Here is a 57,671-nt window from a genome sequence, read left to right as displayed (position 1 = left end):
ACTGGCGCCGCGGGAAGCTTGGATTGCGCTCCGCCGCAACAAGTTAGCGCTCGCGATTTTTCCGGAGCTTAGCGAACCGGTACAGGCAAAGGTTACGTCGGAATTCGCCGGCATGGTTGACGGCGATTTCATTGACGATGCGGCCTTGAATTTGAAGACGGGGGGCTGGCTCCATCGGGACCGCCTCCTCGCGAGCTTGGAGCAGGTGAATGTCATTCAGCGCAAGGCGCTGGCAAAAAGATTGGTCGGCGATGGCTTGAAGGTCAGGGTTCCCGGCGTTGAGACGGACGAGAGACTGTGGCGGTGATAGTCAAAATTTCTTCCTGGTCCATCTGTGCGGTCGCCATCTATTCCGTTTTTCTACCTGTATTGGGCGCGCATGCGCAAGCGACGGGCCAGAGCCGATCTCGCGTTACGATGCAGGGACCGGCAGAACAGTCTTACCAGTCGGTGGTTCGCGACGCATTGGGACGACCTTGCCTCGACGTTGAAGCTGCGGCTCGAGTCCACGTCATCAATCCGGCCTTGGTCGATCACGTCGTCAGCGTAAAGAATAGCTGCCCGCGATCGATAAACGTCAAAGTCTGCTATTTGAACTCGGACAAGTGCAACGCGTTTGATGTGGCCCCGTACAAGCGAGTCGACACCATTCTTGGAACGATCAGCGGAATAAAGAACTTCAAATACGTCGTTTTGCAGAAGTAGTTTCCTGCAAGGGAATTCCCTCTCTTGCTTCGAACACTTCCTGGCGATGATCAATGCATTCCGCCGTCTGACCGCGGCGCTGCTTCGGCGGATCGAAGGCAGTTCGCCTCGTCAGCGGTGATCACGTCGTCGTTGCGTTACAGGCTGACGAGAATGCTTTTGCGCGGAAGGGCGGGACTACAATGAAACCAGGAATCGGCACCCGAACCAAACGACGGCGCAACGATCAGAGAAACGGGTGATTTTTGTCATTGCTTTGCTCAGCAAGAAAAGTGCGCACTGCAGGAATCGCCGGATGGGTCGGACACGATCGCGAGGAACTGTGAGCCGCGGACACCAGCGATTCACGCTGCTTATTCTGGCCGTGGCGGCTGTGGTTGGCGTGGTGATCCTGGCGCTCACACGGGAGCCGTTGCCGGTGACGAAACGCATGGAAGGGGCCACGCACCTTAACCTGCTGCTGGATGGCCCATTCGGGGCGCGGTTCGCCGGAGAAATGACCGCCCACAAGCGAGAATACTTCCCTCCGAACGTCACGGTGCGGGCCGATCCGAACGATCCGGATTTTGTCGCGGCAGTTGCGCGTCAACACGCGGTCGGCGTGACGAGCGGCCATAAGTTCCTCTTGGCCGCTTGGCGCGGCGTTCCGGTTACCGCATTCGCAGCAAGCTTCCTTGATACGTCGATGGCAATCTTTACGCTGGAGAGCTCCGGATTGCGCCGGCCGGCCGATCTGGTCGGCAAGCGCGTCGGCTACCGCCGAGCCTCCGAGGGCGAGGTCATCTTTGATGCCATGATGGCGCAACTCGGCCTGCCGCGGAGCCAGATTGCCAAGGTGGTCGATCGCGACACCTTCGACGCGCTTCGAGCCCACGAGGTGGAAGCCATCATCGCTCCGATCGATGATCAGCCAAGTCCGTCCCTTACGGGCGGCGACGTCCGGCTAAATGTCATCAAGCCGCAGGATTACGGGATTCACGTTCCGGGGCTGGTCTATTTCGTCAGCAATGATCTGATTCATGACCAGCCATCGCTGATCAAGGACGTGCTCCAGAGTCTGATCCGAGGTTGGCATTTCGTCTATACGGACTATGCACGGAGCGTGCCTGTTCTTGTCGGATTCGACCCGGAAAGGCTGAACCCAGACCGCGTCAGATTTGAGCTGCAGCAACAGCGGGACCTGATTCTGCCGACAGGTGGGCGGATCGCTGACTATGACCAAAGCCGCTGGAGAACTCTTCGTGACATTCTGATCTTTGCCAAGCTCGGTGAAGAGGTGGTGCCCCTTGCCCAATTGGTCAATTATCAGCTGTTGCAGGACGTCTATCGTCGCTCGCTTGCCAAATCGGGGGGCGTGAGGGGCGAGAACTAGGTCGAACATGCCACAGTTCCGGGCCATTTCGCCTCAGGGGACGATTTCGTCTAGTGCCCCGGTTGCCTAATGACCCGACGGGTTGATAATCTGCTTTGGCTATGTGAGCCGGGTGGATGGGTCACGGAGCTCGGTGGCTGCTGGGTTCGTCCGCTTTGACAATCAAACGGGCTATCGGCGAATTCGGCTGGGGCAAGGGAGCTTTACGAATGTTGCGGACGTTCGCGCGGGTGGGTCTTCTGAGCTTGGCTGCATCGTTTGGTGTGGCCAGCGGCGCAAGCGCTGCTATGCAGATGCCTGCGAGCACAGCTCTGCTGACCGGTGACGGCCCGGCAATACCGGCGACCTTCTGGGCACAGCCTTATCCCTATCGCTACGTGCCATCCCGCCGCTGTCCGAGGGTCCGCGTCGAGACACCGTATGGTTGGTACTGGGATCACGTTTGTGCGCCTGTAGGCCCTGTCCTCCGCCGCGCATACTGAGCGTCAGCCGGCCCCCAATTGGGGCCGCCTGATTCAAGAGGCTGCATCGTTCCCGTGGGCGCTGCGCTGACGCATCATCCGTGGCGGCACCGCCCCTAACGGGTGAAGTGACTCTCCGTTGCTTTGTAGCTGCCTGGATCGGGGCCGAACGTTTGTCGGTCTCCGCCAACGGCCTCGCCAGCACCGCCCATTTTGCTGCGGGAAAGTCTGGACCTCGATCTCAAATCGGAAATCATCTGCGAGCAATTCTGGCCGCCTGCGATATGCGCGGCTATATAATCCAGCCTTGCTTTAATGTCATTTATGATTTAATTTGATTATATCGGTATATAATTTTCGTGTGATCGGCAAGGGGACGCAGACCACAAACTGCCCACAATAGGAATCATACTACGCTGGCGACTTGGGATGGGGCAGGCGACAAAACGAAAGGCCCGGCATTGAGCGATTTGCCAAATGTGACCACCCTGGCATTGCTGAACCTCATCCGGCTGCTCGCTGCAGAACTGGTTGCGGGAGAGCATCGCGACGACTGCGCCAAGTTGATCGAGGCGATGGACAGGCAGCTAACCGCGACACCCTTGCCAAGAGGCATCGACGTCAACGACGCCCGCGCCGGCATTGCCGAGGCGCGAAAGCTCTTGGGACCCTACATCAAGCATGTTCGAGATCAGGCCCAAGCCGCGCGAGCCCGCGATCAGGCGGCGCAGGTCGAAGGCAATCAAGGCACGAGTTTGCCCAGGTCGAAATATCTCCAATAGTTAGCGCCGCTCGAACGAGCAAATACGATCAAGCGGCGAGAGGCTTGCGCTGCGGTTCGCGTGTGCCGTTGTTCCGTGCGCGCGTTCTTGCAATCGATCGACGATGGAAAACGGCCTCGCTCCAAGTATCCGAAAACAGTATTTTGATTTATCCCCGGTTACACCAGGGAGATTATCGCGGTCAGTCAGGCTGTATATTTTTTCCTGGCGCCATAATCAGGTTGTCGGCAGATGGGAAGCGTCCACCGTTTGCAGGATTGCCTCAAGCACGGGCTCGCTCAGTCCGGCAAGCTCCGTCGAGATCGCGTAACCTCGGGGCAGCATGCCCGCCGAGAAAGCGCGAACGTACGCTAATCGCGAAGCTATTGGGCCGCAGACCGTCTCTCCCAGTTCGCCGAGCGCCTCGACGATTTGCTGGCCTTCCAACGTTCGGGGATCGACCCGATTGGGAACGAGAAAGGTGGGGACGTCGACGTGGCGTTTGCTGCGCGCGAAGGCGATGGCCGAAATCGTTTCCTCCGTGGCACTCAGGTCGAGACCCGATGGTGTACAGGGCAGAACGACAATGTCGGCGACCGCGACCGCAGCGCCAACCGCGTATTCGTGCGGCGGCGTGTCGATGATCGTGACGCTCCCCGGCGATGAGCCGATCAGCTTGGCCCAGCGGGCGGCCTCACCATAACGCAGCGGCACCTCGGAGACCCGAAAGGGAAGCCGTCCAGGCGCGGCCCATTCGGCGGCAGATCGCTGTGGATCGGCATCGATGACATCCACAAAAATGCCGCGCCGATGCAAATCGCCCGCCAAGCTTATGGCAATGGTCGTTTTGCCCGCCCCACCTTTGCGTTGGACGACTGAAATAACCGAGCGCATATGGCTTTTCTCTATCCGAGCAGAGCGCTCTTTCCGCCGATCGTTTCTCATCAATCTAACGAATGATTTTCTCATTCAAGTCCCGGCAAATTGTGCGGGAGTTTTGCCGACTGAGTGTTGCATTCTTGCCTGTTCAGACGTTGTAGGCGCGACTCCGGCGTCGTGCGCGATGCCGCATTCCAGCAAACGACTCGCCAAACCCTGAAGCTGCCACTATAACGTGTCCTTAATTTTTTCTTAATCTGGTTACAGGTGAGTCATTCTTGTGGCTGACATTACCGACTTTCGGATGTCCCGCGAAGCCCGGCGTGGGGCCACGGTCTCGGCCCGGCGACTTGGCATTCCCGACTATTTGGTTGGTCCTGCAGTATTTTTCGTCGATCTTTGCCTGCTGGTCGGTGCGAGTCTGGCTTCGGCGGTCGGCTATCATCGCACGATGCTGCAGGAGGTCGGGGACCTCACGACCTTCATCGGTCTGGCCTGCGCCGTAGCTTTCTATCTTTCGATCCTTCTGGCCTACCGCGGCAATTATTCCGTCAGGCGGCTGATGCAGCCAGCCTATCAGTGCCGGGCGGTTACGATGGCGTGGATTGCAGTGTTCCTTATGCTCGTCACGCTGGCGTTTCTGCTGAAGGTCGGTCCGAACCTGTCCCGTGGCGCGACCATCGCGTTCTTTCTGACCGGCTGGATTGCGCTGGTCGGCTGGCGCGCCTTGCTCGGCGCCCAGTTGCGCCATGCTCGCGCCCTGCGTGTGATAGCGCCGCGGCAGGTGGTGGTCGTCAGCGATCGAGCCGTCGAAGAGGCGCGCGTCCATCTGCAGGATCTCGCCTGTCACGATTACGAGGTTGCGCAGTTTCGGATCATCCCGGCGTCAGACGATTTCGACGGATTTGCCCGCGAACTGATCGATGTCGCGCGCCCGGAGCATCGGATCGACAGCTTTTTTCTCCTGATGGATTGGGGCAGGCCCGATCAGATCGACCGTTTGGCGGAAATCCTGCGTGCGGTGCCGCTGCCGGTGCGCCTATTTCCGGATCCCAAAGTTTCGCGCTTTCTTGGTCAGCATGAATTGTCGGTCGGAGGGGTTTGGGCCACCGAGATCCAGCGCGCTCCGCTGAGCCTCGAGGAGCGCCTTGCGAAGCGCGCCCTCGACATCGCGGTCTCCGCCGTACTGCTCCTTGCAGCTTCGCCGCTGATGCTGGCGTCTGCGCTGCTGGTCAAGCTCGGTTCAAGAGGTCCTGTGTTGTTCACGCAGGCCCGCACCGGCTTTAGCGGCGTGCCGTTCAGGATATTCAAGTTTCGTACCCTCACCACGATGGATGACGGCCGGGTGGTGAAGCAGGTCTCGCGCAATGACGATCGCCTGACCCCCGTGGGGCGCTGGCTGCGACGGACCAGCATCGACGAGCTGCCGCAGTTGATCAACATTCTGCGCGGCGAGATGTCGTTGGTGGGACCGCGGCCCCATGCGGCGGCGCATACGGATTATTACGGACAGCTCATCGCCAATTACGCCTATCGGCATCACGTCAAGCCTGGCCTGACCGGGTGGGCGCAGGTCAACGGGTTTCGCGGCGAGACCACGCTCTCGCAGATGAAGGCGCGAGTCGATCACGACCTCTGGTACATCGACAATTGGAGCCTGTGGCTCGACGTCAAAATTCTGCTCAAGACCTGCGTCGTCCTGCTCAGATCCCCCGCCTATTGAATGTGGCTAGTTGTTGGTAATTCTAAGGAATTCAACCAAGGGATGCGTTTGCTGCATCGCCGAGGAGTGAAAGTTCCGTAAATCTCCGTGTTCGCCATCCGGCGCAAAGGCATGCCCGCAAATCGGGCGAGTCGCCCACTGGGGCAGCATGACATGGCCGAACCTTTACGTAACCAGCTGAAAACAAATAGAAATTTTTTAAATTGCAATGCACAATTATAACAATTGACTCCAATACCTCCAGCCAGCTATCTAACCAATAATTAAGCATAGCTCGTGATCCGCCTTCGTTTTGACCAGGAGGCGCCGGCGAGGACGAGAGGCGACTTTGTGGAAATGAACCGAGGGTTGTTGCAACCCCCGGTCGGAAGGGGCAGTAACATGTCTACTTATGACTATACCGAAACTCAGTTTAACGCGCTCATTGGGCCTCATGTTGATTCCGCGACGCTTACCGAAATTGACAATTATCTGATTTCGAAGGGATTTTTCCCCACCGCAAGCGATACAATTCGAGTTCAGGGGCTGAACGGCTATCAACCCGTCGATCCGACGGCGAATGTCCTCATCGAGGGGGACTCGCCGGCTGGCCTGACGACGGACGCCAATGATGCGCTGATCGTGGTCGAGCCCGGCGGAAGCCTTGCGGTCCGCGGGACGCAGGATGTTGGCATTGTGATTGCCGACGGTGGTCCCGCGACGGTCACGTTGCTCGACAGCGGCAACGATGTGGTGTGGGGCAGCTCAGGCAACGATACGATTACCGCAGGCGCCGGCAACGACACGATCCATGGCGGCGAGGGCAACAACTTCTTGATCGCCGGAACTGGCAACAGCTCCATTTACGGGGGCTCTGGCGATGATGTGTTCTACGACGGCAACGGCGGCAGCAACCATTTCATCGGAGGCGGTGGCAACGACACGTTCTATGGTGGTTCGGGTAACGATACGCTCGAGGCTACCGGGAATGGCCACAACGAGCTCCATGCCGGTAGCGGCAGCCAAACCCTGATTGCGGGCAACGGCGGCGATACCTTGTGGGGCGGTGCCGGCAATGACTCGATGATCGGCGGCACAGGCAACGACCTGATCGTTTCGCTCGGGTCGGGCAGCAACACCCTGATCTCGGGCGGTGGCAACGATACCCTGCAATCGGCTGGCACGGGCAACGATTTGCTGGTTGGCGGCTCTGGCAATAGCACCCTGACTGCTGGCGCCGGCAACGACACCCTGACCGGCGGTACGGGCAGCGAGCTGCTGACCTCGTCGGCCGGTGGCAACACGACGATGACCGGTGGTGGCGGCAACGACACGTTCTACGCCTCGGGCTCCGGCAATGTGTCGATGACCGGTGGCAGCGGCAACGATACTATGTATGCGGGTGGTAGCGGCAACGATACGCTGGTGGCCGGCTCTGGCGCCACCTTGATCTATGCTGGTGCCAGCTCGGGTACCGATACGTTTACGCTCAATGGCAACGACACGCTGTTCGGCGGCTCCGGCATTGATATCGTCAACATCAGCGGCTCGGGTAACCAGGCCAACTTGGACGGCGCTTCGGTGGCGATTGCGACCGTCACCGGCGGCGGTGCAAACACACTTTGGGCCGGTTCTGGCAACGATACGATCGATGCCTCTGCGTCCACGGGCAACAACCTCTTCATCACCGGTTCGGGAACGGCTTCGATCGCTGGCGGCTCGGGCAACGATCAGTTCGAGGTTACGTCGCTCACGAACAGCACGATCGATGGCGGCTCGGGCAGCAACGTGGCCTTCATGGATGGCATCAGCAGCGGCAGCGTCACGATCAATACGGTCGCAGGCGTCACCACTGTTACATCTGGCGGCACCACGATGACCTTCACGAATGTGCAGGACATCCTCTTCACTGATACCGACTACAAGCCGTAATTCGGTAGCGACGAGCGTAGTCAGAAGCGCCCCCGGTTTCGGGGGCGTTTTGTTTTTTTTGCCAATGGGTCGCTCGGTGCGGGCTCGCCGGCGATCACGGGCGCTGGGCGAAACTCGGTCCTGGTTCGCCTGGCAAATCTTCCGCAGGCCTTACTCGGTGAAGTCGAGCCCGCCGTTGCGCAACTCGCCGAGGATTTGAGCTTTGTCGGCCTGTGGCATCAAGGCCAATGCATAGAAGTCGTAGCAGTTGCCCTTGATCAACAGCACTTCGTCGAAGCGCGCTTCCAACAGCAGTCGTGCCATCCGCTCTTCGGTAAAGCCGGTATTGTGGGCCATGAAATAGTTGCCCCTCTCGATCGATGCGGCGTGCCCGTAAATCATGTCGAGGGCTGTGATGGGACCGAGCGGGGATTCGTAAGCGACTTCCTCGCCGCGCCCCTGGGCAACCAGGGCGGCGATCGGCTCCAGATCCGGCGAGGTGATCAGGGCGAAGCCGTCAGGCTTGAGCACGCGGACGATGCCGCGCAGCGCAGAGCGGACGTCGTGCGGATGAAGGTGTTCAAGGCTATGCGAACAGTAGACCGCATCAAAGCTCTTGTCGGCGACCTGACTGAGATCCTCGAGCGAGCCGACGATGTCGGGAGCGACTCGCGGATCGACATCCATCCGCACTTCCTGCCAGCCGCCGTTGCGGAAGCTCCGTTGCAGCCGCTCGGGATTGACCGGGCCGCTGCCAGCGTTGAGGACCTTCTTTACCATTGCATCAAACCTACGAAATGAATGACTTCTGCAGCCGCTCGCTTAGTTTCAAACACGTGCGGTTCCTTCCTATCCTGGAATCCTGACGCCGAACCCTCGGCGCGGCCGCAAACCCCTGTTGCGGCTAGAAAAAATCGCGGTGAATTTCAACGGCATCGTTCAGAACCCGGGGGGGAGTTCAACAGCCGAAGGAGCACGGTTGATGCGAGGGTCCCGGCCTCGCGGCGGCCAGGCCAGCGCCGAAAACGGCACCGCGTCCAGCGAGAGGTTGGGGTTGTAATAGGGGTCCTCGAGGAGATGTTCGCCCCATTTGTTACGGAGATTGCGCAGTTCGCGTTCGAAGCGCGCGGCCTTATCGCCGATCTGATCGCGCCCGCGACTCGCCGATTCATGATGGTAAAGTCGTGCAGCTGGCGTCCATACGACGCGCTTGCCTCGGCTGCGCAAGGTCAAGCAGTAGTCAACGTCATTGAAGTTGACGGGAAAGCGCATCTCATCGAGCCCGCCCGCGTCGAGATAGTCGCTGCGCCGGGTCAACAGACAAGCCGCTGTGACCGACCCGCATTCACGCGCAACTCTCAGCATGTCGCCATAACCAGGATCGCTGGCGAGCCGGTCGTTGCCGATATGTTGTGCGGCAAAACTCGCACCCAGCGTTACACCGGCGTGCTGGATCATGCCGCTTGGCCACAGCAGCAGCGCGCCGACGGCGCCCACGTCGGGCTCTGCCAGTCGGCCCTGCATCTCAGCTAGCCAGACGGTGTCCATCGCCCTGATATCGTTGTTCAGCAACAGCACGTCGTCGCTGTCGCACGCCGCCACCGCGAGATTGTTCAGCCGCGCGAAGTTGAAGGCACCCGGGACAGCGAGCACATCCGTTCCGCTGCGTTTCAGTATCTCGAGATAGTCGACCATGTCGGCATCACTCGAGTCGTTGTCGACGACCAGAACGCGCGCTCGCGCTTTGGTCAATACCGGCGCGATACTGGAAAGGCAGGCTGCGAGCAAGTCCCTGCGGTTACGGACCGGGATGATGACGGTGAGCGTGCGTGGCCTGGATTTCCGGGTCACGCCGGCTGCCGGCAATAGCGCGCCGCGCTGAGCCTTCGTTTCTGCCGCGATGCCGCGCGCGGCAAGATGAGTGAGGCTGGCCTTGGCCAGCAGATGGCTGTGCGCGACCACATCTAGCGGTGGCATGCGCCCTAGCGCGACCGGAACATGGACAATTTGCCCGTGACGCGGCAGGCCGTTGTCGAATTGGCTGTTGAAAAGACGATACAGATTCGTCGGCCTTGCCGCGAGCGCGGCCAGTACCGTTGCGCGGTCCATGGCAAAGAGTTGCGCGCAATACCCCTGCTCGAGCATCCGTTCATAGTCGAAGGCGGGGAGAGCCAGCGGCCATGGACGAGCATCCTCGCCAGAGATCTCCAAATCGCAATAGGCTGTTCGAGCCTGCGGGATCGTCGCGAGCCCCTGTGCGAGCCCGTTCAGCGCAAGCTGGTCGAACACGGTGCCGGCAGGGGCGAACACCACGATCTCTGCGTCGCTTCCGTCGTGAGCGAGGAAGTCGCGCAGTTCGTCTGGATCAAAGCTGCCCGGTCCATCCAGCGCCGGAAGAGCGGCCGCGACCCAGTTGTCGTGCTGTTGCTGGTCGAGGCTTTCCAGCGAGATCTCTTCATTGCCGCCTGCGATCAGCGCCACGGCCGTCGGACGATCGATGGTCACAATCGGAGAAGGCGATTCATCCCAGCGCTTGCGCCAGTTTTCATAGCTCGCAAAGGGAGCAGATGCCGGCAACAGCCGGTCGAGCATCTGGCCACGCAGGCGATCAGACTCCGTGTCACTGAAGCTTGCGAAGAACCGTTCGACCGCATCGGGAAAGGCTACGAACGCCACAGGAGCGACCGTCAATTGCCATTCATCCTCCGTGATGAAGTGCACGCGGCGCACCCGCCCATCCGCGTAATCCGCCGGAAGATGAAGGTCGAAGGCTTTGACCAGATCGGCATTGTCGATCCCGCCAACATGGCTGAAGCCGCTGGCGCGCGCTTCGGCGATCGGCTCGCCGTCGACGACAGCGCGCACCATCGGTGATTCCGTTGGCTGGCAACGTACCCATCCGCGAAACCGCAAGCCGCCCATCCATTCGGCCGCTCCAAGGCTACGGCGGTCTGTCATCACCTCCGCGGCTGCATTGAGGCGAATTGAAGCGCCGATCGGGCCGAGATCGTTGGCGAGGCGAACTTCGGCAAGCCGGCTGTCGCTGACGAGTTCCGGCGTCAGAGCGAACGAGAAGCCGTAGCAGGCATCGCCGATGCCCTTCGCAGCGAGCTCGGCAACGTAACATTCCGCGCGAGCCAGTCGGACCGGCAGCCCATCGAGCAGGAGTTCGACCACGAATCGGCGGGTCAGGTCCTCCGGATCATAGACGAAGCCCCAGAATCCGGTCTCCTCGTCGCGTGCAAATTCGTGGTGCAGTTCCCCGGGAGATGGGGACGACGCGGCGGCACTGACCCGGGCGGAACGGCGCATTTTCACCATTGTCTTGCCATCCAATCCAACAGTTCTCTTGCCGTGGCGGCCGCGTCACTCGCGGGAGCCAGCGGTAAGTCGGCCTCGTGCGCGCCGATATTGCCGAACGACCAGTCGAAGAAGGCCAGCGGGACGGCGACGTCGCTCCACACCGCTTCGATTATCGGGTGACCAAACAGTGGGCCGCGTCGGGCAATCAAGAGCCTGCCCAATCGATGAAGTGCCGCGACATCACGCAACTCGTCGACCGAGATGCGCCCGGTGACCGTCACACCGCCGAGCGCCATCAGTGCCAGGTCATCCAACGTTTCGCCCAAGATGACAATTGTCGCGTCCGGGCGACCCTGCCGCACGCTACGCACAATGCCGCGCAAGAAGCCGAAGTCTCCGGTGCCGTGCCCAATGGGAAGCAGGCCGAGCGCCGTCCCTCGCGAGGCGACAGCTTTCGGCCGGGTAGGGCTGCAGTTGTCTGAACGGCCGACGAGCCGTACCCGGTGGACGAGATTTGAGGGGAGATGGCGACGCAAGAAGGCCTCGGCGGCCATATCGGGCGCGAGAAGGCGGCTCTCGCGCGTCAGCAGATCGAGCCAGCTCTCGATCGTCTTGCCGCTGCAATTGCAGGTCTCGGCACCCAGCAGCGTCGGACAGAGGCGGCCCTTCTCATCAAGACCGCCGCGACCGCAAAGCAATCCGCCATCCGTCACCAAGAGATCGAACGCCGCACGGCCGTCGATCAGATTCCGAACAAATGCTGCCGGTATGTTCGCGGGATCGGCCAATACAATGCGCGAGGGACCAATCGCGGCCAGGGTCTCGGTGAGTGCCGATTGATCGGCCGGAAGCTTGAAATCGAGTGATTGCGGAAAGTCGCCGCCGGGATCGCGCAACGCGAGCGTCGTGCCGTTTTTGTTTGACAGCGCGAGGAGCGCTGGTTCGACGGCATGGCCTGCGAAGTGTTCTGCCACATCCGCTGCGGCGCCCGGGCCGGACAACACGATCGTCTTCGGCTGGCCGGCGATGAGTTCGCGTTCGATGGCGCCGCGGCTTGACTTCAGCGGATCGAGTGCTTTGAAGGTCGCGCTCTCGCTGCGATAGTCGGGGAAGCGCAGGCGCAGCCTCGCGAGGTTGAGCACGACCAGCGCGCGTTTTTCGGCCTTGAAGGACGCCGAGCCGGCATGTCCGACATAGACCGAAGTGGCGCAAACGTTGCGAAAGCCGTGCTGGCGTGCGCGCAAACAAAGATCGACGTCCTCGAGATAGCCGCGATGGTAATGGTCGGATAATCCCCCGACGGCATCCAGACATTGACGGGTGATATACAGGCAAAAGCCGATGCCATCCGGCATGTCGACAACGCGCCCGGCATTGACGCGGGCAGCGATCGCATCGAGACGCGCAACCTCCTCGATAGAAGGCAATGGATTGGCGGTGAAAGCGAGTGGCAGGCTGGTCGCTTCACCATTGTTCGACAGCGGCGTCACCGTGCCGATGTCGGCAGCTGCGTGGGCCGCTTCGCTTAGGCGCAGGGCAAACCCCTTGGGCACAATCGTGTCGGCATTGAGCAGGATCACGTCACCGCAAGGCGTGGCACGCAGCGCACGATTGACGGCACCGATGAAGCCGAGATTGTGGGCGTTGCGGATCAAGTGCACGCTGGGTGCGGTTGCGAGGGAATCTAGCAACGTCGCGATGCGCTCGTCCGGCGTTGCATCGTCGACCAACACGACCATGGTCCGATCGTGGTCGTGGACGGACTGCATCAGGCATTCAAGACAACGGCGGGTCGCTTCGAAATCATCGTAGATGGGAACGATGATGGTGATGTCGGCGGATGGGCTCCTCGTCCGGCTGATGAGATTTCCTTTGTCCATCGCTCCATGCGTTGCCCGACCGGTGGCAAGCGGCGCGGGAAACACACTTTGTGCGAGGGCGCGCCGGCCAAGCTTCAGACTCACGACGCGACGTGTCGTCGACGGCGGAAACACAACGCTGAAACTTGCGGCATGCTCGGCCTTTGCGGCGAGGGCATGCTGCGGATCGCTCTTGATGGAATGGCTGACCGTTCCCGCATCAGTCTCGATCCGCAGGTTCATCTGCCCGCGGCCCTGCCAAACCGCCCAGCCGGTGAGGCCGTCGCCGACACGATGAATCGCACCGAGCGCAGTCTCGCCCTGTCCTTGCAGATGCGTCACCGCTTCGCCGAGCAGGGCCATGTCGCGGTCAAGCTCGATCAGACGGCGCGCAGCAGCGGTGCGATCTTCAACGCCGCCCCATTGCATCAAGCGCCGATTGGCGGCGAGGTCGTCCGGGGCGAGCTCGAGCGCCTTGCTGATGTCCTTGAGTGCAGCGGCCGGAAAGCCGCATCGATGGGCAATCTCGGCGCGCAGCGTGTAGTGGCGCGCCTGGGCAGTGGGAAGGATTCGACAGCGCCGGTCGGCGAGATGAAAGGCTTCCTCGAGTTCACCGCGGTGAAGGCTTGCAATGGCGGCCCGCTCCAGAGCAGCGGGATGTTGCTCCGGATCGAGGAGAGCTGCAACTCGTTCGAGCACGGCGCCCATCGGCTCTAGCGCTTGCGGCTCGCCGCGGCCCTTTTCGCCCGTACGGTGCGGCCAGGGGCTGCGATCCTGTAAAAGTCGATAAGGCGCGGCAGACAAACCCTATCGAGGTCGTAACGGCTGACCACGGTCTCCCGTGCGGCACGCCGCATTCCCGCGAAACGGCGCGGATTGGCCAGGGCTTCGATGACGCGCTCGGACAGCTGCGCGATATCGAAGAAAGGCACGAGGATGCCGTTGCTGCCGTCGATGATCTCGCGCAGCGGTGTTGTGTCCGAGCCGATCACCAGGCATCCGGCGCTCATCGCTTCCAGCAGCGACCAGGAGAGAACGAAGGGGTAGGTGAAATAGACGTGGGCGCTCGAGATTTGGAACGCCTTGAGAAAGTCCTCGCGGCTCAGGTCGTCGGTGAAATGAATGCGGCTGTGATCGACCTTGCCTTCGATCTCGCGGAAGAAATAGGAGCGCCAGCTATGGCCGTCCGGCGGCGACAGGCCGTAAGGCGTGCCCGAGCCACCAACGATCAAGATCTGGGCCTTCGGCCGAGCCTTCATGATCGCCGGCAGGGCTCGTAAGAAGCAATGGAAGCCGCGCAACGGCTCGTGGCTGCGCGTTGCGAAGGTGACGACTTCATCCGCCTTCGTCAGCACCTTGCCCGAGCGCAGCGTCAGCACTGCGTCATCGCGTGGGCGGATCGCCTCGGTATCCACGCCTTCGTGGATCACTTCGATCTTGCTCTGGAAGACGTCTGGGTAGGTGGAGCGCTGCCAGAGGGTCGGCGAGAGGCCGACGTCCGCATCGTCAAGCGCCAGCAGCGTTGCGGCGTTCTTCAGGTGAATGCGGATATGACCGTCGACGCCCATGTCGGGGAACTCGGGATCGAAACCAACGTCCTGCCCATTCGGCCGGTAGTAGAATTCGCAATAGGCGTTGATCCGCGCCTCCGGAAATAGTGGCCGCAGGGGGAGCATTTCGCCCCAGCCGGGATGGGCAATGACGAGGTCCGGAACGAATCCCTGCTGCTTCAGGTTGGAGGCCGAATAGAGCACCTGCTCGGCGCGGCGGCACTCCGCCTCAAAGCGTCGTGCAAACGGATGCGCCGCTGCCAGTTCCCCATCGGGGATCATGTACTTCTTCAAGGAAACACCGGGCAGGGTGCGTGCGGTCGGCGACCCGATCGCCGCCATCTGAATGTCGTCGCGACCGGATAGCGCTTTACACAGCGGTAGAAACTGCGCAGGAAAATTATTATGAACAAAGAGAATTTTCTGCATGGGTCCTTCGCGACGGCGGCCGATCTCTAGTCCTAGCACTGGAATCGCCGCCGTGCAGAGCTGAAACAATTTAACGCTAAAATTCGACAACGTCTGGTCGGTATATTGCCTTAAACGCTGCGCCTTCGCTATGATGTGACTGAATTTCTGGGGGCATATCTCAATGAAATCGACATCGCTGCAGAAGACGCTCGATCTGCAGAAGGGCTTGTTTTTGATCCGCTATGATTCGGCGGAGGACGCGGCGCAACCGCCCAAGGTCAGTCTGTCGGTGGATCCGCAAAGCTCCGGCTCGGTTGAATTCCTTTTGCCTCCCGAGGTTGAGGAGCCGGTGCTCTGGTCGCCGGGCGCCAGCGTCGTCGTTCGGTTATGGGCGCCCGCTCGCCTTCAAGTTGAGCTTGGCGCCCGGTCCGCGGGCGGTTCGCTTGGCGCGCGAATCCAATCAGCTCAGCTGTCGACGGATCCACTCGGCCTTGCGGCTCTGGACGAGGCGCCGCTGGATTTTGCCGGCCTCCGTCTGCTCGGTCATTTGGCTGGGCGTGGCGATACGTTGGTGGGGCTCGGGGAATGGCTTGGGGGACCGATGGCGCCAACCCGCATCGAGGGCCTCGGCATTGACTGGGCGGAGCGTCCCCAGAATTTCGGAGTGCGCCATTCGGTGCGCGTGGGCGGACCGGGTGAGCCGAAGGCCACCAATTTTGTTGAACTCGGAGGATATTCAGGAACCCGGGGGCGGGCGCTGCCACTGGTCGGGGCGACGTTCGAAGTGTTTGGTTCTGCGGCCCAGCATTACGAGATCACGGCTGACGCTATCTTCCTGGGCTCACCGCAGATGAAGGTCACGGGGCAGCGGGTTGTGGTTTCGGGGCCAACCGGCCGGGAGCCGCTCGTGGGCCTGCGGCTGCAGATTGCTTCGACCAGGGCAGCGCAGTCTCCGGCCGCGCGATCGGTGTCCGCGTCGAGCAGTCAAGTTGCCGCCTCCGCAGGCACGACCGAGACGGTCTCGAAAAGTCCGGTCCGGAGTGGCAGCGGGCGCGTCCGGGTATTCCGGAGCAGGGCTGGAGCAAAGGGTTAAAACTCCAAGGAAATTTCTTGCGCTGCAGCATAGCTTGCCGTGGGTCTCGTTTTGCCTATGAATGGGCTCGCCCGAGGGCTCTAGACGAGAAAATTGCCTCTTAATTCAGCTGTTTATCATGTTTCGAGTTATCCTGAAATTGCTCGCTCGCGGAGCGGAAGGATTTGGTTTTCGACACGCAAAAGGTTAAGGTTCAATAGCTGCTTCGCACGTGCACAATGAATGTGCTGAGCGGGGTGGACGGATCCCGGGGCGTTGATCTTCGCGGATTGCACAAGCAGAGGTTTGCATGACTGTTGATGCTTCATCCGCCGACGCAGCGGATGTCTCTCTAGCCACGGTTGAGAATGTCGAGCCCACCGGGCTCGCGGCGCTGGTCATCGTGGCGCGGCAGCACGGGCTTCACCTCACCGCATCCCAGCTCACCCACGACAACGTTCTTGGCGGCGGCGAGGTCACAGCTGCGGAGATCGTCAAGTGCGCCCGCAATTCCGGCATGCGTGCCAAGGTCGTGCGTCTGGACTGGGACGGGCTCAGCCAACTCAAGAAAGCGCTGCCCGCGATCGTTTGCCTCAAGGACGGCAGCAAGATGGTGCTGCTTCGCCTCGAAGGCGACCAAAACAACCCTCGGGTCGTGCTTCGAGATCCGAATGTCGGAGAGGACGCGCTGCTCGTCATCGACCCCATCCGCATGGCGGACGTGTGGACGGGCGAGGTCATCCTCGTCAAGCGCGATTACGAGATTTCGGACGAGACGCAGCCCTTCAGCTTCGGCTTCATCACGGCGCTGATCTTTCGCGAGCGTCGGATCGTCCGGGACGTTGCGGTGGCCGCGCTCGTTCTCGGCCTCCTGGCCCTGGCGCCGATCATGTTCTGGCGGCTGTTGTCGGATAAGGTCATCTATTACAAGGCGTTCAACACGTTCTACGTGTTGTGCCTCGCGATGGCGGTGATCATCGCTTTCGAGGCGGTGTTCTTCTTCCTGCGGCAGTATCTGGTTCATAACCTGACGGCGCGGCTGGATGTGAAGCTGTCGACCTATGTGTTCGACAAGGTGCTCAACCTTCCCATCGATTATTTCGAGCGCAATCAGGTCGGTCTGATCGCGCGCGACATGCGCGAAATTTTCCGGGTGCGGACGTTCCTGGTCGGGCAGCTGTTCGGCACGATCCTGGATTCGACCACGCTGATCTTCTTCCTGCCCGTGATGTTCTTCTTCAGCCCGCTGCTGACGTTCCTCGTGCTCGGCGTCACTGGCCTGATCCTGGGCTGGCTGCTGCTGATGCTGCCGGCCTACCGCAAGAAGTCCGGTGCGGTAATGGCCGCGGAGGGTGCGCAAGGCGCTTTCATGGTGCAGAATCTCAACGGCATCCGCACGGTGAAGTCGCTGGCGCTGGATGCGCGGCAGAAGCACATGTGGGACGTCCACGTCGCTCGCGTCGCCAAGGCGCGGCTGGCGGAGGGCATGGCCGGGGTCGCGATCCAGGCGGTCGTGAAGCCGCTGGAACGGCTTGCGGTCTGCGCGCCCTATGCCGTCGGCGTCTACCTCGCGATCTCGACCAACGACCCCGTCTATATCGGCGCGCTGTTTGCCTTCCTGATGCTGTCGCAGCGCGTCGCGGCGCCGCTGATGCAGATGGCGCAGCTGGTCAATCAGCTCGACGAAGCGCGCACGGCGGTCACGGTGGTCGGCAATCTGGTCAACCAGCCGCCTGAGGAGGGGCGTTCCGGCCACGGTGTGCGCAACCCGCTGCAGGGCCACGTCGAGTTCTCCGGTGTCACGTTCAAGTACAAGGGCGCGGTGTCGCCGGCGCTGAACAACATCTCATTCGAGATCCCCAAGGGCACGACGCTCGGGGTGATGGGCAAGAGCGGCTCGGGCAAGACCACGATCACGCGGCTGTTGCAGCGGCTGCATTCGGATTACGGCGGGCTGATCAAGATCGACGGCATCGACGTGCGCGAATACGACGTCGATCATCTGCGTCGCAACATCGGCGTGGTGCTGCAGGAGAACTTCCTGTTCACGGGCACGATCCGGGACAATATCGCCGCGGCAAAGCCGGACGCGACCTTCGACGAGGTGGTGCGCGCCGCCCGCCTCGCCGGCGCCGAAGAGTTCATCGACAAGCTGCCGCGGGGCTATGAGACCTACATCTACGAGGGCTCGCCGAACCTGTCGGGCGGCCAGCGCCAGCGGCTCGCGATCGCCCGCGCGCTGATCGTCGATCCGCCGATCCTGATCCTGGACGAGGCGACCAGCGCGCTGGATGCGGAGAGCGAGGCGATCGTGAACGCCAACATCTCGCGCATCGCGCATGGCCGCACCATGATCGTCATCTCGCACCGGCTGTCCTCGCTGGTCGATTGCGATGCGATCCTGGTGCTCAACCGCGGCGTGGTCGACGATGTCGGCCGCCACGAGGAGCTGCTGGCCCGCAACGACATCTACGGCGGCCTGTGGCACCAGCAGAACAGCCACGCCATGCCGTCACGCCGCCCGCGCGCCAATCTGGGAGGGCCGACCCTTGTCTCGTAACGCCCCCGCGCTGACGACCGTCCGTCAGTTCCAGTCCGAAACCGACGCCATCCGCGAGGCGCCGGAGCCGATCGTCGCCCGCGCGACGCTGTGGGTTCTGGTCGCCTTCCTCGCCTCGCTGGTCGCCATCATGTTCCTGACGCGGCTCGACCGCGTCGTCTCCAGCGTCGGCGGCAAGATCGTGCCGATCGATTCCATCAACGTGCTCCAGGCGCTGGATCCCTCGATCATCAAGACCATCGACGTGCGCGAGGGCGAGCAGGTCAAGGCCGGCCAGCTGCTGGCGACGCTGGATTCCACCTTCACCTCGGCGGACGTCACCCAGTACAAGCAGCAGGTCGCGAGCCTCGAGGCCCAGGTGCTGCGCGACAAGGCCGAGCTCGGCAACGCGCCGCTGGTCTTCCCCGACCGTCCCGATTCCGAGTTCAGGAACTACGCGACCCTGCAGAAGGCGCTCTATGAGCAGCGCAAGGCGCAATATGCCGCGCAGATCGCCAGCTTTGATTCCAAGATCAGCCAGACCGAAGCCACCATCGCCAAGCTGAACAAGGAGGACGAGCGCTTCAGCCAGCGTGCCGAGATCGCCGGCAAGATCGAGGACATGCGCTCCAGCCTCGCCGAGACCGGCAGCGGATCGAAGCTGAACCTCTATATCTCCCAGGATAACCGCCTGGAGGTGCTGCGGCAGATCGACAACACCCACAACAGCCTGATCGAGGCGCAGCACCAGCTGGAATCGCTCAAGGCCGACCGAAGGGCCTTCACCCAGCAGTGGAACGCGCAGCTCAGCCAAGATCTCGTCACCACCCAGAACGCGCTCGACACCGCGCGCGCCTCCTACGACAAGGCGGTACGGCACCAGGACCTGGTGCGGCTGACCGCCGAGGAGCCCTCGGTGGTGCTGACGTTGGCCAAGCTCTCGGTCGGCTCGGTGCTGAAGCCGGGCGATCCCTTCATCACGCTGATGCCGCTGACGACGCGGCTCGACGCCGAGATCAAGATCGCCTCGCGCGACATCGGCTTCCTCCGCCCCGGCGACCGCTGCACCCTGAAGATCGACGCGTTCAATTATGCCGAGCACGGCACCGCCGAAGGCAAGATCCGCTGGGTCAGCGAGGGCGCCTTCACGGTCGATGACAACGGCCAGCCGAGCGAGGCCTATTACAAGGCGCGCTGCTCCGTCGACAGCACCAATTTCGTCGACGTTCCGGCGAGCTTCCGCCTGATCCCGGGCATGACGCTGACCGGCGACGTCCATGTCGGAACCCGCTCGGTCGCGGCCTATCTGATCGGCGACATGCTCAAGGGCCTCGGCCAGGCCATGCGCGAGGCGCAATGAGGGCGGCAGCTCGCATGCGCACGCCGAAGCTCTTGCGCCGCTTCAAGCCGTGGACGTCGCTCGCGCCGGCCGCCTTGGTCCAGCGCGGAATCGCGGCGCATGAGCGCGGCGCCTTCATGGAGGCGTTCGAGGCCTGGCAGATCGCCGCGAACGGCGGCTCGGCCGAAGCGGCCTATCGCATCGGCCAGCTCTATCTGCAGGGGCAGGGCGTCGTCCGCTCGCTGCCGGATGCGGCCGACTGGTACGAACGCGCCGCCGAGGCCGGCCATGCCGAGGCACAGCTCGTCCTCGGCCGACTGCTGCTGGAAGGCGCGGCCGCCATCGTCGCGCTCAATTCGCCCGAGACCTGGCGCCAGCAAGCCGCCAAGGCCGACGATCAGGTCCCGCTCGCCAAGGTGATCTTCCCGCATGGCCTCGCCGTCGAGAGGCAGCCCGAGCGGGGTTTCGGTTGGATCGCCAAGGCCGCCGAAGCGGGGAATGCCGAAGCCCAGGCGCTGCTCGCCGAGCTGCTGCGGCAGGGCCGCGGCTGCGCGCAGGATTTTGCGGCGGCGCGCCAATGGTACGAGAAGGCGGCGGCGCAGGGCTTTGCCGGCGGCGAGTTCGGCCTCGGCGATATCCATTTCCAGGGTCTCGGCGTGCCCAAGGACGCCGAGCTCGCAGCGTCCTGGTATCGCAAGGCGGTCGAGAAGGACCACGTCCGCGCCAAGGTGGCGCTGGCCTTCCTGCACCTCAATGGCGCCGGCGTTGCGAAGGACGTGGCGGAGGCGGCACGGCTGTTCGCGGAGGCCGCCCGGCGCGAGGACGTCACCGCGCTGTACAACATCGGCCTTCTGTATCTGCGCGGCGAGGGCGTCGCGAGATCCGTCGACAAGGCCGAGACGGCGCTGCGCAAGGCCGCGCGTCGCGGCCATCTGCCGGCGATCCAGGCGCTCGGCGAGTTCTATTCCAAGGGCGTCGCCACCGAGCCGGACCTGCGCGAGGCCGCGCACTGGTATCTCCAAGCCGCCGAGCGCGGCGACGTGCAGGCCCAGTTCTTCACCGGCCGCTTCCATGCCACCGGCCAGGGCGTGCCGCCGAGCCTGCGCGAGGCCGCGAAATGGTTCCTGAAGGCCGCCGAGAACGGCCACGCCACGGCCGCCTACAATGTCGCGGTGTTCTGTCTCAAGGGCACCGGCATCGCCCAGGACGTGGCGGCCGCGATCAAATGGTTCGAGTTCGCCGCCAATGCCGGCATCCCGGCCGCCCAGGTGCAGCTCGGCCAGCTCTATTCCTCAGGCCACGGCGTCGACCGCGACCATGCCCGCGCGGAGGAATGGCTGGCCAAGGCCGCGAGCGGCGGCGATGCCGAGGCCGGCCTTGCCTATGCGAGCTTCCTCATCCAGTCCGGCAAGGACGAGGCGCGGCTTCTCCGCGCCGCCGAGCTCCTGACGCCGGCCGCCGCGAGCGGCCACGCTGCAGCACACCTGCAACTCGGCCACTTGCGCGCCGGCCGTTTCGGCGGAGCGGCCGATTGGCCGGAAGCGGCGAAATGCTACCTGCGCGCCGCCGAAGCCGGCCTTGCCGACGCTATGCTCGCGCTCGGCGGTCTCTACGCCGATCCCGCGAGCGGCGTTGCCGACGCCAAGGCCGCCGCGCTCTGGTTCGAGAAGGCGGCTGTATCAGGCAACATGATCGCCCAATTCCAGCTAGGGGTGATGTATTGCACCGGCAACGGCGTCGAACAGGATCTCGCCAAGGGCGTCGCCTGGTATGAAGCCGCCGCGAAGCAGGGCCATCAGCTCGGCCAGTTCAACCTCGCCGTGATGCTGTCGAAGGGCCAGGGCTGCGAGGCCGATCCCGAGCGGGCGTTCGAATGGTTCGAGCGCGCGGCCGAACAGGGCTTAGCTGCGGCACAGCTTAGCGTCGGGGATGCGCTTTACGCCGGAAATGGCGTGGCGCGGGATCTTGCGGCGGCGAGGGGTTGGTTTGAGAAGGCGGCTGGCCAAGGGAATGAAATGGCGAAGCAGAGACTGAGCGCTATCGGACTATCGCAAAGCGGTCATCCGGCCGATGCAGCGCAGGGGGTGAACAGCGATACATATTGCGGGCCTCCGAACGATGGATGAATGCTGCGACACGACGTCGGGCAGGCTGATGCTGAATGCTGAGCAGCTTAACGTTAGCTCTCATATGCGTGACAGCAACGTTGCTCTAATGTAGATTGCGAACAAGATCGATACTCGATCAGAGATTGTGTGGAAATGGCTGACTTCCTGTCGAAGCTCGCGCGTGATGCGGGGCAAAAAGAGCCAAAAGGAAAGCGCGCCGGCGCCAGCAAAGTTCAACCTAAAAGCGTTTCGAAACCTGGCAACGCGAACGGAGCCAATTCGGATTTGGCAGCCCAGGCTGAGCCTCTCGTACAGCCGGCGCTGCCGGACGCGCCGGCTGCAGAGAAGCCGGTCGAGGATCTCTTCGCGATCAGGCGTTACCTCGAAGGCTTGGGCCTCTTCGACGAAACGTTTTATTCCGTCACCTATCCCGATGTCGTTGCGGTCGGTGCAAATCCGTTCGAGCACTTCTTTCTCTACGGATTCAAGGAGGGAAGGAAGCCAAATCCCATCTTTGATCCGATGTGGTACGTCACGACCTATCCGGACGTTCAGGATGCTGATATTCAGCCGCTGCTGCACTATGCGAGGCATGGTGAGCCTGAAGGTCGCCGTCCCAGCCCCTACTTTCAGCCCGCGTGGTACCGAGAGAAATACGCCATTCCGGCGACTGAAAGCCCGCTTGCTCACTATCTGAAGAACCGCCTAGGCCCGTTCAGCCCGATCCCCGAGTTCGACGCGCAGTATTATCTCGACACCTACAAGGACGTCGCGGCGGCCAACGTTGATCCTTTCGAGCACTTCATTTTTCACGGCTACAAGGAAGGCCGCAATCCGTCCGCGGAATTCGACACCAAGTTCTATATTCAGCGCTACTTCAAGGGAAAGACCGACCAGAATCCGCTGTTGCACTATTTGGAGCATCGGCACGAAGAGGGCATTTTCCCGTCCCCGCCGGAAAACGAAGCGACCATTCCCGCGGAGATCAAACGCTTCACCAAGCCGAGCGCATTGTTCGAGGAATTGCGCCCGCTGCCGCCGAGCACAAAGCCCCGGGCCAAGGTGCTGGCCTACTATCTCACGCAATTCCACGCCTTCCCCGAGAACGACAAGTGGTGGGGAACGGGCTTCACCGAGTGGACCAACATCAGCCGCGGTGTGCCGCGTTTCAAGGACCATTACCAGCCGCGAGTTCCGCGCGACCTCGGCTTCTATTCGCTGCTCGACATCGAAACGATGCGGAAGCAAGTGAAGCTGGCTCAAGCGGCCGGCATCCATGGCTTCGTCTATTACTACTACTGGTTCAACGGTAAGCGCCTCATGGAGCGGCCGCTCGAGCAGTTCCTTGGGGCGCGCGACATCAACATGCCGTTCTGCCTGATGTGGGCGAACGAGAATTGGACTCGTCGGTGGGACGGCATGGAGAGCGAGGTCCTGATCTCGCAGGACTATCTCGACGATGACGACGAGCGGCTGCTCGGCGATTTCTGCCGGCACTTCAACGACCCCCGCTATATCCGCGTCCAGGGCCGACCGCTCCTGATGATCTATCGTCCCCGGCTCATCCCGGATACGGCCAACGTCGTCGCGCGCTGGCGGGCCGTCTTCAAGAAGAAGTTCCGCGAGGATCCGATCATCATCATGAGCCAGAGCTTTGATGATTTCGATCCGACCGTGATGGGCCTCGATGGCGCGATTGAATTCCCGCCGCACAAGATCACCAAGTTCACCCCGCAGGTCACGTCGGACGTGAAGATCCTGGACGATACGTTTGCTGGCCAGGTCTACAGCTACGATGATGTGGTCAAATACTCGACTGACGAGCCGCGACCGAGCTTCCCGCTGATCAAGACCGTCGTTCCGAGCTGGGACAATGACGCCCGGCGCCAAGGCACAGGTCTGGTCATCCAGGGCTCGACCCCGCAGAAATATGAAGCCTGGCTGTCGACGCTCGTCGAAGGAGCGCAGCGGCACACCTTCTTCGGCGAGCCCTTTGTCTGCGTCAATGCCTGGAACGAATGGTGCGAGGGTGCCTATCTGGAGCCGGACCTGCATTTCGGCTCGGCCTATCTGAACGCCACGGCGCGCGCCGCGACAGGCCTGACCCGGGATCTTTCGCAGCCCAAGATCCTGCTCATCGGTCATGACGCGTTCCCGAGCGGGGCCCAGCACCTGCTGCTCAACATCGGCAGGACGCTCCGCAGCGCCTTCAACATGGAAACGGAATATCTGCTGCTCGCCGGCGGTGCGATGGAGGCGGAATATCGCGCCTCGGCGCCGCTCACGGTGCTCGGCAAGCTTTCGGATCTCCCGGCTGCGCTGCAGCACTTCAAGGACAAGGGCTTTTCCGCCGCCATCATCAACACCACGGCAAGCGGACGAGCGGTGAAGCTCGCGGCGGAAATGGGCTTCCGGGCCATTTCGCTGGTCCATGAACTGCCGCGAATTCTGCGCGAGAAGAACCTGGAAAACGACGCGCGCATGGCGGTCAGCCATGCGCAGAAGGTGGTCTTCGCGTCCGAATTCGTTCGTGACAAGCTCGCCGACGCGCTCGAACTTGATGAGAGCGACGAGCGCTTCCTGATCCGGGCTCAGGGCAGCTACAAGCAGATTGTGGAAGCCCCCGACGAGGCCGCCGCAATCCGCAAGGAGTTCGGGCTGGTTGCAGGCGACAAGATGGTGCTCGGGGTCGGGTATGCCGACCTGCGCAAGGGCATCGATCTCTTCCTTCAGGTCTGGAATCTCGTTCGGCAGGACCATCCGCATGTCCATTTCTGCTGGGTCGGCGGCATGGACCCCGGCCTCCAGGAATGGCTCGGACCCGAGATCGAGCGCGCCAAGGCGACTGGCCGCTTCCATTTTGCGGGCTTCCGCTCGGACATGCAGGGTCTCTATTCGGCCTCCGAGGTCTATGCTCTGACCTCGCGGGAAGATCCGTTCCCGACCGTTGCGCTGGAAGCGCTCAGCGTCGGCGTGCCCGTGGTGGCCTTTGCGGAGTCCGGCGGCATCCCCGGCTTCCTGCAAAAGGAGAAGGTCGGCCAGGTGGTCCCCTATTGCGACGTGCCCGCCATGGCCGATGCCGTTGCGCATTTCCTGGAGTGGCCGCCGTCGGAGTCCGAGCGCGAGCGCATGGCCGATATCATCGAGGTGAACTTCACGTTCTCCGACTACGTCCGTGATCTGCTGCGGCTTGCCGTTCCCTCGCTTCCCACCATCTCGGTCGCGGTGCCGAACTACAATTACGCGCATTGCCTGCCCGAGCGGCTCTACACGATCTTCGATCAGAACCATCCGATCGAGGAACTCATCGTGCTCGATGATTGCTCGAAGGACGACAGCATCTCCGTCATCACGAAGGTGGCCGAGGAACGCCAGCGCGATCTGACGCTGGTGGTCAACGAGGAGAATTCCGGCTCTGTCTTCGCGCAATGGACCAAGGCCGCCGAAATGGCCAAGGGCGAGTTCCTGTGGATCGCCGAGGCGGACGATCTCTCCGAGCCGACTTTCCTGTCGAGCCTCCTGGCGTTGATGAAGGCCGACCCGAGCATCGGTTTCGGCTTCACCGATTCCAAGTCGATCGATGCCGAGGGCCACCACGTCTACGAGAGCTACAAGCCCTATTACGCCAGCATCGAGCCCGGCGCGCTGTCGAAGACCGAGGTGTTCGAGGGCCGCGAATTTGTGGCCCGTTTCCTCGGCGTCAAGAACACGATTTTGAACGTGTCCTCGGTGCTGTGGCGGCGCGAGGCGTTGCTGCGGGCGCTTGAGGCCTGCCGGCGCGATCTGAAAAATCTGCGCATGGCCGGCGACTGGCGCATCTATCTGGAGTGCCTGGCCGCGCCCGGCGCGAAGATTGCCTATGTCGCCGATCCCCTCAACGTTCACCGTCGCCATGCAGCGAGCGTCACGCATTCGCTCAAGGCGCAGAAGCACATCGAGGAGATCGAAAGCATGCACCGCGTCGCGCGGGAGAGGTTCGCTTTCTCGAAGCGGGAGACCGGGGCTCAAGGAGCCTATCTTGAGGAGGTGACAGCGCAACTCCTTGGGACTGCTGCCGAGCCGGAGAATACAAAGAAGCCCACGAAATCGGCCGCTCGCGCTGGCTAGAATCTAATCTCACTTCCAAAACAAATCTGGGGTAAATATGTTCGTACCTTCTGCTGAATCTCTCATGTCCGCACTGAAAATCGACAGATCGGTGCTCGATGGAAGTGGTCAGGTCAAGGTGCCGGCGCGCCTTTTCAAGATGCTGTTGCAAATCGCGCTCGCGTCCGCCGAATTCGATGAGGACAGGTATTTGCAGGAAAATCCGGATGTCGCTAAAGCTATCTCTCGTGGAGAAATCGAGAGTGCGCACCTCCACTATATCGGTTTTGGTTATTTCGAGGGGAGGCGTGGAGGCGGTCCCTCCGTCGACGCCGATTGGTATCTCAGCAAATATGCCGATGTCGCGGCTGCGGTACGTGACGGCAAGATCAAGTCGGCCGAGGCTCATTTCCATGCAATTGGTGGCGGGGAAGGCCGGTGCCCGGCTCCGGAATATGAAGGCGACGCTGCGCAGTGGAAGTCGGCCATCAAGGGGACTTAGTTGTAGGGGCTACGATTGCTGAGCACGATGCTTTTTGATGATGAACACCATGCTGCGGCGGGAATAAAGCTGGTAATCTCCGGTTCAAGAATTAAAGCCGCCGGAGGTGACCTGTGAATATCTTCCTGCTCGGAGCGACGCCAAGCATTTCGACGGAGCCGGGAGAGGATCCGATCTCCAAGCTCGCGAAAACGGGCGGCAACACGGGAAACCAACTGATTGCACATGGCCTGCTGAGCCAGATCGCATACCAGAATATCTCGTGGGACTATCGGATTGATCCGAAGGAGGTGCACGAGCGCTATGACATGATCGTCATTGCGGCTGCCAATTTCCTGTTTCCTAAATTCGATTTTGGTGGGATGGCTGACTACATCGAACGCGCAGATCTGCCCGTAGCTATCGTCGGCCTCGGTGCGCAGTCGAACAATTACGACCCCAAAATCGATCTGATGCCGGGGACCGAAAGGTTCGTGAAAGTCATTGCCGAGCGCGCCGTCAGCATTGGTGTCAGAGGCCCCTACACGAGGGACGTACTGGCGCTTCGCGGTGTTCACAACGTTACCGTAACCGGTTGTCCCTCGTACTATATGAGCGGCTCGACGGGGCCCCAGGTTGCTAACCGGCCGGTCGATGAGTTCAAGCGGATTTCAGTGAATGCGTCTCGTGACGTCATCGGTCATGCCTTTGACAAGGAAAGAATGCGGCGCGTCGTTTTGGACATCTACAAAGTGGGTGTCGCTTGGCAGGCCGACTTTATTGCCCAAAGCGAACAACCGGAGATCAGGCTTGCCGATCAGGAAGCAAAAAATGGCACCGACGAATCGCTGAATGCGATCTGCGCGTTCATGAAGGAAGCTGTTTCTGACGAGGAGGCGCGGGCCTGGGCCAAGGCACACATGCGTGTCTTTTTCGACGTCGATGAATGGCTCAGGACGATTGAGAGCTACGATTTCGTTTTTGGAACCCGCTTCCATGGGTGCATGATCGCGCTTCAGCGCGGCGTGCCTGCCGTTGTAATTTGTCACGACACTCGAACTGAGGACATGTGTCGATTTCTCGGCATGCCTTGGGTCTCTATTATGGACGTGGATCAAGTGGACGTAAGGTCGCTGCACGAGAGGGTTGATCGGGCTAAACTTCTTGACCGCTACAACGAGTTGTATCCGGCGTATGTGGAATTTCTCACGTCAAATGGATTGAAGTTGAAGAGTTAGGAATCGGATATGTCGCTTGACGCGCCTGGATCTAAGATTGCACTTATCACCGGAGCTACGGGCCAGGATGGCGCGTACCTTGCAGAATACCTGCTGGGATTGGGATATACGGTCCATGGCATTAAGCGGCGGTCTTCATCGTTCAATACGGCGCGGATAGATCACCTTTATCACGACAGGCATGAGGCCGATACGCGGTTCAAGCTGCACTACGGTGACATGACGGATTCAACGAACCTGATTCGCTTGGTTCAACAAATACAGCCTACTGAGATCTACAACCTCGCCGCGCAGAGCCACGTTGCGGTGAGTTTCGAAAGTCCGGAATACACGGCGAATGCGGACGCTGTTGGGGTTCTCCGTCTGTTGGAGGCCATTCGCATCCTCAGCATGGAGAAGAGAACCCGGTTCTACCAGGCGTCGACTTCGGAACTGTATGGGCTCGTGCAGGAAATCCCGCAGAAGGAAACGACACCATTCTATCCGCGCTCGCCGTATGCCGTAGCAAAGCTCTACGGCTATTGGATCACCGTCAACTATCGTGAAGCCTACGGCATGTTTGCCTCGAACGGCATCTTGTTCAACCACGAGAGTCCTATTCGCGGCGAGACGTTTGTTACCCGCAAGATCACCCGCAGTGTCGCCAGAATCAGCGTCGGATTGGAGGATTGTCTCTTTCTCGGAAATCTCGATGCGAAACGTGATTGGGGGCATGCGCGAGATTATATTGTTGGAATGCACAAGATCCTTCAGGTGAATGAGCCGGACGACTTTGTCCTGGCAACTGGCGAAACTCGCTCAGTTCGCGAATTCGTCGAAACCGCCTTTGCTGAAGTTGGCAAAACGATCGAGTGGCGCGGCGAGGGCATAGAGGAAGTGGGAATCGAAAAGCGCTCAAGAAAGACACTCGTGCGCGTCGATCCCGCCTACTTTCGTCCGACTGAGGTCGATCTCCTGATTGGTGATGCATCCAAGGCTCGCCAGCGCCTTGGATGGGAGCCCAAGGTCGGATTTAAGCAACTCGTAAGAGAGATGGTCGGGAGTGATCTGGAGGCTGCGAAGAGAGAGGTTGGAGCCGGTGCAAGAGCCGCTGTTTAGACTCGAGGGCAAGACCGTCTTTGTCGCGGGGCATCGCGGAATGGTCGGACAGGCTTTGGTTCGCCGTCTCGCATGCGAGAATGTAGACCTGCAGACTGCGTCAAAGTCAGAGCTGGATCTCCGCAATCAATCCAATGTTGATGACTGGTTTGCGAGGGCGCGCCCGGAAGTCGTTTTTCTTGCGGCGGCAAAGGTCGGGGGTATTGTCGCGAACAATACGTTACGAGGCGAGTTTATCTACGACAACCTGGTAATTGCCACGAACGTAATTCAGGCTGCCCATCGAAATGGGACAAAAAAGCTGGTGTTCCTCGGATCGTCATGCATTTATCCGAAATTCGCTGAGCAACCCATCAAGGAAGAGAGTCTGCTTACGGGGCCGCTTGAGCCAACTAATGAACCCTATGCAGTGGCCAAGATCGCGGGACTTAAGTTGGTCGAAGCCTACCGGAAGCAATATGGCGCCGATTTCATTAGCGTGATGCCAACAAACCTTTATGGTCCGGGCGACAACTTCCACCCAGAGCATAGCCATGTCGTGGCTGCACTCATCCGGCGCTTCCATGAGGCTAAGGCAAGGCGCGCGTCCCAGGTTGTCGTTTGGGGCACCGGGACTCCGCGCCGGGAGTTTCTCTATGTGGATGACTTCGCCGACGCCTGCGTGCATCTGGTGAAGTGTTACTCCCAAGACGATTGTATAAACGTCGGCACGGGTGTGGATATCACCATAGCTGAGTTGGCGAAGATCATCGCCGAGACCGTCGGTTACAACGGCGAAGTAGTATTTGATCCGTCGCGGCCAGATGGAACTCCTCGCAAGCTCCTCGATGTGACAAGGCTTTCTCAGCGGGGATGGACGGCGAAAGTCTCATTTGAGGAGGGAATTCAACTGGCCTACCGCTCATTTTTAGACCAGTTGCTTGCGCCGCCTTGTAACTCCAAAATGGATTGAGAATGAAAAGCGCTATTGTAGTAACATCGATCAGTGCGCCGAATGCCGTCTTGAGCTCGTTGGCAGAAGGCGCGAAGAAGTCTGGCTTCGATTTTATCGTGGTTGGCGATACAAAGAGCCCCGATAATTTTGTTCTAGATGGGTGCGACTACTTTGATGTCCAAGCGCAGATATCCACCGGGTTCTCTTATGCGAAGCTGTGCCCGACTCGGCACTACGCTCGAAAGAACATTGGCTATCTAATCGCGATTGCTCGGGGTGCTAATCTGATAGTTGAGACGGACGACGATAATTTCCCTCGCGAGCAGTTTTTTGGACCAAGGGCGCGTGAGGTTAGCTGTGCAAGAAACGAATCCCCGGGCTGGCTGAACGTCTATAGCTATTTCTCAACGGCTACGATTTGGCCCCGCGGCCTTCCGTTGACCGAGATCAATCGACCCGCGGCGAACTTCGATGACTTGCCTGTTGTTTCGAACATTTGCCCGATCCAACAAGGTCTGGCAGATGAGAACCCGGATGTAGACGCGATATATCGGCTTATACTACCGCTGCCACAAAGCTTCCGGTCTGATCGCCGCGTTGCTCTGTCTGGGAATTGCTGGTGTCCGTTCAACAGTCAGAATACGGCGTGGTGGCCAGAAGCGTATCCGCTTCTGTATCTTCCCGCTCACTGCTCGTTTCGAATGACTGATATCTGGCGCAGTTTTGTCGCCCAACGGATCGCGTATGAGAATGATTGGGCTGTGCTTTTTCATGAAGCAACAGTTTGGCAGGACAGGAACGAGCACAATCTGCAACGGGACTTCGAAGACGAGGTGCCGGGATATCTCAAGAACGATCAAATCAGGCATGCTCTCAAGCGGGTCTCCTTACAGAGGGGAGTCGATAAAATATCGTCCAATTTGCGAGTTTGCTACGAGGCATTGGTCGATCTAAAGGTCGTCGGCGACGCCGAACTCCCACTCTTAGACGCTTGGATAGAAGATCTGAGAAACCTTATTCCGGACAGGATTGCTTAGTCAGAACGATGAATGAGCCAAGCAGTTCCGCGCGATCTCTCGCCGAGAGGGTAATGCAGGAGATAGAAATCCTGCACCCTCGAATGTTGGAGACAGAGGAGCAAGGATCGTTAAGTCGGCAGGACGTCTTCACTGCGCTTTCAACTTATAAGCCTAGAGTGATCGATCTGTCCAAGCTTTCCGAGGCCGATGGACTATATCTATCCGCACAGGGAATTTCTGAGCAGTTACTGATTGAAGCCGCGGAAGATAGCCGTGTTCGTGAAACACAGCTGTTAGCTTCTTTCAATCCAAACTACTGTCCAGTGTCTCGCACAGCAACGCCATTTGAGAAGGAAATTTTCGAGAAAGCGCTTCTGCGCGATGCTAGTTATGTTCTAACTGTATTCGAATGTGGGGGTATGTTAGTTCGAGATCCATGGTCGGGCGATGTTGTGCGATCTTCCCACTCGTTCCTGATCGACGACTATCACACCGCATTTAGATTTTGCTCGAAAGAGGTTTTCTATCTGATGGTCGGTCAAACGTTTGGCCGGCGCATTGCATTTATTGTTCCTCGCCTCAGGCTCGTTGCAATCTTTCCGCTTAATCCAATAAACGCTGCTCTATTGGCGTGGATTACCGAGTGTGCTGACCATCTTGTCGCAACCTTAATTTCTAAGGGAGCAAGTATCAGAAGGGTGCTGACGTGCCCTACAATAGGAGGAGGCATACAAGTCGGCTTCCGCCCAAATTTGGGCCATTACGTGTGGCAAGAACTGCAAGGTATTGCAGACGTCATTGAAGCCGTAGGTGTCAAACGGATTTTCCATTTAGTCTTGGGTCCCTACGCTCCGTTCGATCCTCGAGACGTTTTCCCAGAGTTGTCGAGTGTGCTAACAACCGTAGTAAAGAATCCGGTCGAGCCCTTCGACGCAACCTTTCACCTCAACGTGCAGCACGTCCGCCCGGTTGGGTTGCGCATCAGTTCGACATTGCGGCGAAGGATACAAGAGCTATCGGAGAGTCGCCTTTCTAAAGAAAGGAAAGATGCCATCCAGGCACGCGCGTCATCGAAATTTCTCGTTTGGGTCAACCTTCGAAGTCATAACAAGGCCTGGAAGCGACAGGTCGATGGAACTGCTGAGGTCCTCAACAGGTTGTCTGAGCGTATTCCGAATTTGGCCGTCGTGTTCGACGGATTTTCCGATACGGCAGATATCTGCGCCGCTATTGGAGGCCTGCTGGATCCGGAGATAGATGTAGTCAATACGCTTGGTTGCCCCCTCGAGGAGAGTTTAGGTTGGGCTCGGGCCATTCACGTCTACATTTCTGTCGTTGGCTCAGGTTTGGTCATCAATTCGTGGTTATCGAAGAAGCCGGGTGTTGCGCATGCTAATCGGGCGCACCTACGTCAAGCGACTTTCTGGGGGTTGGTCGCAGAAGATATTGTGGCTCCGATTTTTTTGTCGCCGACGATCGTTGAGGATGATGGGACGATGTATGGGACTTACGATTTTGATCCCGATGTCCTCTATGAATTAGTGTTGTCTCTTGTTCAATCCTACTACCCACACAGTTTATGTGAGGCTGGCCAGCCGGCTGCCAATCCGAGTGCTTGATGCGTGCAGTGTCCGCGCCGCTATCCCGCTATGCAGTCAGTTGAGCTCATGGGCTATACTTTGGTACGTTAGAAACGCGCGATTGCGCTTTTGAAACCTGATTCAGATCTTTTTTAGCTCTTGCCCTTTGCGGCTTCGACGGCTCGCTCTACCTTTCGTTTAGCGTGCTCCACCAAATCGACATCATCGGTCGGTGGCCGCGACATGAAGCGTTCAGCCAGCTCGGTAACGACAATGTCCGGCTTGAAATCTCTGATGATGCGATAGTCCAGATTGGAAGACCAAACAAACATTAACTCGGATACGGTGTCTGCGAGTAGGCCCGTCAGATAGTGAGTTCGATATTCGGAGAAAGAGTCACCGAAAAGGAGTAGTCTCTTTGCGGCTTGAGCGCTCCTGTTTGAAAATTGGACAATTGATCCAACGTGCAGGCCAACCTCGTTTGCGAGAACGCCGGATTCTCTTAAACTGACCAAATCATTTGCAAACGATCTTTTTGCGCTCCGTGCGAATGTCCCGAACCGAAATGTCTCTAATCGCTTGGGATGAAGCTTACCTCCAAGGTCCCCCGAAAGTTCAATAGACGCAGGTTTCAGATAGACCAAGTCGGCTCGTTGTTGGATTTGAAGCGAAGCGCAAAGCATTTGATAGGCGCTGAAGCACCCTTCAAGGGTCCAATGAGTGTCATTCTTTGGAAACATCTCATATGTAGCTTTTTGTCTTCGAAGGTAATCTGTAAGACCGACCAAATAACGCCGCAGCCGGGGATTATCGGATGCCTCTATTGTCTCCGCAGGCGATACTAGCCCATCCCAAATTTCACCCGCTTCCTCGCGATAAATGGACAGCTTGTCGGGGACGAAGCAATGACGATACACGATGCCGTCGTTCCTTAGACCATCACCGCGCCGCACGATGAGTTCAATCCATCTCCGAATAAGCTCTTCTCGCTCGTCTCGACTTAACTGAAAAAGTGCAATTACATTGTTGCTGCCTTTCGCCAAGAAGAGATGCCCGTTCGTCCCCTCATAGACGTCATCAGTTAGGAAAGGCATTTTGAGCTTTCTCTGTGTGCATGGTCAGGTTGCTTGGTGGGCGATATTTTTACGGGGAGCGGACCGTACATCTTGGATTTAGAGAAAGATCTTGGTTGGACCTAAGAAAGTGATGTAACGCTTGAAGTCGTCCAGTGTCGCACGGGATTGTGGGCACCAACCATCCGCCTTCATCGTTCTCGTTCCAGGCGTAAATCAAGACAGTCGGAGCGCGCTGGATGCTCGTTTGCTCCGCAACATATTTCAGCGCATGATCTAAGTGTTCGACCAATTCAAGCGGCGTTGCAGCGCCGAAATAATAGTCGATGCCTTGCCCAACCTTCTGGGAGTGCTCCCAAGGCACGGGATGCTCTACGCGTGGGCGCCTGTCCCAACCTGTCATAACTGTTGGAACGACGGGAAGTCCCGCCGCAGAAATTGCCTTCCAACGTTGTTCCGTCAATTTGGTCAGTGATTCGTAGGGCCCCACGCCTCGGATATCGCTAATTGCATAGGCTCCTAAAGCGTCCCCGCCGAGTGAAGCCCACTCTGTTAATTCCGAAAAGGTTCCGGCGAGAACTAGATAAGGATTTCCCACTCCTGCCGCGACGGCGTCTTTGCGAAACGAGCTAATCTGCTCCCTTAATGTCGCATGAGTCCCCCATCTTTCAGATATCTTATTCTGGTCAATAAACCCCAGAAAATACAATGGCCGACCATCGTTCGTGCGCACATACTCCGGCCTTTTCATAAGCTCAATATGTTCTGCTACTATCGGTGAAAGTTTGCCGGCGCTGCCCCAAAGCGTTAATTCGGTAAATAAGCAGAACTTGACTTGCGCCCGATATGAACTGGAGAGATAGCGGGAGAGCGCGATGGACATTGGATCATCGTTGCCGTAGGCAACGAAGGCCCAATAGTCCAATCCAGCAAAGGCTGCTTGCTGAATCTCCAAATCCATTAGACTTTGGGTCAGGGCGGGAAATGCGATCGTGCTACCCTTGTCGGTCTCCCGGGCAAAAAACGGAAGTCGCCATCGGTATTGCGACGGTGTAAGTGATTCTGCTACCGCGGCTGTGGGTGTAGAACCCGGCGAATACCATGCATCCCATCTGATGGCACCGACCAGGGGGCGTTCCCGGCGGCGCCCTTCGGATCGGGCCAGCCCCGAGAAGGCCAACGACGCCATTGAGGAAAATAGGAGAGCCCGGCGTGTGAGCATTGTTCGACCTCGGCGAGCAATCACGATATTCGCGCGCTCGTTTCTTTTGAAGATAGTATGACCTTTCGCGATTACCCCAAAACAAGCGAGTCGCGTTAGCCATACTTATTGACCATGTGAGCTCCCCCGCTTGAGTACGTGAGCCCCCACATTTTATTCACCATTTCGAGCTTAGATACGGTTGCTTCAGACATGGTCGATTCTTTGTGCCGTGTGAAGAACGCGTTCACTTCGACCAAATCTCCATCAAAGCTCATTTGCGGCTGCAGCCGGCGCAAGAAAAGGCCTCGCGCAGAGAGCATTTCAACGATGTCAGCCAGCAAGTGCTGCCCAATGTAGATCTCGTAAAGGTGTGCCTCAACTTCAATCGCTAGGCACTCATCCAGCAGCGGTCCGAATCCTTGCAATACTTCATATTCCACGCCCTGGACGTCCGCTTTTATCACATCTGGCTTTGGAGCGCTGCCGTTTTGCCAAAGTGTCTCATACCGAGAGCAGCTAACCACGGTTGTCGACTTGATGTCGAAGCACGGAGCTACGGCATAACTCTCTAACAACTCGGTGTTTGGCCTCAATAGCGAGCTACATTGTGGAAATCGAGTCAAATAAAGTTCACGGTCCTCGTTACTAGAAAATAATGCGGCCTCGACAACGGTGACCGAACTAAAGTCGCAGTAGTTGTTGGCGCGGAGCGCTTCGGCGGCCTCGTGTTGAGGTTCAACAAAGATCATATTTAAGCTTTGCCGAAATGGCACGAGTTCCTCTTGCACTCCGCCAGCGGCGCCGACATCGACAAATGTAAGAGGCGGGCAGCCCGTGCTCGCTTCTTCGACGATTAGCTCGATCTCGCTGAAGATCAGCTGGTCTTCCCCCGTTCCGGGGTAAACAGCTGTTCTACGAGCAGTGCCTATCGTGACAAAACTGTCCGCACTCAAGAACCTTATTGTGGCGGTCAGTGAATTGTCTTGAAGCTCGGCTCTGACGCCGAGGGCCCCTGCCATCTTTAGTACTTTTCCCGTCATATTGATTTGGGCAATGTCTATTCCGCCGGCGCCGTTTACGTATAAGTCGCTGGAACAGCCAATCGATGCCTCGACGCTAATGTTTAGCGTGACAACCTTGCCCTTCAATTCGGTATTGAAAGCGCGCATCAGGTGCCAATCGCGATCGGAGGTATCTGCGAAATGTAGCTTTCCGTTGCGAGTTCTAAGGGCGCACGCGTGCGCTGGTTTCCAGTCGCGAAGTACGATATCCAATTTCTTCATGCACGTGCCAATCTAGGAATTGCCCATCTATTCCAGTGCCATCTTTTGAAAGGGGCCTTCCTCCAAAATACTCCATCGCTATCGATCGCGTACATCTGCTCAACGATCGAATGTGTCGCTCGAAAGTCTAGCGTCGCACGCCGCGCATCGATCACCGGACCGTAATCGTCAATGATGACAAATCCGCCAGGCGAAACCCTGTGATACAAGTGGGTCAGCGCATCGGTTGTGGAGCTGTAGAGATCGCCATCCAGGCGTATCAGCGAGAACCGTATCGCCTCGGGCAGTCTCGGCAGCGTATCGCGAAAGTAGCCCTTCAGGAATGCGACCTGATCGTCGAGCAAGCCGTAACGGCTGAAGTTTTCCTTCACCGCTTCGAGTCCGACCGAGAGCTCTGGTCGGGCGTGAAAGTCGAAACGCGTCGCGGCGTCTTTGGTGAAACGGGGGTCGGGGGGTGGCAGCCCCTCGAAGGAATCCGCGACCCAGACGCGACGGGAGGTGTCGCCATAGGCGGCGAGGACCCCGCGAAGAAGAATGCAGGCGCCGCCGCGCCAGACGCCGGTCTCGATGAAATCGCCTGGGATGCCTTCCTCGATGATTTGGCATGCGGCTTCGCGGGTCTGTCGAAGCCGCGTCAAGCCGATCATCGAATGCGCTTCGGAAGGAATGTCCTTGCCCATCTCGCGGCGTGCGCTCTCATAAGGCTTGAGCGTGCCCAATACGTTGTAGCTGTCCTGATAGATGGTGTTGGCGATGGCTCGCTCCAGCAGGTCCAGGTACAGCTGCCGGGCCGCGGCCTCCGGCGTCAGGCGCTTCGCCTGGGGAGGGCGGTTGCTGATCCATCTTGGAAGGCGTTCGATTGACTGTTCGACGAGGCATGCGTGCTCGCTCTCGACCAGTTCCGCGTCGTCGTCCCGCGCGACCTGTCGGAGCGCCGTCGCATAGCTCGCGGCCGCGATCGGATCGGTCGGTATCCAGTGGTAGACCTTGCCCAGAGCGTTAGCCGCTTCGGAATGCTTTTCTTGTGACTGCAGCGCCCTCGCGAGGAGCGCATAGGCATCGGGATCCTTCGGCCGACGTTCGACCTCAGCGCGGGCGAGGCGCTCCGCATCCTCCAAGCGGCCCGCGTGGAAGAGGGCGTCAACCACCCGCTTGTTTGTCTCGGGCAGGCGCGTGTTGTGAACGGGAATTCTGACCTGGTGCGCGACCGCTTCGTCCAGATTGCCGGTCTTCAATGCGAGATCGATATCCTCGAAAACTCCCATGGACCATGCGCTCCGGATATGTCGCTGCGTCAGCGCGATTCAGGCGTTACGGAATTATGGGATGATAGACGTTTAGCATCGATTTGCCCGACGGGTCAAGCGGATTTTCGGAATATCGAAAAACAAGGGGCTGCGGCTACTGTGCATGGGGTTGTTTTCGCGCTTTTCGTGTCGACCACCCCAGGCTGAGCCGATAGCCGCCTACTTGCTCAACCCCACCCGCTTCGTCTGATACCCCCGCTCGATGATCGCCTGCCACCAGGGCTTCTGTTCGAGATACCAGCGCACCGTCTTCTCGATGCCGGTCTCGAAGTTTTCTTCGGCGCGCCAGCCGAGCTCGGTCTCCAGCTTGGTGGCGTCGATGGCGTAGCGGTGGTCGTGGCCGGGGCGGTCGGTGACGAAGGAGATGAGGCGGCGGTGCGGACCGGCCTCGCCCGGGGCGAGGTCGTCGAGCAGGTCGCAGATGGTCTCCACCACGTGCAAATTGGTGCGCTCGTTGCGGCCGCCGACATTGTAGGTCTGCCCCGGCTGCCCGCGCTCCAGCACGAGGCTCAGCGCCTTGGCGTGGTCCTCGACGAACAGCCAGTCGCGAATGTTGCTGCCGTCGCCATAGACCGGCAGCTTCTCGCCGGCGAGGCCCTTGATGATCATGTGCGGGATCAGCTTCTCCGGGAAGTGATAGGGCCCGTAATTGTTGGAGCAGTTGGTCACCAGCGTCGGCAGCTCATAGGTCTCCCGCCAGGCGCGCACCAGATGGTCGGACGAGGCCTTGCTGGCCGAATAGGGCGAGTTCGGGGAGTAGGGGCTGGTCTCGGTGAACAGGCCCTCAGGGCCCAGCGAGCCGAACACCTCGTCGGTCGAGATGTGCAGGAAGCGGAAGCGCTCGCGCTTCTCACTGGGGAGCGAGCGCCAGTGCCGCAGCGCCTCCTGCAGCATGGTGAAGGTGCCGACGATGTTGGTCTGGATGAACTCGCCGGGGCCGTCGATCGAGCGGTCGACATGGCTCTCGGCGGCGAGGTTCATCACCGCGTCGGGCTGGTACTTCTCGAACAGCTGTCGCAGGCCCGCGCCGTCGCAGATGCATTGCTGCTCGAAGGCGTAGTGCGGATTGCCCTGGGCGCCCGGCAGCGAGTCCAGATTGGCGGCATAGGTCAGCTTGTCGATGTTGACGACCCGCGCATGCGTGTCGCGCAACAGGTGCCGCACCACCGCCGAGCCGATGAAGCCGGCGCCGCCGGTCACGAAGATCGTCGAACCCTTGAACCGCATGGCCCCGTTCTCCAATGGTGGCTCAGCGCGCGAAGCTGCGCGCGACCGATTGCAAATATTCGCCGTAGCTGCTCTTGGCGGACTTTTCGGCGGCGATCTCGAATTGCTGCAGCGAAATGTAGCCCTGCCGAAGCGCGATCTCCTCGGGGCAGGCGATGCGCAGGCCCTGGCGCTGCTCCAGGATCTGCACGAAATGGCTGGCCTCGACCAGCGAGGCATGGGTGCCGGTGTCGAGCCAGGCAAAGCCGCGGCCGAGCACCTCGACATAGAGGTCGCCGCGCTCGAGATAGGCCTTGTTGACGTCGGTGATCTCGATCTCGCCGCGCGCCGACGGCTTGACGTTGGCGGCGATGTCCAAAACGTCGTTGTCGTAGAAATAGAGCCCGGTCACCGCGACGTTGGATTTCGGCTGCTTCGGCTTCTCCTCGATCGAGAGCGCGCGGCCGGTGCCGTCGAGCTCGACCACGCCATAGGCCTGCGGCTCGTTGACGACATAGCCGAACACGGTCGCGCCCTTCTTGCGGAACGAGGCGCTCGACAGCATGCTCGGCAGGCCGTGGCCGTAGAAAATGTTGTCGCCGAGGATCAGCGCCACCGAATCCGAGCCGACGAACTCGCGTCCGACGATGAAGGCGTCGGCAAGGCCCCGCGGCGTCTCCTGCGTCGCGTATTCAAACCGCAGGCCGATGTCCGATCCGGTGCCGAGCAGGCGCTGAAACAGCGGCTTGTCCTGCGGAGTGGAGATGATGAGGACGTCCCGGATCCCCGCCAGCATCAGCGTCGAGAGCGGGTAGTAGATCATCGGCTTGTCGAACACCGGCAACAGCTGCTTCGACACCACCGTCGTCACCGGATAAAGGCGCGAGCCGGTGCCGCCGGCGAGAATGATCCCCTTCATAGCCCCTCACAGAATTTACCTTTTAGAAAGTTAGCAGATGGCGTGCGGTGCACAAGTTTGTTATAAACCTAAGGTAAACTCTAACACGCCGGGTATCTAGGCGCGAAATATGAATGTTTTTACGACTGAGCTTCCAGAAGTCCTGATTGTCGAACCAAAGCTGTTCGGTGACCAGCGTGGTTTCTTTTTGGAAACCTACCAATTTCAACGTTACGTAGAAGTGGGAATACAACGTCCGTTCGTTCAGGACAACATGTCCCGCTCGGTCCGCGGCGTGCTGCGCGGGTTGCATCTGCAAAACCCCAACACCCAGGGCAAGCTGGTCAGCGCCATGCGTGGGCGCGTGCTCGACGTCGCCGTCGACGTCCGCGTCGGCAGCCCGAATTTTGGGCGGCATGTTGCCGTGGAATTGAGCGAGGAGAACCGCCGGCAGCTATGGGTGCCCCGCGGCTTCGCGCACGGCTTCGTCGTGCTTTCCGAGACGGCCGACTTCTTCTACAAGTGCGACGACCTCTATAGCCCGAAAGACGAGGTCTCCATCCGCTGGAACGATCCCGCCATCGGGATCAAATGGGGTGTCGACGATCCCTCGCTCTCTGCCAAGGACGCGGACGCCCCGTTGCTCGCGGAGGTCAAGAACCTTCCAGTTTACGGGCAAATCTGATGCGAGTGCTGTTGACGGGAACGTCGGGGCAGGTGGGGGCGGCGCTGCGTCCACTGCTGCAGGAGCAGCATACGGTGCTCACGCCAGGCCGTGACGCGTTCGACTTGTCGAGGCCCGAGACCCTGTCTGCGAGGCTTGATGCACTCGCGCCCGATCTCATCATCAATCCGGCGGCCTATACCGCGGTCGATAAAGCCGAAGACGAAGCAGCGCTCGCGTTCGTGATCAACGGCGATGCGCCGGCCGCCATGGCCCGCTGGGCCGCCGCGCGCGGCGTCCCCATGGTTCATATCTCGACCGACTATGTGTTCGACGGCAGCGGCGACCGCGCCTGGCGCGAGGACGACCCCACCGGTCCGCTGTCGGTCTATGGCCGCAGCAAGCTGGCGGGCGAGAGCGCCGTTCGGAGCGCCGGCGGGCCGCATCTCGTGGTGCGAACCGCCTGGGTCTATGCCGCGAAAGGCGCAAATTTCATGCGCACCATGATACGGCTCGCCAGCGAGCGCGACTCGCTGCGCGTGGTCTCGGATCAGTGGGGAACGCCCACGACGGCACGCACCATCGCGTCGGTCTTGGTCGAAATCCTGGCGCGACGCGAGGCAGACCTGTCCGATGTTTTCGCCCGCGCGAACGGACTGATCCATCTCACCAATTCAGGCTCGACCAGCTGGCATGGGTTTGCGAGCGCAATTGTGGAAGGGCTGCGGACGAGGGGCGTGCCGCTGAAGGCGGCCGAGGTCCTCCCGATCGCTACCAAGGACTATCCGACCAAAGCCACGCGCCCGGCCAATTCGCGACTGGATCTGACGCGCCTGAACGAAGCCTACGGGCTTGTGCCTCCAGCCTGGGAGCGCGCGCTGGCCGAGGAGCTGGACGCGCATCTCGAGGTGGTTGGGGCGGCGCTTCGACAATAGCACGTGCGGCTGACGAACTCGTGAAGTCAGCGTACGATAGAGATCGCCCCGATCACGATAGCGGCTGGGTGGCGATCCCGTCGGCATGGAGCAGGCCCGCCCCTGGCGGGCTGATCCTGGCCCCTTGCAGGCCGTCCGGAGCTATTCAACAATTGACCATTGTGGGTTGCGTCTATTGGGGCATTACTGATGTCGTCAGCTTATTCATTCATCTCTCTTGATCCCTTGCTGCCCGCCATCAGCAGCGTCAACGGGCTCAACAATTCCGGTCAACTCGTCGGCACTTTCACGGACTCGGGAAGCGTCGCTCACGGCTACATCTGGAAGAATGGCATTCTCACCCCTGTCGACGGCATTTCGAACCCCTTCTATGTGAATCTTCTGAGGGGCATCAATGATGCTGGTGACGTCACCGGATATGCTTTTGTGCCGTCAAGCGGACTCCCGCATGCCTTTGTGGTACGCACAGACGGCACGGTGATCACAACGCAGGTCCTGGGAGACACTTATCCGGTTGGAATCGATAATAGCGGTCAGATCATCGGCAACGGGGATGATGCCCTCCATGCTGTCAATATCGCTTTCATTGCCAATCCACCCTATGTCGCCATCAGCCAGCTGTTGGCCGATCCGCAGCAGGTACGCGCCGGCGCAACCTTCGTGGAAGGCATCAACGCAACCGGTACCGCCGTCGTCGGCTTTTACTACGGCACGACGCACGAGCAGGCTTTCATCTACGACGGGACGAACTACGCGGACGTTCCGGCGCCAGCCGGCTCAGACAGCGTCGCCTATGGCGTCAACGACCGCGGCCAGGTCGTCGGCCAATATTCCGATCAGAACGGCACGCATGGATTTATCTACGACGGCACCACGTTTCTAACCGTAGACAATCCGCTTGCTATCTACGGTACGAGCCTGTGGGGGATCGACGATTTCGGCCAGATCATCGGCACTTATGTTGACGGCTCGAACCAAACGCACAAGTTCCTGACCACGCCCGACCAACTCACGCAAGCGCAGGTGGTCGGCATCCTGACGCCAATGACGGGCGGTGCGACCGGCCAAATCATCGATTATCTCCATGCCCGGGGCTTGCTGCTGAATGGCGCGACGATCACAACCGGGACCGGGAATTTTGCCCCGGTGCTCCCCGGCGCCCAGTTCGCGATCCTCGCCGGTGCGCAGGAAACCATCACCAGCGGCGGCACGTTGAAATTCGTTGTCAATTGGATCGCCAATTCAAATCTCGTCGTGCACGGCTCGGCCGATATCGGCGTGTCCGCAGCAATCGGCAACAATCAGATATCGCTGCAGGATTCCGGCAACGACACGGTGTTCCTGGCGGTTGGCAACAACACGGTTTCGGCAGGAGCGGGGGACGACACTGTCTACGGTGGTGGCGGCAATGACGTGCTCATCGCCGGCAGCGGTGCGAACTCGCAGTTTTACGGCGGCGACGGCAATGATGTCTTCGTTGGTGGCGCGTCCAACAGCTACGTCGACGGCGGGGCTGGCGACGATACGATCTATGGCGGTAGTGGCACCGACGCGCTGCACGGCGGGAGCGGCCACGACGTCATCTACGCGGGCGATGGCAGCAGCTATCTGTTCGCTGACGCCGGCAACTCCACGCTCTATGGCGGGTCGGGTTCGGACACGATGTATGCAGGTTCGGGCGATGCGCGGCTGGTCGCGCTCGGCAGCAACTACAACGAACTGTATGGCGGTCCCGGCAACAGCGTGCTGATCGCGGCGGGGAGCGGCAACACCCTGATGGTCGCCGGCAGCGGCAACAATTACCTCCAGGGTGGTGGCGGCGACGATACAATGTACGGCGGCGCCGGGCGCGATACGCTGCAAGCCGGCAGCGGCCATGATCATCTCATCTCGCGCAGCGTGGCGGGGCCAGCCGGGCAGGGCAATCTCCTGCAGGGCGGCTCGGGCGACTCCGTGCTGTGGGCCGGCGCCGGCAGCGATACGCTGTTTGCCGGGTCGGGCCACGACATTCTCATCAGTGGCACCGGCTCATCGCAGATGACCGGCAGCAACAACGGCAACACGATCTTCGAGATCGTGTTTCACACTGGCAACGACACGGTCACTGCGAGCGGCACCGGCAACGTGGCCTTTATCGATGGACGGGCATCAACTGACGGGATCATCGTGACTTCCGGGGCGATTACGACGATTACCTTCGCCGACACCGGTCAGGCCCTGAGCTTCACGGGCGTGCAGCAACTGTACTTCACTGACGGGCCATATTCGACTTGATCTGGTCCACAGCACTGGCTGGCTCCAGAGCGGCGCGCTGCCCGCCGGCCATGCCGCGGGCGTTGTGTCCTTTGTTGTGGTTGAACCTTGGCGCGTCGATATCATGGTAATTTTATCACGGTGTGCGGATCGGCGGCCACTTCGCCCATGCCCCGTGCACGCTGCGCGTTTGACGAACTCGTGACGTTCACCATTGAACTTGGCAGAAAGTCGTACAGACGTATTCGTCAGACAGGGGGATGGTTGGAAGCGTCCGGGTTTGTCGTTTTCTGCGAGACTTTTGAAGCGTTCATTCTCATGGCGTGACTGGGGACTTTTCGAATACGGAATCCTTTTCTGATCAGACGGGGCCTTTGGGAACCATCAGCTTAATTTGATCTAGATGACAGCACGTGTGCTTTGCGCCTGTCACAACCATGTTGCTGCCATCAAGTTATTGAGGAGTTGGCGTGAGCTTTGCTGTGTTGGGCAACGCCGGCCTTTGAGTCGTTAGGGGGTGTCTTAATGAGTGGCAGAACTGTGCCAGAACGGATCAACGAATTCCTCGTCCGCTGTGCCGGGCGCGCCTATTGCGATCATTGCATTCAGGAGCGGCTGGGGCTCCGCTGGCGCCAGCAGGTGCAGCTGGTCACCGCCACCCTTGGCGTTACTTCAGGTTACAGCCGCAGCACCGCGATCTGCTCGACGTGCGCGGAAAGCAAACAGGTCATCACCTATGTCACGCCATCGCAGATCGCAAAGCCGATGCTGAAGCTGCCGACGTCTGCTGTGAGATCTCCAACGAAGGCGAAGGGCGACACGCTCTATAGTGAGACCGATCGTAGCGGCGAAGCCGCCGCTGTCCCAAGGTGCCGGCGAACAGCAGAACAAGGGGAAAGACCAACGACGCCGATCGAGCGGCTGCTCAACGATGTCGCGATCAACCGCAGGTGACCTTCGGGAGTTCCGCCGCTGTACAGGCGGTGGACGCTGCTAGGTGCAGCCGGCACCACGCGCGATATCCAGCCCGATGGAATGAGGCGGCCGCTTGGCCGAGCGGGACTGCCGCCGGTCAAACCTCGCCCTCGACCCTCCGCGGCGCGGCGGCCTGGAGCACGGCTCCGGTCGGAAAAGGCGCGACAGCGTCTGACACATCGGCATGTTTGGACTGGCCAACCCGCGCGGCGACCCACCGCGCGCGCAAGCGGTTGGACGGCACGTCCACGAGCTTCCAAATGAGCCAGCTCAAGACGGTGATTGCCGCCACCGCGACCGCGACGTGGGTCAGGCGTGTCGCCATCGACCCGCTCGCCACGTCAATGAGGTGCAGCACGGGCCAGTGGACGAGATAGATGATGTAGGACAGGTCGCCCAACATGCGGTCCAGCGCTGGGGTCCGCTGCTGGGTCGTGTAGATCGTCCACGGCAGAATTGCCCCCGTGACTGCAATGTTGAGATATTCGTTGAACCTGAACAATGGGCCAGGATGCGCGCCACCCAGGAGGATGTCGCGATAGGGACATATCGCGAGCACCAGCAGCGCCGCACTGACCAACGCGCCGCTGCCGAGAGCCAGGGATCGTGACGGATGCCATTGCGCCGCGAATGCGGCAGCGCCGGCAGAAAAGAAGATCAAATAGCGCAGCACCAGGTCGGACGGCGTGGCGAGGCACGCGGCGACGGAGAGGCAGAGGCTGGCGACGATGGTCACGCGCCAACCATAGACCACGCAGATTGCCATCAAAGGGGCGACGAGATAGAATTGCATCTCAATGTCAAGCGACCAGGCGGGTACATTCGGCTGGATCGGCAGGCTTGCGTAGCCGAGAATGAAGATACTCGAAAACGCTTCGGCCAAGGAGGCCACAGGCCCAATGACCGGAGCGTCATTGGGCACCGCGATCAGCCAGGCCCCGACAGAGCAGATCGCAAACACCGGCCCGAGCCGCCAGAACCGCGAGATCAGGAACGTTACATAGGGTCGTCGACAGGCCGCGTACTTGGCGTGCCACATCGAGCACACCCAATAACCGCTGAGAGAGAAGAAGCTATAGACGGCGGCGTGCCCGAGATTGAAGCGCGAGACATGGGTGACGACGACGATCAGCGCGAGCAGCAATCGGTATTGCCCGGGACCTGCCCAATTCATCAGTTCAAATCCTTTCGTCGCCTATCCGAGATGCGTTTCGGAAGCAATCGTCAATCGATAGCGTCCTGGCGCGGCGCGAGCGAGCAGTACCGAGGCTCACGGTTAAAATCGCATGCAGCATAAAGGAGCCTTGCTGCGGCCGAAAGAGCACGCAGCGGCACACGCAGAAAAGGTGCGAACAACCGCCGTGGCGCCTCGCATCTCATCGAGCGGTGCAGCCTAATTGCGATCCCCCCGAGACGCGCCAGGTGAGCTTCAGGTGCAGGCCGATACCTGCGCATTGCCAACCGCCGACCAAAAGTAGGAACCCTGGGCGACGGGATCCGCACGAGGGCCTTCGACCACGGCTTGATCTCGCTCGCCACACTGCGGTCCTTCCATGGGCAGCCAGGCGCCCTCAGGCCCGGGCGCGGTTGGCGACAACCGGCTGTCGTCCCCACAGGATCCGCTCGATGAAGTAAGCGAAGACAAGTGGACCGACACAGAACAAAAAGAAGTCAAGAATTTTATGGCTGCCGTCGCGCGCCCACTGCAACAGCAGGCTGACCATCCAAAAATAGGCAAGGTAAAAATAAACCGAAATCGACGGCCGACAAAAGCGTTTGAAGATGGCGCCGAAAAATGCCCCGCATAGTCCCATGGTGATGACCACGCCAGCATAGCCGAAGCTGATCCAACCATCGCCGACGAGGGAGGTGGTCCTGGAGGTGAAGCGTCCATAAGCGTCGAGGTTCACCCATTGCACGGGTGAGCCGACGGGTTTGTCGGGCCACAACACGCGAGGGATCGGCTGGGTGAAAATACCAAGGTACTGCGTGAAGTAGGAGTAGGTCTGGCTGACGTCTGGAACCTTCGCGATCACATAGCTGAGGAAGTCGAAATTGGCGAAGTCTGGATGGGCGCCAAAAGAGGATTTCGCAATGTCGAAGCTGAATTCAAATTCCCCGGTGGTCAGGAATTTGACCAGGCTGTCGCGGTTTTGGCCAATCGCCACGAATAACCCCAAAACGATGGCCATACCGACGTAGTGGTTCCAGGCGAATGTGTGCCGCTTGTGGATGTACAGCGTCATCATGCTTGCGACCAAAGTCGAGATCACAATCTCCCATCTCTCGCCAAGCTGCAGAGCAACAAATGCGCAGAAGAAGATGGGAAGAAAGGACCACCAGCGAGCGCGGGTCACGTGAATGAGCAGGGCAGCGAAGGGGAACGCGAACTCGCGAGCATTGACGATATACGCCGTGGTGTCATTAAAAAGCTTTTGGCCTGTCGCCGGATCGACCGTCATATTGATCTTTCCCAGTTCCAGAAACACTTCCACGCCGTACGTCTGACGCATGGTGAGAGCGAGGAGAAACGAATAGGCGATCAGAGGAAACAGCAAAAGGAATGCGAGCTGAAACGAGCGCACCTGTGTGCGCGTGAGCTCGATGGAGTTGAACGTCGGCTCTATCGATCTAAAACCAAGCACCGCCAAGTAGGCAAGAATGAAGCTGAGCAATCCGAGGTCGGCAACGAACAGCGTCTTTAGAAAGATGCCATCGTCGGGCATGTACATCATGAATTCAAATTCGGAGCGAATATCAAAAAGATACACCACTACCGGGCGTTGCACAAATACGATGAAATGGAATGCGAGGTAGATAAATAGTCCGGAATAGATGTTTAGAAAGCCGCGCGAGTGCAGGCCGACGACGACGCCTATAAAGAAGATGACGTGAATGATGAGCGCGATTTCGATCATCCGAACCGTCGTGCACTTGGTCGCATAGGGCGACGTAAAGGACCTTTGTTGATCATGGTAGTCGGATATCACCTCCGAAATAATTAAAATTGCCGATTTGCCCTAGTTTTGTGATCGGAAATTCCAGTTCTTTCTGGCCAATCACTCGGCCATCCTCCCGAATTTGGATTGCAACTGGTCCCTCTGCAAGTTCAAACCGGTGGTGCTGGATACCTGGGGGAAGCGTTGCGGATTGACGCCTTTCACCGACGGCGACTTCCACCGTCAACGTTCGGGGCAGGAATGCCGTCACGTAGATTCCGTCGACGAGGCTCTCCCATCCCTTAGGGCGTCCCTGTTCGCCCGTTTCAGCGGAAGCGATGCCATGGGCGAACTTGGAATGAAGCCGATAGAAGTAGTAAATCGCAGGATGTTGGATCACCGGGGGGGCGGACGATTTGAACCATGCGATAAAGTAACGGCTAGCCGAAAGGAAAGCTTCATGACTGAGCAGCGGGCCCCAATGATAATTCCACAGGTCTTGCTGCCGGATGTCGCCGAACGGCGCAACATACGTCGATTCACCCCAATCGTTCCAGGTCACGATTTCAACCAGGTTTGCTCCGCTCTCAATGGCAGCGGTCCATTGGGCGGCCATGCCTTCGAAGCCTCCGCTTTCGAACACACGGTAGTTGTGACTCAGGCCACGATAATAGGGGGAGATGCCGATCATTGAGATCTTGCCGGCAATTCGGCTGCGTTGGGCGACCAGGCGGCCGTCGCTGGGCGGAGACGCATGACCAAGATCAGGCCCAAAGTTGAAGTAGCCATCCATCTCGGGGTGTTCTCGGTACAGCCGGTCAAGAAATTCCGCAGTAGGATGGCTGTAGTTTCTCGCCCAGGACGCTCCGGAGAGATATTGATAATTGGGCACGAGAAAGGGCTTCAGCCCCAACGACGACAGCCTTTGTGAGAGGGAGGAGCCCCACTCCGGTACCCCCGAAAATGTACTGACGACGGGACGGTTGTCGATCCGCAGGTATGCAGGGCTGCGCGATAGTTCGGTAAGCATCGAAACAGTGTCTTCAACCGAGACATCGTCAAAGGATACGAAGAGCTTGAAGGATAGAGGGCTTGCCTCGGCGGCTGCAAAAATCCGTTGGCTGATGGCGCGGTAGATCGGCTCGCGCAGCCAACTCGGCATGTTAAGCACAAATCCGTCGATGCCATAGGATTGGGCGGTCTGGATCTCCCGCTTGAAATCGTCAACCGTTGCACCCGAACCGCTTGCTGGACAGCAGACCATGTAGTGCGCGAAGACCATACGAGGCACCGGCGACACTTCGGCATGGACGACCGTACCGAACATTCCGCAACCCAAGAGGAGGGAAACGATCATGAGAGCCGTTCGCAGCACTGCTGTCTCTCCGACGTCTATTGACAGACTTGCACTAGGGGTCCCCGGCCACTACCCCCTTTGATGGCTCGAGCCGAATCCTCTAGTTTGGTTTTCTCGCATGGGTAGGACGACCGCAGCGGCGAATTGGGCATGATGGGCGAAAAGCGTAACATCGTCATTGCCGCGGCCTTTCCCCCGCCGTTGCACGGACTGGCAAAGATATCCGAGTCGATTGCATCGGATCTTGCCGAGTTCGCACACGTCCATCGTTGCGATTTGTCATCCCGCTCTCTGCGACGTTCATGGGGCTACCATTGGCGGCGGGTTTCGTCAGTCCTCATGGCAGCAGTCGGAGTCCTGCGCAACGGGCTGCGTCCGAACCCTTGCCTTTACATTCCTGCGGACGGCGGCTTGGGTTTAGTTTACACGATCCTCCTAACAGGACTGGCGCGCCTGTCGCAACAGGCGATTGTCATTCATCACCACAGCTTCTCCGCTATCGACCAGCGGCGCTGGCTGATGTCCGCTCTGGTTTCAATTGCCGGGAATGGCGCCGTCCACGTCTTTCTCTGCCGGATGATGCAGCTGCGATTTCGGAAAAACTATCGAGGGGAGTGGAGGGGGCTTATCTCGTCAAATGCCGTACATCTCTCCGCCGCCCCCGACAGGCGCTTGCGGGAACGTGATGAGATCAGGATTGGGCTCCTAAGCAACCTTACCACGGAAAAGGGACTTTATCTTTTTCTCGACCTCCTGCGAGCGTGCGTACAATGCGGCCTTCCGATCACGGGGATGCTTGCGGGCCCGATCCAGTTCGAAGAAGACCGCGCCGCAGTGGAGTCCGCCCAGCGCCAGCTTGGAGCGCGACTGATCCATGTCGGTGCGCTTTACGGTCCCGACAAGGACGAGTTTCTGGCGGAGCTCGATGTATTTGTGTTTCCAACAGGGTACCGCAACGAAGCCCAGCCGAATGTGGTGTTCGAAGCCATGTCGGCGGGGACGGCAGTGATCACATTTGCCAGAGGCTGTCTGAGCGAGGATGTGAGCGAAGACTGTGGTCCCATCATCGATCCGTCCGATGATTTCGTGTCGGCCGCTTGCGCGCAGATCAGGAGTTGGAGCGATGATCGTAAGTCGCTCGCGGCCGCGAAGGCCGCTGCGAAGAGGCGGTTCGTCGCGCTTCGGGCAACGGCCGCTGCAGATTACGGTAATCTGCTCTGCGCTATTGCCGACTTGGAGTTACCAGGCTCGTAAGCCTCGTGTCGGGGGCTCTCGGGCCGTCGAAGCGCGCAGCATAGGTCCGACGATAGGCTGCGGTGATCCGCTCTGCCGTTTCGGTCATAGTCGGGAACGCGTCGCGGCTTGCAATGGCGCCTTCGCGCAAGCTTTGCCGCAGTGATCGAGATGCGTGGATCTTGGCTATGGTATCGGCAAGCGCTTCAGGTGTTCGGGGCGGAACGACAAATCCGTTCACGCCTGCTCTGATGACGTCGCGGGCGCCGACATGCTCAGTAACGATCGCCGGCAGGCCGCAGGCGAGTGCTTCGGTTACCACAAAGCCGAATCCATCCTGAACCGACGGTAGGACAAGGAGCGAGCTGCTCTGGTAGAGCCGCACGAGATCCCTGCGGCCAAGTGGTCCGAGATAGCGGAATAGTCCCTCGTAGGGCTGGAGCGCTCGTTTCATCTCGCGTCTCATGGTGCCCACGAAGATCAGTTCCGAGTGCGGTAAGTTCAGGCGTTTCCAGGCCTCCAGCAGATAGACGTGGCCCTTGATTGGATTGAGTTCGGCAACGCAAAGCACCCGAAAGGGCAAGTCAACGGCAGGGGTGCCTGCGGGCACGAACGTCTCGAGGTCGGTCGGCAGTTGAATTATGTCGATGGCGTCGGCCGAAAAGCCGGCGTCAACGAAGCTGTCGCGAACGAGAGTCGAGAGGCAGTAGATCCTATCGCAGAGTTCGATTTCGGCGAGGCTATTGCTGACATCAGCGACGTAAGGGGCAGGCGCGATTGACAAGCGCTCAAGTTCAATGCGCATTTCGCGTTCAAAGAACGCAGGATGGCAAACGATCGGATGTCCAAGGATGGCGGCGCCCTCGCGCTTGGCTCTTTGCAAGAGGCCGACGGCCTTGCCCTGAATCACGGCATGCAGCACGTCGCAGGGCCGCCAAGCGGCATGGGCGGCCGCAAGCCATAGCGAATCGTAGAGAGGATAGATCGTATCCGCGAAGGCGTGATTCAGGTATCGGGCATGAAATTGAAGAAGGTATTCCTTCAAGAACAGGTTCCGAGCCTGGGATCGCTCGATTTGTAATCGGGCGGCGTTGCTCGATAGCCGCGCGGCGTAATAGACGCGGCCCAAATCCGCGACCCTGTTCAATTCGGGAATGAGCTGAAGCTGCTTGAAGTCACCACAGACCGCAACATTGACCGTTGGCCTAGCGATGTCAGCCATGCATGCGCCCGCGGTTGGCGATTTCGACAAGTCTGGCCTCGAACTCGCTCAGAATGATTTGCTTGTCCCAGCGCGTGCACGCCAGCGTGCGTCCATGCGCGCCCATGCGCATCCGCAAACCGGGATCTTTGGCAAGTTTCAGTATCGCCTTGGATAGAGCCTCCCGGTCAGATGGTGGCACTGCAATGCCGGCACCATCGATTTCGATCGCGAGTTGGGTGCCGGGGTTTGCCATCGCGACCGCTGGTCTGGCGGAAGCTAAAATCGGAGCAAGCTTGGAGGGCAGCATGAGATCGGAGATCTGGGCGCGTTGGGGAATCAAGTGGATATCGGCAGTCGCAAGCAATTCCCGCATTCTTTCGTCTGGTTGCAGATCAAGGAACTTCACATTCGAGAGGGGAGCCGTGATCTTGACCAGATGCTTCAACATAGCCCCGGCACCGCAAAACACGAACACGACCTCAGGCGCCTTGGCCTGGAGCTCAGCTGCGGCGTCTGCAAGGCTCTCGATGCCTTGTTTGGCCGCGATACTTCCTGCATAAAGAGCAACGATATGGCGATCGGACAGACCGAGCTGTTCTCGGAATCGAGTCATTCGATTCGCCGGACTGATTGCTTCCGTGTCGACCCAATTGCGGAATTTTACCGTGCTTGCGGGTGGAGCGCCCTTGGTATGCAGCCGATCCATCATCCGAGGTGAAATTGTCGATATGCGATCAAACTTGCTCAAGATGATCGACTCGACGGAGGTCGCCGCACGGCGAAGATTGTTGCCTGCGAGCATGCCAAGTTCAAAGGCGGCATCCAGCTCGAAATCCTGAACGTGGAGCCAGCTCGGAGTCGCAAACATTCTGGAAACGGCCAGAGCCATGGGCGCGATCAGGAAGGACGGTGTTACGGCCAGCAGGACATCCGGCCGGAGTTGGCGCACCGAGGCCAGCAGCTTGGGGACGCTGGAAATTGCAAAGGAGGCGTGACTCAAGATCCGACCACGCTTGCCGGTGGGCACAACCCGGGGCAAATAGAGCGGGCAACGGCGGACCTTGACCCGATTTCTGATTTCGTGCTGGTAGGATCGGTTGTCGTAACCTTCGGCAAGTACCCAATTGGGATAATAGGGGTGAGCCGTTACGACCTCGACCGTGTGGCCGCGGGATGCCAACCACTCGCACAGCTCGCTAGAATATTTCCCGATTCCCGTAAGTTCGGGAGCGTAATTGAGGCCGTACGCCAAAATTTTCATGAAAAAGTCAAGTTGGGCAGCGCCACCTGCACAGTAATACCCTCGGCCTTAGGCTGTGCGACCAGGATACCACGCGCTCAACGTGTGCTACCAGGATTTTGTATGGCCCCACCTGCCGACGACCAAAGGGTCAGCGTAAAGCACATCTTTAGATGGTATGGTGCATGAGCGAAAGGCCCATTTTAGAGCATTCTGAACGATTTGGACGAATGGTTTACCAGCCGCAAGAGCGTTCCAAGATGCCAGAAGCAGACCGCGTTCGCGTTCAGGATCTTTCCAGGTATGCAAATCCCAAGGGGCTCCGCGGCCGGCCCGCCCCGTTTGTCCAATTGTGGTGGATCGTCGAGGCGCTGCTGGTCCGGCCGACCCCGCAGATCTTCTTTGCTTGGCGAAGACTTATTCTGCGGCTTTTTGGCGCCAAGATCGGCCCGGGCGTACTGATCCGGCCATCGGTGCGGATCGTCTATCCCTGGAAAGTGTCAATCGGAGCGAATTCCTGGATCGGGGACGACGTGAATCTCTACAGCCTTGGCGAAATCGAGATCGGCCATGACGTGGTCGTGTCGCAAGGGACCTATGTGTGTACCGGTTCGCACGATCACCGGACCCCTGACTTTCCAATCTTCGTCCGTCCCATCGTTATTGAGCCCGAGGCCTGGCTCGCGGCACAATGCTTCATCGCTCCAGGGGTCAGGATCGGCCGTGGCGCTGTGGTGCAGGCTCGCGCCGTCGTGATGCGGGACGTTGCTGCCGGAACAATCGTGGGTGGTCATCCCGCCGCTGTGATTGGCTCGCGGCTTTCGGGTCAGCCCACGTAGATCGCAGCCGACGTCGACTACTCATTTCGACTGCTGCGCGATCCGACCAAGGATCTGGTTACCGGAGAGTGCGCCGCCGATTTCGGGCAGAAGGAGACAGATCCCGACGATTACTAGTCGGCCGGTCCATGGCAGCAGGACCGCAGCGGCTACAATGCCGATAAGAAGTCCCAGCGCGTAGCCAAGCGCGATCAGCCCGACTTGGTTGAGGGCGCTTGCTGCGAGCAGTGTGCCGTCGAAATAGCATCCTAGCAGCGCGACGAGCGCAAGTGCGATCATGAGTTCCCAATCTAGCGGGACATGTCCTCCGGTCCACCGCGGGACAATTGTGGGTGCCAGAACCAATTCTGCAACTAGCAACGCTGCAGCCAGGAGCGTCGCCTTGCGGAGCATTCCACGAACCAGACGACGAACATTTTTGGTTTCGCCGCTTGCCCACAAACGACCGATTTCTACCTGGGTGGCTTGCGAGGTCATGGTGGCGAGATTCCGTGCCGTCTTCGTATAAGTGGCCAGAACGCTAAAGGTCGCCAGCGCCACCGGTCCGAGGCTGTGTGATACCAACAGCCGCGGCAGATAGATGCCCAGAATGTTGACGCAGACGAAGATCAGGAAGAAACCCGCCGCCGAACGCCAGGTGCGAGTCAGAAACTCAAGATCAAAATTTGCCAGCGAAAATGAAAGCCATGACACGCGGTAATAGGCCCAGACCAGGTGAAATGCGACATTAAGAGCAGCTCCAGCGAGCATGATTCCGGCGACAGCGAGAGGACCAGCTCCAACGCGAAGTGCGATCGCGATGCAGACGAGCTCGATGGTCTTGGATATTGCAGCAATTGCATTCGGCACGGCGGCGCCGTGCGCTGCCGAAAGGGTGCCGGCGAGGGGCTCGCTCAGAAACGTGACGAGGGTGGCTCCTGCGAGCATCACGACTAGGAGCGCGGGCATAGGCATATCATCGAGCCCTATCCCGACGAGGGCTCGCAGATCCGCAACGGCAACGATCACCCCCAGGCCGACAAGGCTGATAGTGATACTCGCCACAATGGTGACGAACGATGTAACGATGACGCGCGATGCCTTGCTGAATTCGTTGCGCGTTGATTGCAGGATGACTTCGGCGGCGGCTACTTGCCCAACTCCGAGATTCGCCATTGCCGCAAAGCCGGCCAGGGCCGCGACGGCAAGCCATTCCCCATACGATTGGGCGCCCCAGCTGGACAGAAACAAAGGCACGAGAATGATTTGCTCGGCTACCCGAATGGTTCGCGCGAACAAATAGGCCACGAATGCGCTACGGATCCGTCGCCGAACAGCGGCGAAGTTAATGGCGACGGTTGTCACTGCAGTTGTCCCCGCAACTTGTTACGGCGTTAATACAAATTGGCAAACTCGAAGAAACCACCGCGCGAGTCTGATAGGGTGGCCACATTATCGTTCGGAGCATGTCTCTAACAGATCGCATTGGTGAACGGGAAATCTTACCGCGATGGTTAATTTGGTTCCGCCTCGTCTGCTCTCGCTTACCAAGAACTTGATGGTCCCCGAAGGCCGCAGCCCGCGACGCGTTAGATCCGGTCTGTACAAGAATATTGTGCTCGATCTCAACCTGCATTCGCAGACCCAGATGATGCTCGGACTTTGGGAGAGGGAGACCTACGCTTTCGTGCAAGCTGCGGGGGCCAATGTCCAATGGCTGCTCGATATTGGAGCAGGTAGCGGAGAAATGACGCTCTACTTCCTACGCCAGGGCAATTCGATCAAGGCGATCGCAGCCGAGCCGGATCCGGCGGAGGTGGATGCGCTGCGACGCCACCTGCAGCTCAACGGATTTTCGAAGGATGCCTGCGACATTATTAACAGCCCTGTCGGCAGGGGCGAGGGGATGATCCCTCTGGCGGACCTGCTTCGCCCCCTGCAGGGGCGGGGCTTCATCAAAATCGATGTCGATGGTGCCGAGATGGAGGTTCTCAGGAGTGCGGCAGATCTTCTCGACCAGGCAGATGTTGCCCTCTTGATCGAAACCCACTCGCGTGACTTGGAAGCCGAATGCACAGCATGGCTTATCGAGCGCAACTACAGAACATCAATCATCAAAAATGCCTGGTGGCGACGCATTGTGCCGGACGGGCGGGTGATTGCGCATAATCGATGGCTGTCGGCTGTCAGATAGACGATCCGCCAGGATACGTCGAAAGGGGGCTGCACGGCGCTCTCCGCTGCTGGCTGTGGTTGGCTGAGAAGATCAACCTGGATCGCGAGCACCAGTCCGGCGACCGCCAGCTGTTGCTCCAAGTGCTGAGTCAGCGTCAGAACGACTTGGTCGTGCGAGCAGCTCGCTTGAAAGGCCCGCAGTTTAGCCCAGAGCTCGCAAAACAGCTGCAATGCGTCCTGTTAGGGCTCAGGAGCATCGGAGGAGGGGTCGAGATGGACGATGTCGAAGTGTGGCTGCATCGGCAGAGCCTCCGAAATGAGCTCGCGCTTTAAGCGGCGGGCTCGCGATTGAGCTTGCGCACATGGGCGCATACTTTGGCGGTGGGATGGAGCGGTGTCGATGTCCAGCGTATGATCAGGGAGCAAGTCTAGGTTGAGACGTTCTTGACTCTCGCCGGGATCTACGGAAACATCGCGATATTTCAACCAGGTTTTTTTTGGAGCATTCGCCATGGCAACATTTCACATGGACTCTTCGGTTACTCAATCGGTGACGCGAGCTGTACCTAAAGCCGCTGTCCTAACTTGCACGGCAACTAGCGTCCCCGATGTCTATGCGCACGCCATTGGTTGTCGTCGGTGATATAAGACAGTTCACGCTACACGCGGGGGACAGCATGGTTGTTCCTGACGCGGCAACCCTGACAATCTGGATCTTTCGGAAGAATCCGGGGAAAAGCACCTGGAGCGCCGATTTCGATCTCACTTAGCGGGTGCGGAGAGGGCCCGGTTTATCTCGCGTGAACGTCAACGACGATCACGGAGGTTCCGCGCTGCCTTCGATTCTCGTCTGATATTTCCAGCGTTAACATGTCGTTGATCGGCGCGCCGGCCGGCTCGCTGTAGCGAAACGAGGGGCCAGCGATCGTGATGCCGCCGGGGCTTGGCGGCGACGTCAATTTGACGCCATCGAGCAGCATCGTTTTTCCGACGCCACCCTTGGAGGCATTCGCCTCCGCTACGCATGTCGAAACTCCAGCGCGCAGTACCGGACGTCACTTCAAAGCGGGCGGGATGGGAAATGCACTCTCCCGTTTCGGCTTCACAAGCGATGAAAGCCCAATTGAGCCCGCTCAGTAATAACGCCAAAGTCGGGCTAAGGCGCGATCAAGGGTGCGGTCGGGCCATCGGCTCTCGCAACGCGGCACAGAGGCAAACTAACTCAACGCTCGCTTTGCGGCGGTCTGGGCGCGGCTTGGCTCGGTCATCCCGCGTTTCCGTGAAACGATGGCGAAGCCGAGAATGGGCTCCAACGGACGCATCTCTCAGCAAGGTGCCAGCAAAGGCCGCCGCAACCAGCGTCCTGGGTTAAATGATGTGCGTCGAAGGGAACGCTTGCGAACCATCCAGGGCTGCCTCGACGAGATCACGCCGGACACCGGCCCGCCAGGAACTATCGCCACTTCCGCGCGGTTGACCTGCTTTACATCGGGAGAAGGTCAATGAACCGAAGATCTCTTTGTCTTGCTGCTGCGTTGTCTCTCGCCGTCGTTACGCCGGTCCTTGCACAAGGAGGTGGCGGTGGGGGCGGAGGTGGTGCCGGCGGCGGCGCGGGTGGGGGGGCCGGGTCATCCGCCAGTTCAGGCGCAGGCACGGGAACATCGAGCAGCGCGAACGGCGGCCCTTCGGCACCTTCGGGGATGGGCACGAATGCGACCACGACAGGCGCGCATACCAACAACTCCCCCATCAATCCGAATGTCCAGCCGCCAACGCCAAATGGGACGGCGCCCGCGACCGGCTCCAGTCAGACCACGCAAAGCGGCACTAATCGATCTGGCATTACAGCAACAAACGGCTCGAATGGCGTCAACGGCCAACAGATGAGCCCCGCTGAGGAGGCAAGGACGGGGGTCAAGACGCTTCCCCAAGACCAAACTCCGGGTGCTGTCAGCGCACCAGGCGTTGGCGTCGGACACGCGGCGAACGGCTTGCCGATCGGCACCCCCGGCTCCGGGACCAGCAATGTGGATCAGAAGTAAACCAAGACTGTTCTCTCGACCGAGGGGCCCGCTACGACGGGTCCAGTAAGGGCAGCCACTATGTGCAGTCGCGCAGGCTTCGGCGTCGCCTCGATGCAGCGGCGGTGATCCTTCAGACACACGGATATTTCCTTGATTAAAGTGCCTGGCTCCTTCCTGGCCGGCACCGGTGCGAGGCGAAGCCGACATCAATGCCGAGTTCGCTGGACCGGTCTGTTGGGCGCCGCCGCCAGCATCTCTGGCTTCTGCAGGCACGGAGCCTGTAGTCTGCAGCCAGCCGTCCAAGCAAGGTGACTGCGTCCGACCGCAGGAAGGGTTTTGAATAGCTTCAAGTTATCGAAACTAAAGAGGCCGCCATCCAAGGCGGCCTCTAAAATTGCGAGCTACTCGGGGAAGGCGAACTCAGAAGGGCGGCTGCCCCGGCCCTGAGCCCGGGCCAAACGGGCCGCGCAGGTTG

Annotated in this window: 42 protein-coding genes (1 of these 42 running past the window's edge); 24 read left to right on the top strand and 18 right to left on the bottom strand. The window is 59.6% G+C overall.

The genetic code is table 11. The annotated features are described in order from the left end of the window. From HYH07_RS05670 to HYH07_RS05655, 4 genes are all read left to right on the top strand, one after another. Nucleotides 1–307: the 3' end of a hypothetical protein gene (locus HYH07_RS05670; protein WP_220001560.1), read on the top strand. 413 nt of this gene lie to the left of the window's left edge; 307 of the gene's 720 nt are visible here — the last part of the coding sequence; the start codon falls outside the window, past its left edge; it ends in the stop codon at nt 305–307. After that, the gene (locus HYH07_RS05665) at nt 298–705 is read left to right on the top strand and encodes a hypothetical protein (RefSeq protein ID WP_220001559.1); all 408 of its coding nucleotides are present in this window, start codon (nt 298–300) and stop codon (nt 703–705) included. Before HYH07_RS05670 ends, HYH07_RS05665 begins: the two co-directional genes overlap by 10 nt. A gap of 322 nt (nt 706–1,027) precedes the next feature. Continuing rightward, nucleotides 1,028–2,077, top strand: coding sequence for an ABC transporter substrate-binding protein (locus HYH07_RS05660; RefSeq protein WP_312016644.1), 1,050 nt, complete (start codon nt 1,028–1,030; stop codon nt 2,075–2,077). A gap of 922 nt (nt 2,078–2,999) precedes the next feature. Continuing rightward, on the top strand, nt 3,000–3,320 hold the full coding sequence (locus HYH07_RS05655; protein WP_220001558.1) for a hypothetical protein: 321 nt from the start codon (nt 3,000–3,002) through the stop codon (nt 3,318–3,320). A 216-nt stretch (nt 3,321–3,536) separates the two neighbouring features. On the opposite strand, the gene HYH07_RS05650 is transcribed toward HYH07_RS05655, so the two are convergent. Beyond that, a complete protein-coding gene (locus HYH07_RS05650; RefSeq protein ID WP_220001557.1) occupies nt 3,537–4,193 on the bottom strand; it encodes a ParA family protein in 657 nt (218 codons plus the stop codon). A gap of 289 nt (nt 4,194–4,482) precedes the next feature. Between HYH07_RS05650 and HYH07_RS05645 the strand changes: the two genes are divergently transcribed. Beyond that, entirely contained in the window at nt 4,483–5,901 is a 1,419-nt protein-coding gene (locus HYH07_RS05645; RefSeq protein WP_220001556.1) for an exopolysaccharide biosynthesis polyprenyl glycosylphosphotransferase, read from the top strand. Nucleotides 5,902–6,282: 381 nt separating this feature from the next. Continuing rightward, entirely contained in the window at nt 6,283–7,812 is a 1,530-nt protein-coding gene (locus HYH07_RS05640; protein ID WP_220001555.1) for a calcium-binding protein, read from the top strand. Between the two features lie 150 nt (nt 7,813–7,962). Here the strand turns inward: HYH07_RS05640 and HYH07_RS05635 are convergent, their stop codons facing one another. From HYH07_RS05635 to HYH07_RS05620, 4 genes are all read right to left on the bottom strand, one after another. After that, entirely contained in the window at nt 7,963–8,571 is a 609-nt protein-coding gene (locus tag HYH07_RS05635; protein WP_220001554.1) for a class I SAM-dependent methyltransferase, read from the bottom strand. Between the two features lie 159 nt (nt 8,572–8,730). Further along, complete coding sequence (locus tag HYH07_RS05630; protein ID WP_220001553.1) at nt 8,731–11,127, bottom strand: glycosyltransferase family 2 protein; 2,397 nt, start codon at nt 11,125–11,127, stop codon at nt 8,731–8,733. After that, nucleotides 11,106–13,661, bottom strand: a complete 2,556-nt coding sequence (locus tag HYH07_RS05625) for a glycosyltransferase (RefSeq protein ID WP_220001552.1) — start codon at nt 13,659–13,661, stop codon at nt 11,106–11,108. The genes HYH07_RS05630 and HYH07_RS05625 overlap by 22 nt, the downstream gene beginning before the upstream one ends. Nucleotides 13,662–13,666: 5 nt before the next feature. Next, a complete protein-coding gene (locus HYH07_RS05620; protein WP_228749262.1) occupies nt 13,667–15,001 on the bottom strand; it encodes a glycosyltransferase in 1,335 nt (444 codons plus the stop codon). Between the two features lie 94 nt (nt 15,002–15,095). On the opposite strand from HYH07_RS05620, the gene HYH07_RS05615 reads away from it, so the two are divergent. The 11 genes from HYH07_RS05615 to HYH07_RS05565 all read left to right on the top strand — a co-directional run bounded on the left by HYH07_RS05615 (nt 15,096) and on the right by HYH07_RS05565 (nt 32,447). Continuing rightward, a complete protein-coding gene (locus HYH07_RS05615; RefSeq protein ID WP_220001551.1) occupies nt 15,096–16,007 on the top strand; it encodes a hypothetical protein in 912 nt (303 codons plus the stop codon). Nucleotides 16,008–16,296: 289 nt separating this feature from the next. Then, nucleotides 16,297–18,546: a peptidase domain-containing ABC transporter gene (locus HYH07_RS05610; protein ID WP_220001550.1), complete on the top strand. Its 2,250-nt coding sequence runs from the start codon at nt 16,297–16,299 to the stop codon at nt 18,544–18,546. Continuing rightward, on the top strand, nt 18,536–19,885 hold the full coding sequence (locus HYH07_RS05605; protein ID WP_220001549.1) for an HlyD family type I secretion periplasmic adaptor subunit: 1,350 nt from the start codon (nt 18,536–18,538) through the stop codon (nt 19,883–19,885). The genes HYH07_RS05610 and HYH07_RS05605 overlap by 11 nt, the downstream gene beginning before the upstream one ends. Before the next feature lie 14 nt (nt 19,886–19,899). Continuing rightward, on the top strand, nt 19,900–21,990 hold the full coding sequence (locus HYH07_RS05600; RefSeq protein ID WP_220001548.1) for a tetratricopeptide repeat protein: 2,091 nt from the start codon (nt 19,900–19,902) through the stop codon (nt 21,988–21,990). Nucleotides 21,991–22,257: 267 nt separating this feature from the next. After that, nucleotides 22,258–26,079: a glycoside hydrolase family 99-like domain-containing protein gene (locus tag HYH07_RS05595; protein ID WP_220001547.1), complete on the top strand. Its 3,822-nt coding sequence runs from the start codon at nt 22,258–22,260 to the stop codon at nt 26,077–26,079. A gap of 64 nt (nt 26,080–26,143) precedes the next feature. Continuing rightward, nucleotides 26,144–26,560: a hypothetical protein gene (locus HYH07_RS05590; RefSeq protein ID WP_228749261.1), complete on the top strand. Its 417-nt coding sequence runs from the start codon at nt 26,144–26,146 to the stop codon at nt 26,558–26,560. A 113-nt stretch (nt 26,561–26,673) separates the two neighbouring features. Beyond that, the gene (locus HYH07_RS05585; protein ID WP_220001545.1) at nt 26,674–27,777 is read left to right on the top strand and encodes a polysaccharide pyruvyl transferase family protein; all 1,104 of its coding nucleotides are present in this window, start codon (nt 26,674–26,676) and stop codon (nt 27,775–27,777) included. Nucleotides 27,778–27,786: 9 nt separating this feature from the next. Beyond that, complete coding sequence (gene gmd, locus HYH07_RS05580; protein WP_220001544.1) at nt 27,787–28,875, top strand: GDP-mannose 4,6-dehydratase; 1,089 nt, start codon at nt 27,787–27,789, stop codon at nt 28,873–28,875. Then, nucleotides 28,847–29,827, top strand: a complete 981-nt coding sequence (locus HYH07_RS05575; RefSeq protein WP_283842797.1) for a GDP-L-fucose synthase — start codon at nt 28,847–28,849, stop codon at nt 29,825–29,827. Before gmd ends, HYH07_RS05575 begins: the two co-directional genes overlap by 29 nt. Before the next feature lie 2 nt (nt 29,828–29,829). Next, complete coding sequence (locus tag HYH07_RS05570) at nt 29,830–30,846, top strand: STELLO glycosyltransferase family protein (protein ID WP_220001543.1); 1,017 nt, start codon at nt 29,830–29,832, stop codon at nt 30,844–30,846. A 53-nt stretch (nt 30,847–30,899) separates the two neighbouring features. Continuing rightward, nucleotides 30,900–32,447, top strand: a complete 1,548-nt coding sequence (locus HYH07_RS05565) for a hypothetical protein (RefSeq protein ID WP_220001542.1) — start codon at nt 30,900–30,902, stop codon at nt 32,445–32,447. Nucleotides 32,448–32,560: 113 nt separating this feature from the next. Here HYH07_RS05565 and HYH07_RS05560 read toward each other — a convergent pair whose 3' ends face one another. The 6 genes from HYH07_RS05560 to rfbA form a co-directional block, all read right to left on the bottom strand. Further along, on the bottom strand, nt 32,561–33,502 hold the full coding sequence (locus HYH07_RS05560) for an alginate O-acetyltransferase AlgX-related protein (RefSeq protein WP_220001541.1): 942 nt from the start codon (nt 33,500–33,502) through the stop codon (nt 32,561–32,563). Between the two features lie 49 nt (nt 33,503–33,551). Further along, nucleotides 33,552–34,442, bottom strand: a complete 891-nt coding sequence (locus tag HYH07_RS05555; RefSeq protein WP_220001540.1) for a hypothetical protein — start codon at nt 34,440–34,442, stop codon at nt 33,552–33,554. A gap of 356 nt (nt 34,443–34,798) precedes the next feature. After that, nucleotides 34,799–35,968: an FkbM family methyltransferase gene (locus HYH07_RS05550; RefSeq protein ID WP_220001539.1), complete on the bottom strand. Its 1,170-nt coding sequence runs from the start codon at nt 35,966–35,968 to the stop codon at nt 34,799–34,801. Further along, nucleotides 35,965–37,233, bottom strand: a complete 1,269-nt coding sequence (locus HYH07_RS05545) for a TylF/MycF/NovP-related O-methyltransferase (protein ID WP_220001538.1) — start codon at nt 37,231–37,233, stop codon at nt 35,965–35,967. Before HYH07_RS05545 ends, HYH07_RS05550 begins: the two co-directional genes overlap by 4 nt. A gap of 201 nt (nt 37,234–37,434) precedes the next feature. Further along, entirely contained in the window at nt 37,435–38,502 is a 1,068-nt protein-coding gene (gene rfbB, locus HYH07_RS05540; RefSeq protein ID WP_220001537.1) for a dTDP-glucose 4,6-dehydratase, read from the bottom strand. 22 nt (nt 38,503–38,524) lie between these two features. Beyond that, entirely contained in the window at nt 38,525–39,400 is an 876-nt protein-coding gene (rfbA, locus tag HYH07_RS05535) for a glucose-1-phosphate thymidylyltransferase RfbA (RefSeq protein ID WP_220001536.1), read from the bottom strand. A gap of 109 nt (nt 39,401–39,509) precedes the next feature. Between rfbA and rfbC the strand changes: the two genes are divergently transcribed. From rfbC to HYH07_RS05515, 4 genes are all read left to right on the top strand, one after another. After that, nucleotides 39,510–40,064, top strand: coding sequence for a dTDP-4-dehydrorhamnose 3,5-epimerase (gene rfbC, locus HYH07_RS05530; protein WP_220001535.1), 555 nt, complete (start codon nt 39,510–39,512; stop codon nt 40,062–40,064). Then, on the top strand, nt 40,064–40,978 hold the full coding sequence (gene rfbD, locus HYH07_RS05525; RefSeq protein WP_220001534.1) for a dTDP-4-dehydrorhamnose reductase: 915 nt from the start codon (nt 40,064–40,066) through the stop codon (nt 40,976–40,978). The genes rfbC and rfbD overlap by 1 nt, the downstream gene beginning before the upstream one ends. A 189-nt stretch (nt 40,979–41,167) precedes the next feature. After that, nucleotides 41,168–43,252: a hypothetical protein gene (locus HYH07_RS05520; RefSeq protein ID WP_220001533.1), complete on the top strand. Its 2,085-nt coding sequence runs from the start codon at nt 41,168–41,170 to the stop codon at nt 43,250–43,252. Between the two features lie 519 nt (nt 43,253–43,771). Further along, the gene (locus tag HYH07_RS05515) at nt 43,772–44,185 is read left to right on the top strand and encodes a hypothetical protein (protein ID WP_220001532.1); all 414 of its coding nucleotides are present in this window, start codon (nt 43,772–43,774) and stop codon (nt 44,183–44,185) included. A gap of 118 nt (nt 44,186–44,303) precedes the next feature. Here HYH07_RS05515 and HYH07_RS05510 read toward each other — a convergent pair whose 3' ends face one another. The 3 genes from HYH07_RS05510 to HYH07_RS05500 form a co-directional block, all read right to left on the bottom strand. Further along, nucleotides 44,304–45,380 carry an acyltransferase gene (locus HYH07_RS05510; RefSeq protein ID WP_220001531.1) on the bottom strand — a complete coding sequence of 359 codons (1,077 nt, stop codon included), beginning with the start codon at nt 45,378–45,380 and terminating at the stop codon, nt 44,304–44,306. Nucleotides 45,381–45,777: 397 nt separating this feature from the next. Continuing rightward, nucleotides 45,778–47,124 (bottom strand): oligosaccharide repeat unit polymerase, encoded by a 1,347-nt coding sequence (locus HYH07_RS05505; RefSeq protein WP_220001530.1) that lies wholly within the window; start codon nt 47,122–47,124, stop codon nt 45,778–45,780. 52 nt (nt 47,125–47,176) lie between these two features. After that, nucleotides 47,177–48,502, bottom strand: coding sequence for an endo-1,3-alpha-glucanase family glycosylhydrolase (locus HYH07_RS05500; RefSeq protein ID WP_220001529.1), 1,326 nt, complete (start codon nt 48,500–48,502; stop codon nt 47,177–47,179). 150 nt (nt 48,503–48,652) lie between these two features. Here HYH07_RS05500 and HYH07_RS05495 point away from each other — a divergent pair, with 150 nt between their 5' ends. Then, nucleotides 48,653–49,756: a glycosyltransferase family 4 protein gene (locus HYH07_RS05495; RefSeq protein WP_220001528.1), complete on the top strand. Its 1,104-nt coding sequence runs from the start codon at nt 48,653–48,655 to the stop codon at nt 49,754–49,756. Here HYH07_RS05495 and HYH07_RS05490 read toward each other — a convergent pair. Together HYH07_RS05490 and HYH07_RS05485 are read right to left on the bottom strand one after the other, a co-directional pair. Continuing rightward, complete coding sequence (locus HYH07_RS05490) at nt 49,725–50,957, bottom strand: glycosyltransferase family 4 protein (RefSeq protein ID WP_220001527.1); 1,233 nt, start codon at nt 50,955–50,957, stop codon at nt 49,725–49,727. The two genes, HYH07_RS05495 and HYH07_RS05490, sit on opposite strands and share 32 nt — an antisense overlap. Next, a complete protein-coding gene (locus HYH07_RS05485) occupies nt 50,950–52,200 on the bottom strand; it encodes a WcaI family glycosyltransferase (protein ID WP_220001526.1) in 1,251 nt (416 codons plus the stop codon). The genes HYH07_RS05490 and HYH07_RS05485 overlap by 8 nt, the downstream gene beginning before the upstream one ends. Before the next feature lie 239 nt (nt 52,201–52,439). Here HYH07_RS05485 and HYH07_RS05480 point away from each other — a divergent pair, with 239 nt between their 5' ends. Next, nucleotides 52,440–53,018, top strand: coding sequence for a WcaF family extracellular polysaccharide biosynthesis acetyltransferase (locus tag HYH07_RS05480; protein WP_220001525.1), 579 nt, complete (start codon nt 52,440–52,442; stop codon nt 53,016–53,018). 21 nt (nt 53,019–53,039) lie between these two features. Here the strand turns inward: HYH07_RS05480 and HYH07_RS05475 are convergent, their stop codons facing one another. After that, nucleotides 53,040–54,362, bottom strand: coding sequence for a hypothetical protein (locus tag HYH07_RS05475; protein WP_220001524.1), 1,323 nt, complete (start codon nt 54,360–54,362; stop codon nt 53,040–53,042). A 145-nt stretch (nt 54,363–54,507) separates the two neighbouring features. Between HYH07_RS05475 and HYH07_RS05470 the strand changes: the two genes are divergently transcribed. After that, the gene (locus tag HYH07_RS05470; RefSeq protein ID WP_220001523.1) at nt 54,508–55,191 is read left to right on the top strand and encodes an FkbM family methyltransferase; all 684 of its coding nucleotides are present in this window, start codon (nt 54,508–54,510) and stop codon (nt 55,189–55,191) included. A gap of 772 nt (nt 55,192–55,963) precedes the next feature. Here HYH07_RS05470 and HYH07_RS05465 read toward each other — a convergent pair. Continuing rightward, nucleotides 55,964–56,152: a hypothetical protein gene (locus HYH07_RS05465; RefSeq protein WP_220001522.1), complete on the bottom strand. Its 189-nt coding sequence runs from the start codon at nt 56,150–56,152 to the stop codon at nt 55,964–55,966. Between the last annotated feature and the right edge of the window lie 1,519 nt (nt 56,153–57,671).

Source organism: Bradyrhizobium sp. BR 10261 (genome assembly GCF_019455395.1).
Classification (GTDB): Bacteria; Pseudomonadota; Alphaproteobacteria; order Rhizobiales; family Xanthobacteraceae; genus Bradyrhizobium; species Bradyrhizobium manausense.
Note: the sequence above shows the minus strand (reverse complement) of the source record. Positions and strands in the feature narration are given on the sequence as shown.

Coding starts and splice junctions, on each gene's coding strand:
- HYH07_RS05650 (WP_220001557.1), bottom strand. CDS start 4,193: ATGCGCTCGGTTATTTCAGTCGTCCAACGCAAAGGTGGGGCGGGCAAA.
- HYH07_RS05645 (WP_220001556.1), top strand. CDS start 4,483: ATGTCCCGCGAAGCCCGGCGTGGGGCCACGGTCTCGGCCCGGCGACTT.
- HYH07_RS05640 (WP_220001555.1), top strand. CDS start 6,283: ATGTCTACTTATGACTATACCGAAACTCAGTTTAACGCGCTCATTGGG.
- HYH07_RS05635 (WP_220001554.1), bottom strand. CDS start 8,571: ATGGTAAAGAAGGTCCTCAACGCTGGCAGCGGCCCGGTCAATCCCGAG.
- HYH07_RS05625 (WP_220001552.1), bottom strand. CDS start 13,661: ATGGGCGCCGTGCTCGAACGAGTTGCAGCTCTCCTCGATCCGGAGCAA.
- HYH07_RS05615 (WP_220001551.1), top strand. CDS start 15,096: ATGAAATCGACATCGCTGCAGAAGACGCTCGATCTGCAGAAGGGCTTG.
- HYH07_RS05610 (WP_220001550.1), top strand. CDS start 16,297: ATGACTGTTGATGCTTCATCCGCCGACGCAGCGGATGTCTCTCTAGCC.
- HYH07_RS05600 (WP_220001548.1), top strand. CDS start 19,900: ATGCGCACGCCGAAGCTCTTGCGCCGCTTCAAGCCGTGGACGTCGCTC.
- HYH07_RS05590 (WP_228749261.1), top strand. CDS start 26,144: ATGTCCGCACTGAAAATCGACAGATCGGTGCTCGATGGAAGTGGTCAG.
- gmd (WP_220001544.1), top strand. CDS start 27,787: ATGTCGCTTGACGCGCCTGGATCTAAGATTGCACTTATCACCGGAGCT.
- HYH07_RS05570 (WP_220001543.1), top strand. CDS start 29,830: ATGAAAAGCGCTATTGTAGTAACATCGATCAGTGCGCCGAATGCCGTC.
- HYH07_RS05565 (WP_220001542.1), top strand. CDS start 30,900: ATGCAGGAGATAGAAATCCTGCACCCTCGAATGTTGGAGACAGAGGAG.
- HYH07_RS05560 (WP_220001541.1), bottom strand. CDS start 33,502: ATGCCTTTCCTAACTGATGACGTCTATGAGGGGACGAACGGGCATCTC.
- HYH07_RS05555 (WP_220001540.1), bottom strand. CDS start 34,442: ATGGATTTGGAGATTCAGCAAGCAGCCTTTGCTGGATTGGACTATTGG.
- HYH07_RS05550 (WP_220001539.1), bottom strand. CDS start 35,968: ATGAAGAAATTGGATATCGTACTTCGCGACTGGAAACCAGCGCACGCG.
- HYH07_RS05545 (WP_220001538.1), bottom strand. CDS start 37,233: ATGGGAGTTTTCGAGGATATCGATCTCGCATTGAAGACCGGCAATCTG.
- rfbB (WP_220001537.1), bottom strand. CDS start 38,502: ATGCGGTTCAAGGGTTCGACGATCTTCGTGACCGGCGGCGCCGGCTTC.
- rfbA (WP_220001536.1), bottom strand. CDS start 39,400: ATGAAGGGGATCATTCTCGCCGGCGGCACCGGCTCGCGCCTTTATCCG.
- rfbC (WP_220001535.1), top strand. CDS start 39,510: ATGAATGTTTTTACGACTGAGCTTCCAGAAGTCCTGATTGTCGAACCA.
- rfbD (WP_220001534.1), top strand. CDS start 40,064: ATGCGAGTGCTGTTGACGGGAACGTCGGGGCAGGTGGGGGCGGCGCTG.
- HYH07_RS05520 (WP_220001533.1), top strand. CDS start 41,168: ATGTCGTCAGCTTATTCATTCATCTCTCTTGATCCCTTGCTGCCCGCC.
- HYH07_RS05510 (WP_220001531.1), bottom strand. CDS start 45,380: ATGAATTGGGCAGGTCCCGGGCAATACCGATTGCTGCTCGCGCTGATC.
- HYH07_RS05505 (WP_220001530.1), bottom strand. CDS start 47,124: ATGATCGAAATCGCGCTCATCATTCACGTCATCTTCTTTATAGGCGTC.
- HYH07_RS05500 (WP_220001529.1), bottom strand. CDS start 48,502: ATGATCGTTTCCCTCCTCTTGGGTTGCGGAATGTTCGGTACGGTCGTC.
- HYH07_RS05495 (WP_220001528.1), top strand. CDS start 48,653: ATGATGGGCGAAAAGCGTAACATCGTCATTGCCGCGGCCTTTCCCCCG.
- HYH07_RS05490 (WP_220001527.1), bottom strand. CDS start 50,957: ATGGCTGACATCGCTAGGCCAACGGTCAATGTTGCGGTCTGTGGTGAC.
- HYH07_RS05485 (WP_220001526.1), bottom strand. CDS start 52,200: ATGAAAATTTTGGCGTACGGCCTCAATTACGCTCCCGAACTTACGGGA.
- HYH07_RS05480 (WP_220001525.1), top strand. CDS start 52,440: ATGCCAGAAGCAGACCGCGTTCGCGTTCAGGATCTTTCCAGGTATGCA.
- HYH07_RS05470 (WP_220001523.1), top strand. CDS start 54,508: ATGGTTAATTTGGTTCCGCCTCGTCTGCTCTCGCTTACCAAGAACTTG.
- HYH07_RS05465 (WP_220001522.1), bottom strand. CDS start 56,152: ATGCTGCTCGATGGCGTCAAATTGACGTCGCCGCCAAGCCCCGGCGGC.